The organism is Hyphomicrobium denitrificans ATCC 51888, from assembly GCF_000143145.1.
In the GTDB taxonomy this organism is placed as follows: Bacteria; Pseudomonadota; Alphaproteobacteria; order Rhizobiales; family Hyphomicrobiaceae; genus Hyphomicrobium_B; species Hyphomicrobium_B denitrificans.
In genome coordinates this window covers 2,332,224-2,389,746 of sequence record NC_014313.1, presented here as the reverse complement: position 1 = coordinate 2,389,746, position 57,523 = coordinate 2,332,224, and the positions used below count along the sequence as shown (strand labels likewise).

Below are 57,523 nucleotides of genomic sequence, written 5' to 3'. Positions count from 1 at the left end.
CGCAAGTTGAGGTCAGACACGATCTCGCGGCCGTCATAGCCTTTCGAGACGTTCGAGGTTTCGACGACGAGCTTGCCCGAGAGATTGCCCTCCGCCACGTCGAGACGGGCTGCGCCGACGACGAAGCGACGGTCGCGCACCTCCTGCCGCATCGCGCGAAGCTCGCGCACGCGCCGGACGTTGCGTTTGCGGCGGCCGGTGACGCCGCCATGCATCCACTGATCTTCGCGCACGATTTTGCGGTCGAGCTTGTGGCGTTCGATTTCTTCTTCTTCGAGAACCTTGTCGCGCCAGTCCTCGAACGCCGCAAAACCCTGCTCGAGACGGCGCGTCTTGCCGCGATCGAGCCAGACGGTCGCGCGCGATAGCGTTTCGAGAAAGCGGCGGTCATGGCTGATGAGAAGCAGCGCCGAGCGGCTCGCCTGCAGCGTCTTTTCAAGCCACTCGATCGCGGTGAGATCGAGATGATTCGTCGGCTCGTCGAGCAGCAGAACGTCGGGCTTTGAAACCAGAACACGCGCCAGCGCGGCGCGGCGCGCTTCGCCACCCGAGAGCTGGTCCGGATTATCGTCGCCCGAAAGCCCAAGCTCGCCGATCAGATACTCCGCCGAATAGGGATCGTCCGTCGGGCCGAGGCCGGCTTCGACATACGCGCGAACCGTATCGAAGCCGTTGAAGTCGGCTTCCTGCGGCAGGTAGCGGATGCTGGCGCCCGGATGCGCGAAACGCTCGCCGCGATCCGGCGTCACGAGCCCCGCCGCGATCTTCAGCAACGTCGACTTGCCGGAGCCGTTGCGCCCGACGAGACAGATGCGGTCGCCGGGCGCTGCGGTCAGCTCCGCGCCTTCGAGCAACGGCGTGCCGCCGAAGGTGAGATGAATATCTTTGAGCGTCAAAAGAGGAGGTGCCATGCCGGACCTCGTAGCGGTCACGGAAGGCGCAATCAACTGCGACCGAACGGAATCAGGAAAACGATGCAGGGATCAGCAGCAGCGGCTGACCTTGCCGCCGTTTTCGCCATACCGGCTCGCCTGGCGTTCGCGGAAGAACTCTTCGTAGGTCATCACCGGCTCGCCCGGATGCACCAGCCGCCGATGCGCGACATAAGCCTCGTAATCCGGCACGCCGACCATCAGGCGCGCGGTTCGGGCGAGCGTAGTGCGAAGCATGCAAAATAGGGATGTGCCGGATTTCAGCATCGTTCACTCCGCCGCCACGATGGCGGATTCGCGAGCAGATATGTTCGGGTTCGCCAGCGCCTTCGAAATCGCGGCCACGGCAAATCCGAACATCGCGATGACCAGCGCGATCAGCAACGCTGTCAACGTCGCGTTGACGTAATCGTTGAACACGATGCGGCTCATGTCGGCCATCGACTTCGCCGGAGCGAGGATCTGGCCTGCGTCCGATGCGGAACCGAATTTCTCCGCATGCGCCAGAAATCCGATGGCCGGGTTATCGCTGAAAATCTTCTGCCATCCGGCCGTCAGCGTGCAGATCGCAACCCAGACGGCGGGCAGAATTGTCACCCACGCGTAGCGCTCACGCTTCATCTTGAAGAGCACGACGGTGCACAGGATGAGCGCAATGCACGCCAGCATCTGATTGGCGATGCCGAACAGCGGCCACAGCGTATTGATGCCGCCAAGCGGATCGACGACGCCCTGGTAAAGAAAATATCCCCAGCCCGCGACCGCAATCGTCGTCGCGACGATGTTCGCGGTCCACGAGCGCGTGTCGCGAAACACGGGCGTAAACGTGCCAATCAAGTCCTGGATCATGAAGCGCGCGACGCGCGTGCCGGCATCGATCGTCGTCAGGATGAACAATGCCTCGAACAGGATGGCGAAGTGATACCAGAAGGCCATCATCGCCTTGCCGCCGATGGCGCTCGAAAGAATTTCCGCCATGCCGACGGCGAGCGTCGGCGCGCCACCCGTGCGCGACAGGATCGTGCTTTCGCCGACGTCCGCCGCCGCTTGCCGCAGCATGTCGGGCGTCACGGTGAAGCCCCAGCTGGAAATCGCGGCCGCGGCCGTTTCCGGCGTCGTGCCGATGATCGCTGATGGGCTGTTCAGCGCGAAATACAAGCCAGGCTCCAGCGTCGTCGCCGCGACAAGCGCCATGATCGCGACGAAGCTTTCCATCAGCATCGCGCCATAGCCGATGAAGCGCGCGTTGATCTCATTGTCGAGCATCTTCGGCGTCGTCCCGGACGAGACCAGCGCGTGGAAGCCGGAGATCGCACCGCACGCGATGGTGATGAACAGGAATGGGAAAAGATTGCCCGCGAACACCGGCCCCGTGCCGTCGACGAATTTCGTCACGGCGGGCATCTTGAGATCGGGCAGCACGAAAAAAATGCCGAGCGCCAGACCCGCGATCGTGCCGATTTTGAGAAAGGTCGAGAGATAGTCGCGCGGCGCAAGCAGCATCCAAACCGGCAGCACGGACGCGACGAACCCATACGCGATCAGCATCATCGAAAGCTGCTCGCCGGAATAGTCGAACATCGGAGCGAGCACTGGATCTTCCGCGACGTGACGGCCGTAGATGAGCGATAGCAACAGCAACGCAAAGCCGATGAGCGACATCTCGCCGATGCGGCCCGGACGAAGATAGCGGCCGTAGACGCCCATCAGCACGCCGATCGGGATCGTCATCACGACGGTGAAGGTCGCCCACGGGCTTTGCTTCAGTGCCTTGACGACGACGAGGGCGAGAACCGCGAGCAGAATGACCATGATCAGCAGCACGCCGATCATCGCGACGGTGCCAGCAAGCTCGCCGAGCTCTGAGCGGATCATGTCTCCTAATGAGCGGCCGTCGCGGCGCGTCGACGCCCAGAGCACGATGAAGTCCTGAACGGCGCCCGCGAACACGACACCGATGACGAGCCACAGCGTGCCGGGCAGGTAGCCCATCTGCGCCGCGAGGACGGGGCCGACGAGCGGCCCTGCGCCCGCAATCGCCGCGAAGTGATGGCCGAAAAGAACGGTGCGATCCGTTGGACAGTAGTCGAGCCCGTCGTTGAAGCGTTGCGCGGGCGTCAGACGGCTGGGATCGAGGCGCACGACGCGGTCGGCAATGAACAGCCCGTAAAATCGGTACGCGAGCAGATACGAGCAGATCGCGGCGAGGACGAGCCATATGGCGTTGATCGTCTCTCCGCGCGACAGAGCGACGATGCCCAGCGACAGGGCCCCGAGGATCGCGATCGCCGTCCAGGCAAGTTTCGCTCGAATGCCGGTCATCGCGTTTGTCCCCCGGTGCTCATGTTTTTGTTGGCGCACGTCTGCTGCGCAATTCAGTCCGGCGAAGACTACCGAAAAAGCTTCCGCTGGTCAGCCGTTTCAGAGGTGAGTTGGAAACTGCCTGAGTTTCAAAGGCGCTTCTTGGCGAACGCGCGGCTCGAACCGGACTTCAGGTATTTCTCGAAAGCATAGGCCTGTGTTTTGTCGGAAAAGGCGATGTAGGTCTTGAGCTGCCAAGGCCGATATTTCGACGTGTGCGATACTTCCCCTGCATTATGCTTTGCTACGCGTTGGGATATATCGGCCGTCACTCCGACATAATATCGATCGGGAAACGCAGTGCTTTGAAGAATGTAGACGTAGGTCACGAGGACAGCTCCGTCCGCCTGAGTCGCCTTTGGCGACTTCGGCGCGACATCCTTCGCCTTTCAGTCTCCGGCTCGCCGAGCCAAAGCCGCAGGGCATAACGCGCGCAGGGTTGGCGTGGCGGCTGCGCGCAAAGTGAAGTTTGGTGGAGCCAAGCGGGATCGAACCGCTGACCTCTTGCATGCCATGCAAGCGCTCTCCCAGCTGAGCTATGGCCCCAAACCTTTGGGAGCGTAGGAACGTGTCAGTCCGCTACGCAGAACCCGCCTGATAAGTCGTTCAGCGGGAAACTTCAAGAACGTTTGTTGGTGGCGATCAGGGCTCTTCGTCGCCCTCACCCGCCGGGCCGCCGATGATGTTGGAAACATCGCCGCCCTCTTCCTCTTCTTCCTCGAGGAAGGTCTCATCGTCGTCGGTGCCGCCGGCATCATCGGTCTCGACGTCGGCGAGTGCCTCTTCGCCCTCGACTGCCGGCAATTCGCCCTCGTCATCAGCCGGAACCGGCTTCTTTGCCTTCTTGGCTGCGAGTTCCCGCTGTTCGGCTTGCAACGCCGCGAGAGCGGCGGGTGACGAGGCGATCACGTATTTGCTGCCGCAGAATGGGCAGACAATCGGATCGTGACCGAGATCGTAGAACCGCTCGTCGCAGCTCTGACAGGTTCGCTTTGTCCCGCGCGCTTGCTTGGTCGCCATTAGTCGTGCCTCGAAACTCAGGAATTGAGGGAGCCCGTCTGCCATAGCCGGTGCGGGCTGTCAAAACGAAAAGGTGGAGATTGTCCGGCGTGCGTCAAGGACACCTTGACCCGAGCGCGACAGGAGCGTTGACAGGGCGGCGCGGCGCAGGCCCATATCCGCCCGCAAATCATGCGCCCGTTCAGCGCGCCGGTCATCTCTTAGCCTGGATTTTCGATCTTGAAAGCCACGACTGCGAAGCCCCTTGCCGTGATGCGTGCGTCTCCGTTGAAGGGGCGTGTCCGGCTCCCCGGCGACAAATCGATTTCGCACCGCGCCCTGATTTTCGGGGCGTTGGCGACCGGGACGACACGCATTCGCGGCCTTCTCGAGTCCGAAGACGTCGTGAACACGGCGCGGGCCGTCTCGGCGTTGGGTGCGCACGCTGAAAAGCGCGGCGACGTGTGGGAAGTGAAGGGGCGCGGTCCCGGCGGACTTCGCCAGCCCACAGAGCCGCTCGATTTCGGCAATTCCGGCACCGGTGCGCGGCTGATGATGGGCGTCATCGCCGGACATCCGATCACGGTCCAAATGACGGGCGACGCCTCGTTGTCGCGGCGTCCGATGCGCCGCGTGCTCGGGCCGCTGATGCAAATGGGCCTTGAGGTGATCGAGACCGGCAGGGAAACGCTGCCGTTGACGCTGCGCGGAACCAGCGAGCTGATTCCGATCGTCTATCCACTGCCGGTTCCGTCCGCGCAGGTGAAAAGCGCCGTCCTTCTTGCCGGTCTGCATTCGGCGGGCGAGACCACGGTCATCGAACACGAAGCGACGCGCGATCACACCGAGCGGATGCTTCGCCACTTCGGCGCCAACGTCCGGATCATGGACAAGGAAGGCGGCCGCGCCATCACGATCAGAGGCGATGCCGAGCTAACGGGACGCGACATTCTCGTGCCGGGAGACCCATCATCCGCCGCGTTCCTTGTGGCGGCCGCGTTGATCGTGCCCGGCTCCGACGTCACGATCGAAGGCGTGCTCATCAATCCGACGCGCACCGGGCTCTACACGACGTTGCAGGAAATGGGCGGCGACGTCACGCTGCTGAACCAGCGCGAGGAGGGCGGCGAACCCATCGCCGACATTCGCGTTCGCGCATCCGAGCTGAAGGGCGTCCGCGTGCCGGCCGAGCGTGCGCCGTCGATGATCGATGAATATCCGGTGCTCGCCGCGATTTCGGCGTTCGCGAAGGGCACGACACAGATGGATGGCCTCGCCGAGCTCAAGGTCAAGGAGAGCGACCGCCTGCAGGCGACGGCGACGGGCCTCGAAGTCAACGGCGTCACGGCACGCATCGATGGCGATAGCCTCATCGTCGAAGGCAAGCAGCGCCTCAAAGGCGGCGGCCTCGTCGCGACGCACCTCGATCATCGCATCGCCATGGCGTTTCTGACCGCGGGCCTTGCGAGCGAAAAGCCGATCACCGTCGACGATACGACCATGATCGCGACCAGCTTCCCTGAATTCCGCGGACTGATGGAAACGCTCGGCGCGACGTATCAAGAGGCGCCGGAGCAATGAGGCCTCGCCTGGTCATCGCGATCGATGGGCCGGCGGCGTCCGGCAAGGGAACGGTTGCCAAGAAGCTCGCCGAGCATTTGGGCGTGCCGTATCTCGATACGGGATTGCTGTATCGCGCCGTCGCCCGCGATGTCGAAGCACGGGGCGGTGAGCTTGAAGACGCGACAGCAGCGGTCTCGGCCGCGCAGTCGATCGATGCGCAGAGCCTGTGCGATCCGGGCTTGCGTGGGCCGCTCGCGGGCGACAAGGCCTCGATCATCGCGAAAATTCCTGCCGTCCGCGCAGCCTTGCTGGATTATCAGCGCAACTTCGCCAAAAGCTCCGCCGAGGGCGCCGTCCTCGACGGCCGCGATATCGGAACGGTGGTGTGCCCTGAAGCCGACATCAAAATTTTCGTAACGGCCTCGGACGAGGCGCGTGCTCAGCGGCGCTATCTGGAACACCAGGGTCGCGGCGAGAACGTCGCTTATGAAGTCGTGCTTGAGGATTTACGCCGCCGCGACGCGCGTGATCGCGATAGAAGTGTGGCGCCGCTCGAAGCAGCCGGAGATGCACTTCACCTCGATACCACCACTCTTGATGCGGATGCCGCTTTTGCGGCCGTGCTTGCGCTGATCGCGGCGCAAATAACACGCTAGTCAAACAAGAAGGCGCCCCGAAGGGCGCCTATCCGTTATTTTCCGTTTTCTCTCTTGTACTGGGCGATGTCATCAGCGGTGACTTCGCTGGAATTGCCGAGCGCTTTGATGCATTCCGAGGCGAGCTTATGGCGGTGCTCGCGCATGCACGACTTGAGAGCAGGTGTGCCAAGTTTGAAATTGCTGCAAAACGCAACATAGTCTGCGCTGCAAGCGTCTCTTACGACTTTGCTCACTGCGAACGCCGAGCCCGTAGAAAGCAAAAGCGTGACCGCCGCGAAAATCGCGACTTTCTGCATATCCGTCTCCTTGGAATAAATCATGGCCCTTAACGCCGGCGCGGCGACCGCGGTTCCCCTCGATACGAACGCACTTTGCAGTGATTCAGATGCATTGCCAAATTACTTTGTGAAATGGCGGCGATGAGTTTTATGCAAGCATGTCCGAGAGTTCGCGCGTGCGAATGATCGGCCGATGCCATCGCCTTTGCGCGTTGAGCCGACGCCCGCGCAACTGATAGCGCATCGCCCCTTTGCTCTACTTCTCCGCGCTCGCACATTCGGCGAGTTTTCGCTTCAGGTCGCGGTCGTGGCGCTTGCTCGTCTTCATCGCGGGACAGATCCATCGCAACGTCGAGCGGCTGAAACGAGCGGAGCGAAAGTCAGCGGCTCGACGTTGCGATGTGATGGATTTTTGCAACGGCCTTGGGATGAACCTTGTTTTGATGGTCCGTGGGCGGAATGTCGGGGACAGAGAAGTTTCATCTGCCGGGAATCGATAAGTAATCACCCTTTCGAGCTAAACGCGTCCGCTGAGTAAGCCGGCGGATAGCGTTCGACCGAAAAGGGGTGGGCTATGAAGCGCGTGCTCTTATCGATCATCCTAGCCTGCCTCGCTCCGGCAGCCGGTCTTTGCGATACGGCGGTCGACGATCTGAAGCGCTTCGATCGGTTCGCGACTTACGATTTCAAAACGCAGGAATGCGACGCCGACGATCAGGGGCGTTTCCAGTACTCCTGCAAGAACATCGAAACCGGTGATGTCAGCGGCTATCTCAACGCCGACACATTCAAGAAGAGCGCGACGGGCAGGTTTCTCGAAAAATATTGGGGAACGGGGGACCGCCTCAAGTTCATCGGCATCGCCTGCGGCCGCGGCGACACCGAGAGCGACGCCAAGAAGACGGCGACCTTCCGCGCGCACGAACTGGTGCGCCGCGCCATCGAAGGCATGGAATCGAACGTCCTCATCGGAGACTTTCAGCCGCTCGGATATCGCAAGGATGAAGAGCGCTATCGCTGCGTCGCAGTCGAGCGCGGGAAAGATACAGTAAGCAACGAGTCGCCGCCGCCAGCCGCTGATACGTCATCGGATGCCGGTGCCGACACCTCAGCTGCCGACGCGGAAGCCGAGCGGCTCGCAAACCAGCGCAGAGAGCGTGAGGAACGCCAGCGCATCGCGGCCGAGCGCGAACGGCAAAGCACGATGCTCGTGTTCGACGTCAAAAGCCTCGACAAATATGCGGTGGAATTGTCGTTTTTCTCCGAAACCTATCGCAATCGCGTCTGGCCCGGCGGCTCGCAGATCTACCTGCTGAAAGACAGCAACGTGCACACCTACCGGCTCAACTGCCGCAAAGGAGAAAAGATCTGTTATGGCGCGTGGCGGCGCGGCAATTCCAACTCGTGGTGGGGCGTAGGTTATGGTGGCCAGAAGGGCTGCACGAACTGCTGCCATATCTGCGGCGGCTCAGCCTCTCATACGCTGATGGCCGGGGCCGAAACGCCGTCCGGCGGCGGTTCCGGTGGCAACACGGCGAATGCCCTGGTCGACATTCTGGGCGGCGTCGCCGCTGGAATCGGCGCCGCAAACGCTGTTCGGCCGCGATCGGCTCCCGTTTATCGGCCAACACCTGCGCCGACGCCCCAGGGCTTGAACCGGCGGCAAAGCACGATTTCGGGCGGTCGCTGAGGCCCGGTGCGATAAGCCTCAACCCGCCGGATGCCCCTTGCGCGGGGCTACCACCTTCGCTATACCCTCGCGCATTCGACGTCGCCGTCGGATTGGTCATGAGGAAGATCAGCCGGTTGGGACCTGTATAGCAGGCCCGAATTTTGACCGGCAGGGCTGCGGCCCATCACGGCGGCATCATACATCCGACATCCGCGCCCATCGAACAGGCATCGCGCTCGCGCGGGTCTGCTTATTGGCGTTCCAACTGCAATTCGCAGCCTGCACACGCAGGCAGTTCAACAACCAGGAGAACGAATGTCCGCCGAAGTATCACGTGAGATGAACCCGTCGCGCGAAGATTTTGCCGCGCTGCTCGCCGAGAGCCTTGCCAAGGACGACCTCTTCGAAGGTTCCGTCGTTAAGGGCAAAATCGTCGGCATCGAAAAAGATATGGCGATCATCGACGTTGGCCTGAAGATGGAAGGCCGGGTCGCGATGAAGGAATTCGGGATCGGCGGCAAGCCGGGCGATCTCAAGGTCGGCGATACCGTCGAAGTCTACCTGGAGCGCGTCGAGAATGCGCTCGGTGAGGCTGTGCTGTCGCGCGACAAGGCCCGCCGCGAAGAAAGCTGGACGCGCCTCGAGCGTCTTTATGAAAAGGGCGAGAAGGTCACCGGCGTGATCTTCAACAAGGTCAAGGGCGGCTTCACGGTCGACCTCGACGGCGCCGTTGCGTTCCTTCCCGGTTCGCAGGTCGATATCCGTCCGGTTCGCGATATCGGACCGCTGATGCATCAGCAGCAGCCGTTCCAGATCCTGAAGATGGATCGCCGTCGCGGCAACATCGTCGTCTCGCGCCGTTCGGTTCTCGAAGAGAGCCGCGCCGAGCAGCGCACGGAGATCGTCGCACGTCTCGCCGAAGGCCAGATCATCGACGGCCTCGTCAAGAACATCACCGACTACGGTGCGTTCATCGACCTCGGCGGCATCGACGGCCTGCTGCACGTCACCGACATGGCATGGCGTCGCGTCAATCATCCGTCCGAGATCCTGAACGTCGGCGACACGGTGAAGGTGCAGATCATCCGCATCAACCCGGAAACGCAGCGTATCTCGCTCGGCATGAAGCAGCTGCAGTCGGATCCGTGGTCGTCGATCGAGGCGAAGTATCCGGTCGGCGCGCGCGTCAAGGGTACCGTCACGAACATCGCTGACTACGGCGCGTTCGTTGAGCTGGAGCCGGGCGTCGAAGGCCTGATCCACGTCTCGGAAATGAGCTGGACGAAGAAGAACACGCACCCTGGCAAGATCGTCTCGACGAGCCAGCAGGTCGAGGTTCAGGTTCTCGAGGTCGATCCGCAGAAGCGCCGCATCTCGCTTGGTCTCAAGCAGACGCAGGAAAATCCGTGGGATGGCTTCCTGACCGCGCATCCGAAGGGCTCGATCGTCGAAGGTCCGATCCGCAACATCACCGAATTCGGTCTGTTCATCGGCCTCGACAACGGCATCGACGGCATGGTCCACCTTTCCGACCTCGACTGGCAGAAAGCCGGCGACGAAGTCATCAAGGACTACAAGAAGGGTGACAACGTCAAAGCCATCGTGCTCGACGTCGACGGTGCCAAGGAGCGCATCTCGCTCGGCATCAAGCAGCTTGCTGGCGACCCGGCCGATGCAATGGCGAAGTACAAGAAGGGCGACGCAGTGACCTGCACGGTGACGTCGGTCAGCGAAGCCGGCATCGAAGTGAAGATCGCCGACAGCGAATTGACGTCGTTCGTCAAGCGCGGCGACCTCTCGCGCGATCGCTCCGAGCAGCGCCCCGAGCGCTTCAACGTCGGCGACAAGGTCGATGCGGCCGTTATCTCGGTCGACAAGGCGGCACGCCGGATCGCAGTTTCGGTCAAGGCGCTCGAGCTTGCCGAAGAGAAGCAGGCGGTGGCTCAGTACGGATCGTCGGATTCGGGTGCTTCGCTCGGCGACATCTTCAAGGCCGCCATCAAGAAGCGCGAAGGTGCTGAAGACGGCGAGTGATCGTTGCCTCTTCAACTGAATTACAAGGCGCGCGGCAATCTTTGTCGCGCGCTTAACTTTATCCGAGAGGCTTCGAGGCGTCTCGGTTGCCCGCGGCCTGAACCTTGCCTACCTTTCGCCCCTTAGAGCGCTTCTTTTATATTTTGCCACGAAATGACGCGTCATCCGTTGACGGAAAGGCACTCCCCCAATGCTTGAGACGGAAACAGTTTTGGATCGCCGCAGGCTGCGCCGTTCGGTGTCGCTGTGGCGCGCAGCCGGACTAGCCGCGGTTCTCATTGCCATCGGCGCGCTGACGCTTGGCGGCGACAAACTCGCGACGCTCGCCGGCGAAAAGCAGATCGCGCGCATCACGATCGAAGGCACGATCTCGGAAGACCGCGATCAGCTCAAGATGCTCAAGGACATCGCCGAGGACTCCAGCGTCGCCGGCGTGCTCATGTATGTGAACAGCCCCGGCGGCACGACGACGGGCGGCGAGGCGCTGTACGAAGGCCTGCGCGCGCTCGCGGCAAAGAAGCCGATCGTCGCCCAGTTCGGTACGGTCGCGGCATCGGCCGCCTACATCGCTGGCATCGCCACCGACCACATCGTGGCGCGGGGCAACTCGATCACCGGCTCTGTCGGCGTCATCGTCCAGTGGCCCGAATTCGTGCAGCTCCTCGACAAGGTCGGCGTCAAGGTCAACGAAGTGAAGAGCGGCGTGCTCAAGGCGTCGCCGTCGCCGTTCGAGCCGCTGACTGAAGGCGGCAAGCAGGTTGCGCAGGGCATGGTCAACGACGGCTTCAAATGGTTCGTCGGCCTCGTCGAAACCCGCCGTGGCGTCAAGGCTGCCGACATTCCGGGCCTTCTGGACGGCCGCGTTTTCTCGGGCCGCGAGGCGCTGCAGGCCAAGCTCGTCGACCAGATCGGCGGTGAGGAAGAAGCCGTCAAATGGCTGAAAGACGAGAAAAACGTGCCCCAGAGCGCCAAGCTCGTCGACTGGAAGCCCTCGACCCCCAATAGCTACGGCTTCGCCGGGATGTCGGGCCAAATCGCCGGATTTTTGCTCGGTTCCAGCGCCGGGGACCTGGTAAATTTCCTCAGCCGAGAGCGCTCGTTTTCGACGCTTGGTCTTGACGGTCTTCTTTCTCTTTGGCATCCTTCTGAAAAATAAGGAGAAATGATCGCTGTTGCTGGGGAGCGAGACGTGATCAAATCGGAACTCGTACAAAAAATTGCGACTGCAAATCCGCATCTTTATCATCGCGATGTGGAACGCATCATCAACGTGATCTTCGATGAGATCGTTGATGCGCTGTCGCGAGGAGATCGCGTCGAACTGCGTGGGTTCGGTGCTTTCACGGTGAAGCATCGCGCGTCTCGTCAGGGGCGCAATCCGCGCACGGGAACGACCGTGGCGGTGGCTGAAAAGTTCGTGCCGTTTTTCAAAACCGGCAAAGAGCTTCGCGATCGTCTGAATACGCTCAACGGTCAACACGCCGCGTAAGCTGACGTCGAAGGTAGCGAGGTAGAATTGTGGTCAGGCGTTTATTGGCGCTCTTCGTTGCGTTTCCTCTTGGAGCCATTCTCATCGCGATCGCCGTTTCGAACCGGCAACCGGTCGCGCTGATCCTCGATCCGTTTGTGCCGGAAAATCCCGCGCTTTCGATCGAGCTTCCATTCTATGCTTATCTGCTCGGCGCGCTTGTCGTCGGCGTCATTCTCGGTGGCGTCGCGACGTGGATGGGACAAAGCCGTTGGCGCCAGACGGCCCGCGCGCAAGGTCAGCGCGCACAGCGTTGGCAAGCCGAAGCCGATCGCCTGACGCGCGAGCGCGATACCAGCGCCACCGCAACGACATCCGATCTCGCGATCGCGAGCCGGTGAAGCAGTGAGACTTTCATGACGTTCGATGCATTGACGCTGTTCGGTCTCGTCGCCGTATCGCTGATGCTGCTGTTCTACACCTTCGAGGAGAGCAGCCCATGGTGCATCTTCGGTTTTGCAATCGCCTGTGCGATGGGATCGGTCTACGGCTTCCTGCAGGGCGCGTGGCCGTTCGGACTGGTGGAAGGCGTTTGGACATTCATCGCACTGAAGCGCTGGCAAAAACGTCGCCTGGTTGGCGCGCCCGCCGCGTAACGGCTGACTTATGACGACCGAAGCCAAGATTTGCGGAATCAAGACGCGCGACGCCTTGACGGCGGCCCTCGATGGGCACGCCGATTACGTCGGCTTTGTCTTTTTCGCGCCGAGCCCTCGCCATCTCGATATCGCGACGGCGCGACGCCTCGCGGACCAAGCACGCGGCAAAGCCAAAATCGTTGCACTGACGGTCGACGCGGATGACGCAACGCTCGACGAAATCTCGAACGCAATCGCGCCGGATTTCTTCCAGCTTCACGGCCACGAAACGCCGGAACGCGTCGCCGGCGTGAAAACGAAATTCGGGCGCAAGATCATCAAGGCGATTCCCGTTCGCACGTCGAAAGACGCAGCACGCGCCGAAGCTTATACGAAAGTCGCTGATCTGATCCTTTTCGACGCCAAGGCGCCGTCCGGTGCGACGCGGCCCGGAGGACACGGACAGGTGTTCGATTGGACGCTTCTCGACGCCGTTTCCCGTGATATGCCGTTCATGCTGTCGGGCGGCCTCACGCCCGGCAACATCCAGGAAGCGATGCAGGCGACACATGCGCAAGCTGTCGATGTTTCCTCCGGCGTTGAAACGGCGCCGGGCGTCAAAGACGCGGAGCTGATCCGCCGCTTTCTTCACGCCGTAAAGACGGCTAAGCAGGGCTGACAGGATCAACGCGATTTCGCGGCTTAGGTAGGTTGATGGCGACGACGCAAAAGAAGGCCGAGGAAGCGAAGCTCAACAGCTACGCGACCGGCCCGGACGACAAAGGCTTCTTCGGTATTTTCGGCGGCCGCTTCGTCGCTGAAACCTTGATGCCGCTGATCCTCGATCTCGAGCGCGCCTACGACGCCGCGAAGGCCGACCCCGAGTTTCAGCGCGAAATCGATTTTCTCAATCGCCATTACGGCGGCCGCCCGAGCCCGCTCTATCACGCCGAGCGTTTGAGCGCCGAGCTTGGCGGCGCAAAGATCTATTTCAAGCGCGAAGAGCTGAACCACACGGGCTCGCACAAGATCAACAACTGCCTCGGGCAAATCCTGCTCGCGCGGCGCATGGGCAAGACGCGTATCATTGCCGAGACGGGAGCCGGGCAGCACGGCGTCGCCGTCGCGACCGTCTGCGCCAAGTACGGCATGCCGTGCGAAATCTACATGGGCGCGACCGACGTCGAGCGTCAGGCGCCGAACGTCGCGCGCATGGCGTTGCTCGGCGCGAAGCTCAACCCGGTGACGTCCGGCGCGGGTACGCTCAAGGACGCGATGAACGAAGCCTTGCGCGACTGGGTGACGAACGTCCGCGACACTTATTATCTGATCGGCACCGCAGCCGGCCCGCATCCTTATCCGGCAATGGTTCGCGACTTTCAGGCGATCATCGGCAACGAGGTTCGCGCGCAGATGCTCGAAGCGGAAGGACGCTTGCCGGACACGATCGTTGCGTGCATCGGCGGCGGCTCGAACGCGATCGGAATTTTCCATCCTTTCCTCGACGACAAGGACGTCGCGATTTACGGCGTCGAAGCCGGCGGTCACGGCTTGAACGTCGTGAACGGTCACGCCGCGTCGATGAACGGCGGATCACCGGGCGTTCTGCACGGAAACCGCACCTACCTTTTGCAGGATGGCGACGGGCAGATTCTCGAAGGCCATTCGATTTCGGCCGGACTTGATTACCCGGGCGTCGGACCGGAGCACGCCTGGCTGAAGGATATCGGCCGCGTGACCTACGTTCCCGCAACCGACACGGAAGCACTCGACGCGCTTCGGATTTGCACGCAGCTCGAAGGCATCATTCCGGCGCTGGAGTCGAGCCACGCATTGGCCTACGTGATGAAGCTCGCGCCGACGTTGCCAAAAGACAATCTGCTGGTTGTCAACATTTCGGGCCGTGGCGACAAGGACCTGGCCACCGTCGCCAAACATCTCGGCATGAAGATCTGAATGATGACCCAACCCACTCGCATCGACGCGCGCTTCGCGGCGCTGAAGACAGAGAAGCGCCCGGCTCTGATCACCTTCGTCACGGCGGGCGATCCCGATCTCGAAACGAGCAAGTCCATCCTCGCGGGGCTCGCGAACGCGGGCGCCGATGTCATCGAGCTCGGCATGCCGTTCTCCGATCCGATGGCGGACGGACCGGCGATTCAGGCGTCCTCGCAACGCGCGTTGAAGGCCGGCCAGACGATGGTCAAGACGCTGCAGATGGTGCGCGATTTCCGCGCCAAAGATGATGCGACCCCCATCGTATTGATGGGCTACTACAACCCCATTTACGTTTACGGGAATGAACGCTTCATCGCCGACGCGAAGGCTGCGGGCGTCGATGGCTTGATCGTCGTCGACGTGCCGCCGGAAGCGGACGAGGAGCTTTGCCTGCCCGCGCTGCAGGCCGGTCTGAATTTTATCCGCCTCGCGACCCCGACGACCGACAAGCGCCGCTTGCCCACCGTCCTCCAGAATACGTCCGGTTTTGTGTATTATGTCTCGATTACGGGTATTACCGGCGCAGCGGCCCCTGTCGTAAACGACGTTCAGAAACAGGTCGCCGCGATCAAAAGCGCCACGCCGCTGCCTGTGGTTGTAGGATTTGGCGTCAGATCCGGCGATCAGGCACGCGCCCTGGGACAAACCGCCGATGGCGTCGTCGTTGGCTCGGCGATCGTATCAAGAATCGAAAAATCCCTGGGGGCAAAGGGCGAAGCCACCCCCCGGACGACCGAAGATGTGCTGGAACTGGTGAAAGAGTTAAGCTCAGCCATACGCGGCGGCTAGCACAGCGAGGCGTTTGGCTCTATTGGAAGGCCACCGCTGAGACCCCATTTTTGTGCAGTGCCCTGGCGCAAGCGGAACGTGTGGCGCTAAATTAAAGCTGCCGCCCGGCCGAGAGCTTGCCAACCGCGCTCCGACCAGAAAGGCGCTGAGCACACTGCATCGGACGACGAGGAGCCTACCCACGTGAATTGGATCAACAACGTTGTCCGCCCGAAGATCAGCGGGCTGTTGTCGACAGCAAAGCGTGAAGTGCCGGACAATCTTTGGGTGAAGTGCCCAGAGACGGGAGAGATGGTCTTTTACAAAGACCTCGAAGCCAACCAGTTCGTCGTTCCAGGCTCTAACTATCATATGCGGATGGATTCGCAGCAACGCCTGCGCCATCTGTTCGACGGCGGCGACTATCGCACAGTCGCGATCCCGGCCGTGCAGCAGGACCCGCTGAAATTTCGCGACGGGCGAAAATATACTGATCGTCTGAAAGACGCGAAGGCAACGACGAAGCTCGAAGATGCCGTGCTCGTCGGCGAAGGCCAGCTCGACGGACAGCCGGTCGTATCTGCCGTCCAAGATTTTCGCTTCATGGCTGGTTCGCTCGGCATGGCGGCGGGCGAAGCCCTTATCACGGGCATGCTCCGCGCCGTTGAATTGAAGACACCCTTTATTCTGTTCGCCGCGTCCGGCGGCGCGCGCATGCAGGAAGGCATCCTGTCTCTCATGCAGATGCCGCGCACGACGATCGCAGTTCAACGCCTCAAAGATGCGCGACTGCCCTACATCGTGGTGCTCACCGATCCGACGACCGGCGGCGTAACGGCCTCCTATGCGATGCTCGGCGACATCCACATCGCAGAGCCGGGCGCGCTCATCTGCTTTGCCGGGCCGCGCGTCATTCAGCAGACGATCCGCGAGCAATTGCCCGACGGCTTCCAGCGCGCCGAATACCTGCTTTCCCACGGCATGGTCGACATGGTCGTGCATCGCCACCAGTTGCGCGAAACGCTGTCGCGCGTCTGCAAGCTCTTGATGGGCGGCACGCAGTTAGCGAAAGCCAAGGACACGCACAAGATGAATGGCAAGCCGTACATGAATGGCTCGCCGGTCGACAGCAAAGTGGTCGAGACAGCTGCGCGCGAAAGCGGCGCGGTGGTCGAACCCGAAGCCGTCCCAAACAGCCAACGCTTCGAGCCCGGCAAATCCGACAAGAAGCGCGACGAGCCAGCCTCGTCGCAGCAAACCGCCAAAGACGCGCCGCACGGCGCCTGATCCGGACATCAATCAGCAGAACACGCACGGCAGCCATCCATGACCTCGTCGAAGACCCGTCCGTCGAGCGACGTTCTGCTCGGCGATTTGATGCTTCTCCATCCGAAGCTCATCGATTTGTCGCTTGGCCGTGTCGAGCGCTTGCTCGCCAAGCTTGGCCATCCCGAGAAAAAGCTGCCGCCGGTCGTCCACATCGCCGGCACGAACGGCAAAGGCTCGATCACCGCGTATCTCCGCTCGTTCATGGAAGCCGCTGGCAAACGCGTGCACGTCTATACGTCGCCGCATCTCGTTCGCTTCCATGAGCGCATCGTGCTCGCAGGACCCGACGGCACCGCGCGTGCGATCGACGAAGATTCCCTCGTTGATGTTCTGATGCGCGTGCAGGCCGTCAACGACGGCGAGGACATCACGCAGTTCGAGATTACGACGGCCGCGGCATTCCTCGCGTTCTCCGAAACGCCCGCCGACATCCTGCTGCTCGAAGTCGGTCTCGGCGGCCGCCTCGATGCGACCAACGTGATTTCCGATCCGGCGCTGACGATCATCACGCCCATCTCGATGGATCACGCCGAGAAGCTCGGCCCGACGATCACCAAGATCGCCTTAGAGAAGGCGGGCATTCTGAAGAGCGGCGTCGAGGGCGTCATCTCGCAGCAGTCGAACGAAGTCCTGTCGGTCATCGAAGCGCGCGCACGCGCCGTCGGCGCACAACTGACGATCTTCGGACGCGACTTCGACGCCTATGAGCAGACCGGCCGTCTGGTCGTTCAACGTCACGAGCGACTGCTCGATCTGCCGCTTCCCGCGCTGGTCGGCAGACATCAGATCGGCAATGCTGGAACAGCTGTCGCGGCGGCGCTGGTTCTCGGCGAACGCATTCCGGCGCTGAAGCTCGATGAGAAGGCGATCGAAATCGGGCTCAGAACGGTCGAATGGCCGGCGCGCATGCAGCGGTTGTCGTCTGGTCCGCTGCCTGCCATCCTCGGCGAGGAGGCTGAGTTGTGGCTCGATGGCGGCCACAACCCTGCAGCCGGCGATGTGATTGCCGACACGCTCGCCGCGCTAGACGAGAAATCGCCGAAGCCGGTTTACCTCGTCGTCGGCATGATGGGGCAGAAGGATGCGCTGGGCTTCCTGGCGCCGTTCCGCGGCTTGGTCCGCGCCATCTATACCGTGCCGATCCCCGGCGCCAATGAAGCCCCGCATACGCAAGAAGACCTTGCCGAAACGGCACGCGTCGCGGGAATGCAGGCTACGGATCGCGAAAACGTGATCGACGCCCTCAGTACAATTGCTGCACTGCCGAAAGGACCGAAGCGCGTCCTGATCTGCGGCTCGCTTTATCTTGCGGGCCACGTCCTGTCGCTTCAGCAGCAGTCACAATAGAGTCGCATCGCGAACCGCTTATACGCGCGGGCGCAGCATCTTCTTATCAAATGATGCAGCGCAGTCTTTTTGCGGCACTAATCTGCGTCTGGCGCAAGCGTAGAGCTTCGCCCTACTAATGAACAAGACGGCCGCTATGGCTTGACGAGGCGCGCCTGGGTTATCACTTCGCTCAAGAAGCTGCCCCAAGCACAATCAATCGGAGGAGACCAGCGATGCAGCACGTTGCTATGGATAAGCTCAAAGGCCGCCAGGTCATCAAGGCGCGCTACGACAACTTCATCGGCGGCAAGTGGGTCGCCCCCGTGCGCGGGCAATATTTTACCAACGTCACGCCGATCACCGGTCAGCCCGTTTGCGAAATCGCACGCTCGACGGCGGAAGACATCGAGCTGGCTCTCGATGCGGCTCACAAGGTTCGTGAGTCCTGGGGCAACACCTCGCCCGCAGAGCGCGCTCGTGTCCTCGCGAAGATCGCGACGCGCATGGAAGAGAACCTCGACGTTCTCGCGCTCGTCGAAACGATCGACAACGGCAAGCCGATCCGCGAGACGACGCACGCCGACGTGCCGCTCGCGATCGACCACTTCCGTTATTTCGCAGGCTGCCTCCGCGCGCAGGAAGGTTCGATCTCGGAAATCGATCACGACACCGTCGCGTATCACTTCCATGAACCGCTCGGCGTCGTCGGCCAGATCATCCCCTGGAACTTCCCGCTGCTGATGGCCTGCTGGAAGCTCGCCCCGGCACTCGCCGCCGGCAACTGCGTCGTGCTGAAGCCCGCCGAGCAGACGCCGATGTCGATCATGGTTCTGATGGACATCATCGGCGATCTTCTTCCCGAAGGCGTCCTCAACGTCGTCAACGGCTTCGGCGTCGAAGCCGGCAAGCCGCTCGCACAGAACAAGCGCATCGCCAAGATCGCCTTCACCGGCGAAACGACGACCGGCCGCTTGATCATGCAGTACGCGTCCGAAAACATCATTCCGTGCACGCTCGAACTTGGCGGCAAGTCGCCGAACATCTTCTTCGCGGACGTGATGGACGCGGACGACGAATACTTCGACAAGTGCCTCGAAGGCTTCACGATGTTCGCCCTCAACCAAGGCGAAGTCTGCACCTGCCCCAGCCGCGCGCTCGTCCAGCGTTCGATCTATGAGAAATTCATGGAGCGGGCTCTGCAGCGCGTCGTGAAGATCAAGCAGGGTCATCCGATGGATGCCACCACGATGATCGGCGCCCAGGCTTCGAACGACCAGCTCGAAAAGATCTTGAGCTACGTCGAAATCGGCAAGGGCGAAGGTGCTCGCGTTCTGACGGGTGGCAAGCGTGCCGACCTCGGCGGCGAACTATCGTCCGGCTACTACGTCCAGCCGACGGTTCTCGAAGGCCACAACAAGATGCGCGTCTTCCAGGAGGAAATCTTCGGACCGGTTCTCGCGGTCACGACCTTCGAAGACGATGCGGAAGCGCTCGCGATCGCCAACGACACGCTCTACGGCCTGGGTTCGGGCGTGTGGACGCGTAACGGCACGCGCGCCTATCGCATGGGTCGCGCCATCCAGGCCGGCCGCGTGTGGACGAACTGCTATCACGCCTATCCGGCGCACGCCGCGTTCGGTGGCTACAAGATGTCGGGCATCGGCCGTGAAACGCACAAGATGATGCTCGATCATTATCAGCAGACGAAGAACCTGCTCGTCAGCTACAGCCCGAAGGCGCTCGGCTTCTTCTAAGGCTTTAGCACGCGGGAGTTTTGGCGGGGCGCGTTCGGTCAACGGATGCGCCCCGCTTTCGTTTCGGTTTCAGGAATTGAGCCGTTAGTATCCGTCAGCTCTGCGAGCCCTTCGGAACACGAGGCGCGAATGTCGCCAGTTCAGATCTCCGCAACTCCCGAGGCATGCGCCGCCTTGCGTCGCGTCGCGACCGAGCATGGTCCGCTGATGTTTCACACTAGCGGCGGCCGCGTTGGCGGGCGGCAATATCCGATCTGCCTGCCAGCTGAAGCCTTGCGTCTCGGCGCGCGCGATCATCTGCTCGGAGAAGTCGAAGGCGTTCCGGTCTACGAAATGGAAGACCGGGACGGCAGCGTCGCATGCCGCGCCGATTCCTACGTTCTGGACGTCGCCGCTGGGCCGGCGATCGGATTTTCGATCGGAGCGGCGCCGGGCCGGCGCTTTACCCTGACGCCGGTTGCAGAAAGTGCCTGCACCGATCATATCAAGAGAGAAAAATCGTGAAGTTGCTCGATATCGCGGATCGAAATCTATCGTTTGCCCGGACATTCGCGATGCAAGGCATCCTTGGAGGAAACGCATGTCCGTTGTAACCCCGGAAAAGTCCGCGACGACGGCGACGCGAGTCTCGTGCACTCAGCCGTCGCAAGATCTGATCAAGAAGCTCGAAGGGCTTCACGGACCGTTGCTGTTCCATCAGTCGGGCGGCTGCTGCGACGGCAGCTCGCCGATGTGCTATCCGCGCAAGGAATTCAAGGTCGGCGCGCAGGACGTTTACATGGGAGAGATCGGCGGTCAGCCGTTCTACATGGGCCGGTCGCAGTTCGAATACTGGCAGCACACGCATCTGATCATCGACGTCGTTCCGGGACGCGGTTCCGGATTTTCCGTCGAGTCTCCCGAAGGCGTTCGTTTTCTGACGCGGTCGCGCGTATTTACCGACGCAGAAAACGACGAACTTGATGCACAGGGCCCGCCGCCGACAGGCGCAGAGCATCCGCCGGTCTGATTGGCGGCCAGAAATTTATTGAGAAAACACATAACTAGGGAAGTAACGCATGACTGCTTCAAAGACCCTTCGCGACATCACGGGCATGGGCAATACGCCGACGACCGTTGGAAAATCCGCCCTCGTGCTGATCGATTGCCAGAACACGTATCGCGAAGGAATTATGCAGCTTGAGGGCGTCGAACCCGCACTGGTCCAATGCGAGAAGCTCCTTGCGCGCTATCGCGATGCGGGCCGGCCCGTCATTCACATTCAGCACGACGCCGGCGCTGGCACGCCCTACGACGTCAAAGATCGCATCGGCGCCATTGCCGACCCTGTGAAGCCGCGCGACGGCGAGCCGGTCATCGTCAAGAATTATCCGAGCTCATTCGAGAAAACGAACCTCGACGAGCTTCTCAAGGGATATGGAGTTGAGGACGTTGCGCTCGTCGGCTTCATGACGCACGTCTGCGTCAACTCGACGGCGCGCGCCGCCTTCAACCACGGCTATCGCCCGACGGTCGTCGGCAACGCCACGGCGACGCGCTCTCTGCCGAGCCCGACCGGTGGCGTCACATCAGCCAAGGACTTGCACGAAGCAAGCCTGACGGCGCTGCACGACATCTTCGCCGTCGTCGTGCCGAGCGCGGACGACATCTCGAACTAGCTCCGACACGTTCGGAAGCTTCCCCAAAAATGGAAAGGCCCCGCATCTGCGGGGCCTTTGTCGTTCTGCGGAACGTCGCGTGGACTTATACGGACGCTGCGACGCTGGAATTGATCCAGTCTTCGAGCTTCTTCTTCTGGACGATCGCGCCGGTGTGCTGCGCGGCGACCTTGCCGGCCTTGAAGATCAGCAGCGTCGGCATGGCGCGAATGCCATAGGTGCCGGTCACGCGCGGATTCTCGTCGACGTCGACTTTGACGACCTTGATCTTGCCGGTCATCTCCTTGGCAACCTGATCCAGTGCTGGAGCCATGGCCTTGCAGGGTCCACACCACGTGGCGTGGAAGTCAACGAGCACCGGCTCGTTGGACTTTAAGACTTCGTCGTCGAAGCTTGCGTCTGTTACTGCGTTAGCCATTGTTTATTCTCCATTTCGGGCCGGGGGTTGGGGGAAGCCGGACCCGCTTAGTAGCGCTCGCGCGTACCCTTAAAACTGATCCCAGAGGTAGGTATTTCGTCAGGAAGCGTCAAGACTCTGGACATCGAGGTCCCAAAGCCGTGATTGGTAACCGTCGAGCACATCGGCGGGAACTTCCATGAGGCGCGGCCCATCCGTCCAGAGTAGCGCCGCCTTGACGCGGCGGCCCGGATAAATCTCCCCTAGCGCCAGCCTGTAGGCCGCTAGCTGGTAGAGATAGGCGGGCGCGACAAATCGGACTTCCGAGGGTGGCGGCCGGTTGGTTTTGTAGTCGACGATCAAGACCTCATCGTCGGTCACGGCCAGCCTGTCGATCTGGCCCGAGAGGTCCAGCGCCGGTCCCGAGCCGCTAGGGCGCGGAATGACGGCCGCGATCGGAACCTCGGCCATGCTGTTGGGGCCGAACAGGGGCGCGAAATCCGCCGACGACAGGATAGCCAGCGTCTCGCGGACGATGCCGTCGCGCGCCTTTCGCGACAGTACGGCGCCGCGTTTGGCGACGAACGCGGTTGCGATTGCCTCGCGGCCGCTCGCTGCCACGGACGGAAGATGCTGCAACAGTGCATGCGTCAGCGTCCCGCGCAGGAAGCGATGCTCGCTGTTTCCAGCCAGCGGCGACGGCGCATCGTACGTGGCGGCGGCATCGGCTTTGGCAGACATGATCGGCTCGCCTTCCGCATCAGGAGCGTAGGGCTCAAGACGCGACGGTGCGAGTGGCACCGACAGCTTTGGTTCCGGCCGCGCACGTTCCGACGCGAAGGCAGGCCTCTCCTCGCTTTCGAGCTGACGCGTTTTCTCGCCGCGCGATTGGTCGAGTTCGGCGGTCTGCGCCGTTTCGATGCGCCACACCTTTTTACCGTTGTCGTCGATCTCTTCCGCGACAGGGAGGAGCGCTTCCGAAATCGCATCGTACCAGCAGGACTCGGCGCGGCCTTTCTTGCCTTCGAAACCCGCGATGTAGAGCCGGTCGCGCGCACGCGTCATGGCCACGTACAGCAGACGATTTCGCTCCTCGTGCTCGCGTGCTTCCCGTCCGCGCCGCGCGATGGTGACGGCCTCAAGCCGCGACGTGCCTTTGACCGTCCATACGATCGGCTCAGGAATGTGGTCGGGCCGCGGAAGGCCGGACAGCCGGACGAGGCTCGCAGCCGAGAGGTCTCCGGACGCCGTCGTACATGTGTCGGGAAGGAACACGATCGGAGCTTCGAGACCTTTCGCTCCGTGCACCGTCATGACGCGAACTTCGTCGCGGCCATGATCCATGTCGCGCTTCACTTCCGGCGCGATGGCGCGCAACTCGGCGAGAAACTGCGTGAGGGACGGCGGCGTGCCGTCATCGTAGCTCAACGCAAGATCGAGAAACTCGTCGATCACATCGGCGGCTTCCGGCCCGAGGCGGCGCAGCATTTTCTCGCGCGCCCCGTCGCGATCGAGCACGCTCGAGAAGAATTCGAACGGCGGCGTGAAGTCGGCCTTGGCGCGCCATCGCTTCAAGGTCTCCGCTGCGTCCCTGTACTCGGGTTTGACCCCGGTGCTGTCGAGCAGGGCCGACCAAAGCGTCTTGCTTTTGCGTCCCGGCGCAATCGCCAGCAGATCATCGTCATCGAAACCAAAGATCGGACCTTTCAGGACGGCCGCGAGCGCCAGATCGTCTTCGGGCAGGATGAGGAAATCTCCGAGCGCCATGAGATCCTGCACGGCGATCTGATCGGTCAGCGCGATGCGATCCGATCCCGCCACTGCGATGCCGCGCCGCTTCAAGGCTGCAACCATCGGCACGGCGAACGGATTGCGCTTGCGCACCAGGATCAGAATATCGCCTGCACGGATTTCGCGTCCCTGCGACTCCAGCCGCTCGCCGCGATCGAGCCAGCCTTTGATCGTGTCCGCGATGCGTTCGGCAAGCCGGTTTGCGGGCGAGTGCTCGCTCGTGTCCGACAGCGGCGCCCACGGATCGGCGGCATTGAGGTCGTCGGGCTTTTCAGTCGGCCACATTTCGACGAGACCCGCATGGCCAAGCCGAATGGCGTTGTGCTTCGGCGGTGGTCCACCGGCCGTCAATCCTGGAGTCTTCGCGGCGTCGGCGAACACCGCATCGACGGCCGCCAGAACCGGCGTCACCGTGCGGAACGACATCGTGAGTTCGATCGACTTCCAGATGAGCCCGGCATCGCGCGCAAGAGCCGCGAACCGGATGCCCGCGTCGGCGAACATTTTCGGGTCGGCGCCCTGGAAGGAATAGATCGACTGCTTTTCGTCACCGACGGCGAAGACAGTACGAGGCGAACCGTCGCGCGTGGCCGCTCCCATAAAGAATTCGTGCGCCAGCGCTTTGACGATGTCCCATTGCTCCGGGCTGGTGTCCTGCGCTTCGTCGACGAGGATGTGGTCGAGACCGCCGTCGAGCTTGAAGAGCACCCATTGCGCTTGCCCGCCGTCGCCTTCGAGCAGCGATTTTGTCTTCAGGATGAGATCGGCGAAGTCGAGCGCCCCTGCGCTGCGGCGCGCTTCCGTGTAGCGGTGCAGGATGATACCGGCAACGACGTAGAGCGCCATCGAGGATTCGACGAGCGACAGAGCTTTCAGTTCTTTAGAAAGCGCGAAGAGACGCTGCTGCGCGGCAAGACAGCGATCGTTGAGGCCGGGTTTCGACGACGCAAGCGCCTTCGTCATCAGCGTTTTGCGCGGCTCGCCGGTCGCGGTGAGAAAGTATCCGGAAAGCGCTTCGAAGCGGCGCGGCGCATCCGTCAGCCCGGCAGCCGATTGCAGAGTCGGCACATGACCGGTATCACTCGCCTTGCCGGTCGCAAGGTGCTCGGTCAGCTCCCGCAGATCGCTTTCGGAAAGAACGTACGCGCATTCCTCGTGCAGCTCTCGAACTGCAATTGCTGCGCGAACGCCGAGACTCTGACGCAGATGCCTTTCGATCTCCGCGACGTCGGCGAGCGTCGCCCCAGCTTTGGCCTCGCGCCGGTTCGCGACGTCCAGCCAACGCCGTTCCTCGACGGCATTGCTGATCAGCTTGTCGAACTGCGTATCCGTCGCATAACGCACGATCACGTCGAGCGCACGTCCGAGCGGCGTCTCAGGCTCGGACGTGGCGTCGAGCAGTGTCTGCTCGATGGCGCGCGCCTTTAGATCGCCGGCGGCGGCGTCATCGAGAATTTTGAAGTCGGGCGGCACGCCCGCTTCGAGCGGAAACCTTTGCAGCAAACGTTCGGCGAATGCGTGGATCGTCTGAACCTTGAGGCCGCCCGGCGTTTCGATCGCGTTGGCGAAAAGCCGCCGCGCCAGTTGCAGCGTTTCGACAGACACGTCGCCGCCGGTCACTTTGCGAATGTCTTTTTCCAACTCTTTTTCGTCGGCCGTGACCCATCCGGCCAGACGATCGAAAACGCGGCGCGACATCTCCGCTGCGGCGGCTTTCGTATAGGTGAGGCAGAGAATTTTTTCGGGCGACGTTCCGGCGAGGAGCAAGCGCAGAACGCGCAACGTCAGCACGTGCGTCTTGCCCGTCCCCGCGTTGGCCCTGACCCACGCTGAGGCGAGCGGATCGGCGGCGTTGCCCTGGTGGAGGTCGGTCTCTGCGCGCAGCGCATCGAGAGAAAGACGTTTGGTTTCGAGGTTCATTGTGCCGCCTCCTCGTCGACATGGGCGGACCATTCGGCGACGCGTGCCAATTGCGCGTAGGCATCATAGTCGTAGCTGTAACTCGGGCGGCGAAGCGCGCGATAAGGCGTCGCCGGATCATCGAATTCGGCAATCAAACGTTCGAGACCTTGGCGCGCTTGCGCCGCGAGCGTTCCGATATCGTTCGACTTGATTGCGCGTTCTTCGCCCGCCGGTTCACCACCCGACGCGCGAATGTAGCGAAGCGCCTCGACCGTGCGTCCCGCGAGATTGGGAAATCCTGTTTCCCCAAGCGCGATCGCGGCTTCGAGCGGCAACTGCGGCGAGCGTCCGTTCTCGACCCACTCCTGCTTCGGGATGGCGCCGGTCTTGTAATCGGTGATGATGACGGCCGAGCCCGTGTCGTCGATCCGGTCGGCGCGCGCCGTGAGCGTGAAGGGATCCGGCGTCGGCGCAAGCACGAGGGCTCCGGAGATTTCGGCTATGACGCTGCGAACGCCCTCGCGGCGTTTCTCTTCGCCCTCTGCGAACCACGAGAGAAAGCGTTTGAGCCGCGGCATCCAGAATGCCGCGATGCGCGCGTTGCCCGTGTAGGTTTGAAGTACGTCCGCCGCGATCTTTTCAAGTTCTGCGAGCGGATCGTCCGGCAGGCGATCCGGAAACGCGTTGGCAAAGCGCGAAAGAACGTCGTGAACGAGCGCGCCGCGCAGGCTCGCGTCCGGAGACGCGCCGAGCGGCGGCAACGGCTCGAGCTTCAGGATATGGCGCGCATACGTCGCGTAAGGATTTGCGATCCAGCGTTCGATGTCGGTAACGCTCATGCGGCGCGGCCTGAGCGCCAGCGCAGGACGCGGTTCCGGCGGCTTGATGGCGATGCGCTTGCCCACGATCCGGTCGCGCGCGCGCGCCCAAGCAAGCCAGGGCTTGTCTGCGACGAGCACGCTCTCGAGCTTCATGCCCTTGAGCAGCGCGCGCATGCGCATCAGCCAGCGCGACGGCACGGTCGGCACGCCATCGACCTTTTCGGCGCGCGTCAGGTAGATCGTTTTCGCTCCGAGCAGCGAGGTGAAGTCGTGCGCGGCGCGGCCGATCTCTTCTTCCGGAGACGGCAATCCGAGATCGCGCCGCATCGGACGATTGAGCCACGCACCCGGCTCCGCGGCTTCCGGCCAGGTTCCCTCGTTGAGCGAACCGAGCACGAGAACATCCGGCTGCTGCAGACGCGCTTCGAACGGTCCCCAGATGGAGATGCGCGGATGAACCGCTGTGCGTTCGCGCACGTTCTCGCGGGCCAGCAACGTCGCGTAGAGATCGGCGTAGTCGGCCGCGGAAATGGCGACCGCTGGCGTTGCGTCGTCCAACAGCTTCGCAAAAAAGCGCGACGCCGTATCTCCGGACTCGCCTTGCCAGAGCGGATTGGCGGATGCCTCGGCCGCCGCATCGTCGTCCGGCAGCTGTGCAAGCGCTTCTGCGGCTTCGGCATGAGCGCGAGCGAATTCCGCCAACGTCTGATCGCCGTTCGCCGCATATAGGTCCGCCAACGGCTGAAACGCAGCAGCCAAACGGGCGACAAGCTCACGCGCGCCGTCGCAGTCCTCGGACCAGAGCCTGCGCGCGGCCGGGTGCATGCGTTTCTTTTCCGCGCGATCGCGTTCGGCGGTTTCGAGCGCCGCCCGGATGCCGTCGAGCCCGTGCCCGAGGTACGACGTCCGGAACGCGCTGATCTCCAGCGCCCGCGCATATTTGCGGATGTCGAATGCGTTGAATTTCAGCCGGCACAACGGATGCCGGAGCAGGGCCATCGTTTCCGCCGGAGCAAACTCGCTGACCATCGCGCCGATGACGAGCGCCAGGAAAGCTCCGGGCACCGTTTTCGCGAATGGCCGTCCGGCGCTGTCGTCAACGCGGATGCCCCACGCTTCGAGCCGGATCGCGACACGCCGGGCGAGAAGACGATCGGGAGAAACGAGGGCGGCAGTCTGGCCCGGTGTCTCGATGGCTTCCCGCAAAATCAGCGCAACGGTTTCAGCTTCATCCTGAGCCGACGGCGCTTCGATCAGCGATATCCCGGCAAGGGCCTTCTCAAGTTCGCCTTTGTCAGCCGTCGTCGCATAGCGATGCCATTGATCGGTCGAAGACGACGGACGCATGGATTCGCTGACGAAGGCCGAGCGCGTGCGGTCAACATCGCCGGCCTCAAATCCCGGCAGCGTGAGCACCGCGCCACGTTCGACGTTGAGCCCGTCCAATAATTTCTTCAAGCCGAATTGCGGATGCTCGGGATGGCCAGAAACGATCGCGCTCCAGCTGGCATCGTCCAGCGATTGATCGAGCGCCGGAAGCACGATGGCTCCGGACGGACGAGCGGCCACCGCGCGCATCAATTCAACGGTCGCGGGTATGGACCCCGTAATGCCGGCGACGATCACGATTTCGTCCGGCGCGAGCTTCGCGATGCGCTCGGCCTCGGCGAGGATCAGCGCATTGCGGCGTGCTTCGGGCGAGGTCATGCCGCTGGCTTCGAGATGCGCGGGCCAGAACTCGGTCACGATCTTGAGAAAGTCGACGGTCTTCTGCCAGTGCTCGGCATAGGTTTCCGGAACCAGATTTTGAATGTCTGAGAGCGAGACGTTCTCACGCTCGATGTCGTCCATGAGCTTGCCGAGTTCGGCCGCGAGACGCGCGGACTGGGCTGGCGTCGAGCCAGAACTTCTGTCGGCGTCCGATTGCGCCATCGTTGCGCGCCAATGGCTGATCAGCTGCATCAGGACCAGCGTTCGGTCGAGCGGATCGATTGCGGGAGGTTGATCGAGCGCCGAAGCACTCGACAGACCATCGCCTGCGAGAGACGAGATCAGCGAACGATCGTCATCGCCTTCCGAGATCGGCCGGATGCGCGGCATGATGATCGCAGGCGTGTTCGCGACGGACAGAAACGCGTCGCGTGCAGTGCGGGCGGCGCGCCGCGTCGGCAGAAGCAGCGTGATGTTCGGCAGCTTGAGCAGATCGGGTGCGGCGCCGCCCGGAGCAGGAAGGTCGCCGTTCAGGATCGCGCGTGCGACGGCCTTGAGGAACGGCACGCCGGGAGGCAGCGTGAAAATGTTCGCAGCCATCAGTCTTCTCCCGGAAGCGTCGAGCCGGCCGTCATCGAATTCGCGATCGCGTTTTCTGCTTCGGCGATTGCGGACGGCGTTCCGACGTGCATCCAAATCCCTTCGAGCCGCACGCCGAACAGGCGGCCTTTCTCGATGGCGGCATTCCAGGGCCGGTTGAGCGAGAATGCGCCCTTCGGCGCGCCGTCGAAAAGCCTCGGATGCGCAATCGAGACGCCCGCGAAGACGAACGGCGCGAGACGCGCGCCGGTCTGCCGCGTCAGTCGTCCGGAAGCGTCCATCTGGAAATCGCCAGCGCCGTCGTAACCGACGCTCGTTGCGATGGGCGCGACCAGCATCAGGCTGTCCATCGTCGCGTCGTCCCAGGCGTCGATCAGACGGTCGAGATTGGACCCCATGCCCTCGACCCAGATCGAGTCAGAGTTGTGAATGAGGAACGGTGCGTTGCCCAACTTCGGAAGCGCCTTTGCGACGCCGCCTCCGGTATCGAGCAATTCGCCGCGTTCGTCGGAGATGGTGATCTTGGGAGACTTGCGATCGCGGAGATGGTCCTCGATCTGATCGGCGAGGTAATGGACGTTGACGATCGCGTCCGTGATGTGCGCGTCGGCCAAACGGTCGAGCACCTGATCGATCAGCGGCGTTCCGGCAACCGGGACGAGCGGCTTCGGCCGTGTCTCCGTCAAGGGCCGCATCCTCTCGCCTTTTCCGGCGGCGAGCACAAAGGCGCTGGTCGGGCGCTTCGTGGAGGTCATCGGCGAGTTCTCCGGAATTCGGTTAAATCGTCAGCGGTTGCGCCCTGAGCTTCGGAGGCAGGTTCCGGTCATACCACGCCGAAAGTGTCAGCAACCCCTCATGCCGGAGATCGCGCTCGAGATACCCCCAGATCCTTGGCAGATGCGCGAGGTATTGCCGCTTGCCGTCACGCATCGCAAGGCGTGCGAAAATGCCAAGGATTTTCGTGTTCCGCTGCGCGCCGAGGGCCGCATAGGCGAAACGGAATTCCTGCGAATCGAAAGCGGCGTCGCGTTTCGTCATCGCCTTGAGGTAATGCTCGAGCAGGTCCCGCTCGATGGCCTCGGAAACATCGATTCGCGCGTCCTGCAGCAGCGAGACGAGGTCGTAAGCCGCCGGCCCGCGCATCGCGTCCTGGAAGTCGATGATTCCAACATCGCGCGGGGGTGCGCGGTCATCGAGCGCGATCAGGTTCGGCGAATGATAATCGCGCAGTAGCCATGAACGCGGCTGTTGCAAGACGCGTTTGAAAATGCGCCGCCACTCGGCGGTGAATTCATCTCGTGCGGCTTGAGGTGCCGGGCTTCCGTGCAACGCGGGCCAATACCAATCGAGCAACAACTGCGTTTCGATATCGAGCACGGCTTCATCGGCGTCGGGCAGCGTGAAGCTGGAGCCATCTGACAGGCGAATGTGTTGCGGAGGCGGAACGGCCTGCAAAGCCAGCAGCGCATCCGTTGCGCGCAGGCACAGAGCTTTCTGGTCCGCGCCACGCTGCACTTCCGTACCGAAAACCTTGTCGCCGAAATCCTCGACGATCAGCAGACCTTGCGCGAAATCTTCCGCGAGGATCTCAGGCGTCGAAACACCGACTTCGCGCAACGCATTGGCGATGGCGACGAACGCCGTCACATCTTCCGCGAGGTGCGCGATGGCGCTGTAGGGCTTACCATCGCGGATCGGCGGACCGTCGGGACGGCGAGGGGAATCGACGAGAAGCGCGCGCGCGCCATCGGCCTTGGTGAGGCGCGCATAGCGCCGGGGCGAAGCATCGCCCTGCAAGTAGACGAGGCGCGTTTCCGGTCCGCCCCATCCCGAGGCTTCGACGAACGCGCGGATCGCGGCGAGCCGCTGCAGCCGTTCGATGAGTGAAGCTGCCGACGTGATGGTAATCGTTCGCAGAGTTTCGCTGTCGCCTTCTTCGAGCAGCATCGCGACGTGATCTTCAGGGATGCGATCGCCGCCGCGCGACGGCCATTCGATAACCGCAACGCCTCGGGTCAACGCGGACTCGAGTCCAAGCTCGTCGATTTCTTCCGGATCGGTGAGGCGGTAGAGATCGAAATGCGCGACCTCGAAACGTGGTGTCTCGTAGCTTTGCGTCAACGTGAAGGTCGGGCTCGGAACGTCGAGCGAGGGATCGCCGGACAACGCCCGGATCAAAGCGCGTGCGAACGTGGATTTGCCCGCGCCGAGGTCGCCTTCGAGACACAGCGTATCGCCGGGCTGCAGAAAAAAAGCGATCTCGTCGGCGAGGCGGACGACATCGTTCTCGGACAGATCGCGAAACTGAAATGAACTCATCGGACCTTGAACTTAAGCTGCGCGCCCGCCGCCTGCCAGCCACTCCGGAACGTCGCCGGCCGGAGTGACCGGATGTTCCGGAAGCCGCACCGTCACGCGCGTGCCGCGGTTTTCCTCGGAGAAGACTTCTATCGTGCCGCCGTGCAATTCCACCAGGCTTTTGACGATAGAAAGGCCGAGACCTGCGCCGCGATGATCGGAGCCGTGGCTTTGACTTTCGAAGCGGTCGAAAATGCGGCCGATCCGGTCCTTCGGGATGCCGACGCCGTCATCTTCGACCCGGAAGATGATGGTGCCGTTCTCGCTCCAGCAGGCGAGCCGAACCGTGCCGTTAACCTTCGAGAAGCCGACCGCATTCGAGAGCAGATTGTACAGCACCTGCCGCATGCGGGCTTCATCGGCGACGAATTCGTTCACTTCATCTGCGACGGCGATCTCGATGGTGAGGCGGTTGCGAACGGCGCGTTCGCGGATGCCGAGGATGGCGGCGTCGATCAGCGCGCGCACGCCGACGGGCGTCGGCTTCAGCTGCATCGCCCCGGCGTCGATGGTCGCGAGATCGAGGATGTCGTTGATGATGGCGAGCAGCGTCTTCGACGACGACATGATGTCGGCGAGATATTCGCGCTGCTTGGCGTTGAGATCGCCGAAGAGCGGGCTCGCCAGCATTTCGGAGAATCCAATGATGCTGTTGAGCGGCGTCCGAAGTTCGTAAGAGATGTGGCCGATGAAATTCGTCTTGAGGCGGTCGGCGGCGACGAGAGCTTCGTTGCGTTCGACGAGGGCGCGTTCGGCCCGCTTGGCGTCGGTCACGTCGGCGAACGTCATGAGCGTCGCGCCATCGGGGAGCGGCATCAAGGCGTAATCGACCACGACACCGTCATCGCGCGTCATCTGCCCCGAGAACGTCTCACGCTCGTCGAGAAACGCAGTGACCGCGTGACCGATGCGCCGCCAGGTATCGTTATTGGGATGAAGCGTCTGCGCGGCGGCGATGACTTCGCCGACGTGCGGCAGCTCGGCGAGACGCTTCTGCTGCATGTGCCAGATGTTGCAGAAGGCTTTGTTGAACAGCTTCAAGCGGCCGTTGGTGCCGAACACCGCAACGCCTTCCTTGAGGCTGTTGAGTGTTTCGCGCTGCACATCGATCAGAGCGTTATAACGGCTTTCGAGCGACAGGCGTTCGGTTTCGTCCGCGAACAGGAACGTAACGCCGCCGTCCGGGCGCTGCTCGGCCATGACGTGAAGAATGCGGCCGTCCGTCAAATTCCAGGTGTCGTCGAACGGCGTTCCCGTCTGATAGCAGGCGAGGACCTGCGCCTTCCAGTCGCGATGATTGACGACCGGTTCGAGCACGCCGATCTCGCGCAGCCGGTCGAGAATGACGTTGTCGCTCGGATTGGACGCGAGCCAGTCCGTATCGAGCGACCAGAGCTTTGCGAAAGCGGCGTTATAGAACGCCAGCTTGTGGTCTGGACTGAAAATCGCGACGGCAGTCTCGACGCGATCGAGCGTGCGATCATAAGCCGAGCTTTGCCGCTCCAATTCGCCTTGCGCGCTTTCGATGTCCGTCACGTCGACGGCGGCGCCCGCAGTCATGCCATCGACGGGAAGCACGACGACCTCGTGCGCCTTGCGTTCGCCGCCCGACACGAGATGAATGCGCGATCGGTACGTCTGTCCAGCCGCAAGCGCGCGTGACACCGATTTCCGCTGCCGGCCTTCCAATAATTCGATCTGATGTTCGAGGACTTCGATTTCGCTTTTGGCATCGACGGCCTGAACGTAGGCGGCATTCACCCAGATCAGGCGGTTATCGACCCCGCGCAGCCAGACAGGCATCGGCAAGGTGTTGAGAAGCGCGCGGCTCGATCGGATATCGCGCGCAAGCGTTGCGTGCTGATCTTCGATGCGGGCGATCTCGAGCTTGTAGCCGGAGACCTCCTTGAGCCGTAGCACCGCGCGGCCGCCCGCCGCCCGTCCTTCGGCCTCGATGATGCCGCCTGCGATCGTCTTCAGAATGATGCTGAATGAGCGGCCGTTGACGAAGAGCTTGTCGAGCGCGGCTTTGAGCGAATGCGCCGACGTGCTTTCGAGCCACTGCCCGAACCGCAGGATCTCCGCATGATGCTCCGGCAACCCGGGAACGCTCGCGAGCGTATGCGAAACGATGCGGACCGCCTGTCCTTGCTCCCAGAACACCAGCACTTGCGGTTCGGCGCGGATGATCGCATCGGCGGCGGCAAGATTTCGCCGCAGGTGCACGCTTTCGGACTTCGCCGCCCGTGCTTCCCGCCGCGCCATGCTGCCCATGCGCCAGATGACGGCGATGGCCGCAAGCGCGCCGACCGCGACAGTCAGAAACAGCCACGTGTGACGGAAATCGAAGTCGACCGAGCCGATGCCATGGCCGTTCACGAAACCCGCCAGCATCGTCGCGACGCAGGCCATCGCAGCGATGAGCAACAGCGCCAGCTGCAGTCGCGTGGTCAGCTTCGGGTCTTGAGGATATGAAAGGCGCATCCGTCCCACTGCAGCCGCATAGGCGCCCGCGCGCCTGATATGGGCGGCACGAACGCTTTATCGCTTCGAACGACGCAGTACGAATCAGCGGCAGTATGGGGTGCGCCGGGCGGTATCGCCAGCGCGGTCAAGCCGTTAGGACGAAACGGTTCTTAAGTGTTTCCCCCGCGCCGCGATGGCCGTGTGCGGCTGGCGGCTGCAAAAGAAAAGGGGCTTCAGAAGAAGCCCCTTTTCGACGTCCGATGTGGGTCCACTCGGAACCCGCTTAAGCCTCAATAGCGGTAGTGATCGGGCTTGAACGGGCCTTCCGTCTTGACGCCGATATAGGCGGCCTGATCAGGACGCAGCTTGGTGAGGTTCACACCGATCTTCGACAGGTGCAGCATCGCGACCTTCTCGTCGAGGTGCTTCGGCAACGTATAGACTTCCTTGTGGTACTTGCCGTGGTTCGTGAACAGCTCGATCTGCGCCAGCGTCTGGTTCGTGAACGACGCCGACATGACGAACGAGGGATGCCCCATCGCATTGCCGAGGTTCACCAGCCGTCCCTCGGACAGGAGGATGATGCGGCGGCCCGTCGGGAACTCGATTTCGTCGACCTGCGGCTTGATGTTGTTCCACTTGAAGTTTTTGAGACCGGCGATCTGGATCTCGTTGTCGAAGTGGCCGATGTTGCAGACGATCGCGCGGTCTTTCATCGCCCGCATGTGGTCGACCGTGATGATGTCCTTGTTGCCCGTCGCGGTGACGAAGATGTCGGCGCGCGGCGCGGCGTCTTCCATCGTCACGACTTCATAGCCTTCCATCGCCGCCTGCAGGGCGCAGATCGGGTCGATCTCGGAGACCATGACGCGGCAGCCGGCGTTGCGCAGTGACGCGGCCGAGCCTTTGCCGACGTCGCCGAAACCCGCAACCATGGCGATCTTGCCGGCCATCATGACGTCGGTGCCGCGACGGATGCCGTCGACGAGGCTTTCACGGCAGCCATAGAGGTTGTCGAATTTCGACTTGGTGACGCTGTCGTTGACGTTGATCGCCGGGAACAGCAGCGTGCCGTTCTTCTGCATTTCGTAGAGACGGTGCACGCCCGTCGTCGTTTCTTCCGAAACGCCCTTGATGTTGGTTGCAACGGTCGCGAACCAGCCCTTGGGCTTCTCTTTCAGCGTCTTCTTGATGAGCGCGAAAAGAACCTCTTCTTCTTCCGAGCCCGCCTTGTCGAGGAAGCCGGTATCGCCGGTCTCGGCGCGGAGTCCGAGGTGGATGAACAGCGTCGCGTCGCCGCCGTCGTCGAGGATCATGTTTGGTACGCCGCCGTCGCCCCACTCAAAGAGCTTGCGCGTGTAATCCCAGTATTCGACGAGGCTTTCGCCTTTCCAGGCGAAGACCGGGATGCCGGCGGCCGCGATCGCGGCGGCCGCATGATCCTGGGTCGAATAGATGTTGCACGACACCCAGCGGACGTCGGCGCCGAGGGCCGCGAGCGTCTCGATCAGCACCGCGGTCTGAATCGTCATGTGGAGCGAGCCCGCGATGCGAGCGCCCTTGAGCGGCTTCGAGGTGCCGTATTCCTCGCGCGTCGCCATGAGGCCGGGCATTTCCGTCTCGGCGATCGCGATTTCCTTGCGGCCCCACTCCGCCAGGCTCAAATCCTTGACGATGTAGTCCGTGAACTTCGAACTCATGTGTGCTCCTCAGCGCGGTGGCCGGACCGGACGCCTGAAGCGCGCGGCCGTGATGATCCTCTCGCCGCAAAAATGTCGCATCCGCATTTTTTTGGGCTGGTCGGGAGCACCGTATACCGAACTCGGCCGGATGGCGCAACAACATATAAACAAGTCTTTATGTCTCTACGGACCCGGATCCACGCGGACTTCCGCCCCACATCGAATTTGCCAGTTGGACCAAATGATTGTTTTTAATTTACTATGCAGTAATGATATATTTTAAGTTATATAAAAGTATAAAATTTGAAATGAAATGTATTTAACAGGATATCCGCCTGTTAATCTCACTCTAATGGTGTATTTTCGTATTAATTCGCTTTAAATGACTTCGTCGTTAGCCTCCACGGCAGTAAAACGCTTAGGAGACGGCGATGATAAGCGGTCGTGGTTCCAGGTGGCCGGCGCGAAAGCCGTATGCCGCCATTGTTGGTTTGAAAGCGGCTGGCAGCCGCGCGATTGAGAAGTTCTCGCGCGATACGCGCGGCGACGTCGCAATTCTTTTCGGACTGATGGCGCTCGTCCTGTTCGCGATGATCGGCCTCGCGGTCGATTACGGACGCTTCGTCAACGCACGGAGCCAGACGATCGCCGCGACCGACGCGGCTGTTCTCGCCGGCGCCCGCGCATTGCAGACGAATGGCGGCGATCAGGCGGCGGCTCTCAGGGTCGCCCAAAGCTATTATGCGCAAGCGACGAAAAATCGTCTCTCCCTGAGCAACGACACGATCAACTTCGCCATCGCGGACAATGCGACAGCAATGGTGACGACCGGCAACGCGGTCATCACCACGCCATTCATGGGGCTAGCCGGTACAGGATCGCTACCGATCCTGCGCAAGGATGGGTCGGATTATTCGAAGGCTGTTCTCGCGGTTGGCGGCAATGCCGAACTCAACCTCGAGATCGCGATGATGCTCGACATCACGGGCTCGATGAGAGGGCAGAAGCTCACGGACATGAAGGCCGCCGCCAGCGACTTGCTCAACATCGTTGTCTGGACGGACCAAAGCAAATTCACGTCCAAAGTCGCAATCGTGCCGTTTGCCTACGACGTGCGGCTTCCCGCTGCCGCCTTCAAGAAGGCGACCGGAACCACATCGACAAACTATCCGTGCGTGGTCGAGCGCACTGGAACTGAAAAATATACCGACGCCGCTCCGGCTACCGGAAAATACGTGATGGTGCACAACACCAGCTCGACAAAAAAAAATAAGACGACCTATAGCCCGACCTGCGACGTGGCATCGAGCGCCGAGGTGCTGCCCCTGACGAGTGATAAGTCGACTTTGCTTGCGAAGGTGAACGGCTTGTCGACCGCTGGCAGCACGGCGGGCCACATCGGAACGGCCTGGGCCTGGTATATGCTGGCGCCGAATTGGTCATCGCTGTGGACCTCGGCATCCAGCACGCCGGCGGCGTACAACGCCGATAACCTGCGCAAAATCGCAGTGCTCATGACGGACGGCGAGTATAACACTCAGTATACGACCAACGGCGTACCGGACGACTCCAGTTCTCTGACGAGATGTCCGAATGCCGCGAACGGTGTTTGCTCCAGCGCGCAGGCCGTCTCTCAGTGCACCGCTATGAAAGCCAAAGGCATCGAGGTCTATACGGTCGGATTCCAGCTCGATAACCAGACCGCTATCGACACGCTATCGCAGTGCGCCACGGACTCATCGCACTTCTACAACTCGACGACGGGCGATGCTCTGAAAGCCGCATTCCGCGACATCGCGTTGAAAATTTCGACGCTCTACCTGTCGCAGTAATCCGGAAGAGCACGAAACAAAAACAAAAGGGACGCTCATCGGCGTCCCTTTTTGTTTCTGCGAACTTTCGCGTGACCATCAGGCGTCGCCGACACACTCTTCGTCAAAGCCCGCTTCGACAAGGCAAACGAGGGCCTGCAGAGCTTCCGGCCCTTGTGGGCCGATGGCGACGATGTGCAATTCGGAGCCCGGACTTGCGGCCAGCATCATCAATCCCATGATGGAGGTTCCGCCGACCGATTGGCCGTGATGCGTGACGGTTACGGTCGCATCGTAGCGCTCGGCGCATTTCACGAACTTGGCCGAGGCGCGCGCGTGCAATCCCTTGATGTTGCGGATGGTGACGACGGCTTCGGGTCTAAGAGTATTGGACAGTTCGGGCATTGTTTTCTCGCGCATCAACCGCCGGAAAGCTCTTGGCTCGCGACCTTGATGTATTTCTTTCCGGCGTCGCGCGCCATGATCACGGCCTCGGGCAGCGGGACCTCGCCGCGGACGCTGGCCAGTTTGACCAAAATCGGAAGGCTGATGCCTGCGATGACCTCGGCCTTCGCTTCATCCATCACCGAGATCGCGAGATTCGATGGCGTGCCGCCGAACATGTCCGTCAGAATGATGACCCCGTCGCCGCCGTCGACCGAGCGCACGGCATTGAGAATATCGATCCGGCGCGCCTCCATGTCGTCCTCGGGGCCGATCGCGATCGTTTCCATCGCGGTTTGCGCGCCCACCACATGTTCCAGCGCGTTGCGGAATTCCTGGGCAAGGCCGCCATGCGTGACGATGACAAGTCCGATCATGAGCGCCGGCCGTTAAACCTCATTCGGCGACAGCTTCGTATGCTTCGCCATATGGCGCGGAAGGTGGCAACTGTTCGCCCCCCGCGCAAGGGGTTTGTAGGCGAACTTATTCCTTAACCTCGATACGTGGCAGGCGGGCCATGTCAAGAGCGGCGAATATTTTCAGCGGCGCTGAGCTTTCAAAAGGTAAAAGACGGATGGCGGGGACTCTGACGCCGCACAGCACGACCGTAGGCCACGGGTCCGGATACCGCTCGATCGAGCCTTCGCGCGCGATATCGGCGATCAACACGATGTCGACTGCGTCGCGGACGGCAACCTCCAGGATGCCAACGCCACGAACTTCGATCTTGCCGCGAAGTGTCTGAGGGGCCGTCGCGCAAAGGCGTGGCGCACCGTGCGACCAATCGCTCTTTAGAATAACCTGGTCGTCAGCGACGAGCTTTACGGGATCGCGCAGCAGCGCCGACGGACCGCACGCGAGACATCGAAGAGCGAGGTCGGATTTGCCGGAACCGGACAGGCCGCGGATCAGCACACCGCGATCGCCGATTGCGATAGCCGTGGCATGCACGCGATCAGCTTCGCCGCGCAAGGCCGTCTCCAACATTCGCAATGAGCGGCAAGCGCACCGTGAAGCGTGCGCCGCTCATGATCGCCGATCCGTTCTGTGGCCGGTTCTCCGCGAAAATCTCGCCGTGATGACTGACGACGATCTCGCGCGAAATCGAAAGCCCGAGGCCTGAATTCTTGCCGCGCTTGGCATCGGTTTGCGGCCGGTCGCTGTAGAAGCGGTCGAAGATCTGACCGAGCTTGTCGGGAGGAATGCCGGGGCCTTCGTCTTCGATGGTGATCTCGATCTTGCTCCCGTTCGGGCGTGCGCGCACAGTGATCTTACCGCCCTCCGGCGAGAACGACAGCGCGTTGTCGATCAGGTTCGTGAAGACTTGGCCGAGCCGCCCGTCGTTGCCGCGCACCTTGTAGGACGACGGCGGCGCCGGATCGATGATGAGAGCGATCGTCCGGTTGTCGTCGGCAAGCATGTCGGTGAACAGGCTGTTGATGCTCTCAAGAACGCCGCGAACGTCGACGGTTTCCATATGCTGGCGCGCCAGCTCTGCATCGAGCCGCGATGTGCTTGAGATGTCGTTGATCAGCCGGTTGAGGCGCTTCAGCTCGCTTTGGATTTCGGTGACCAGTTCCATCCGGTCGGCATCGGTCTTGGCGTAGGCCATCGCTTCGGCGGTCGATCGGGCGGCAGCGAGCGGATTTTTCAGCTCGTGCGCCACGTCGGCGGCAAATCTTTCGCTGCCCTCGATGCGCCGGTAGAGCGCGTTCGTCATCGCGACGAAGGCACGGCTTGTCTGGCCGACCTCGTCGCGCCGTTCGGTCAGATCCGGAATTTCCTGACGCGCGGAGATGTTCTGCGTCACGTCATACGCGGCTTCCGACAACCTCCGCATCGGCACCGCGACCGTTCGTTCGAGCACCAGCGAACTGCCGATGGCGACGAGCAGCGCCATCGCGGCGATCTGAAGGATCAGCCAGCGCTCGTCCCAGAGGATGTCGTCGATGTCGCCGGGTTTTGTCGAAACGAGCAGCACGCCGAGGATCTTGTTGCCGCGCTTGATCGGCTCTGCCATCGACACGATCTGCTGCCCGCGTTTGTTCAGCAGCAGAATCGGCGTTTCGACACCGCGCTGCGCGGCGTTCTTGACTTCCGGATAAAGGAAGCCGTTCGTCGTGCCGAGCTCGCGGTAGACTTTCAGTTCCTTGTTGATCACCCAGTAGTTGAGGCGCGTCCAGAAGTTCTTGAGACGCGGCGTCTGGCTGTTATCCGCGCCCGTGTTGGATTTCGGATCGTCGGAGAACAGCGTCTCGCTGTTAAGGATCAGCGTGCCCTTCGTGGAATAGATGCGCGCCTTGAGGCTCGCCGGTCCCACGAGCTTTCTCAACACGACGGCGGCCTGATGCGGATCGATCGGCAACTCGAACGCTGCAAACGCGTCGTCGCGTTGCGCCCACGTCGTCGTCTTCTCCGGCAGACGGTTCGGATCGAAAATCGCGCGCTCGTTGACCGCGCGATACGCAATCGCCTCCGACGTGATGCGCGACACCGTTTTGACGACGTCGACCTTCGCATCCAGAAGCCAGCCGTGATGCAGACTGAGATAGAGCATCGCGAACAGCAGGCCGGCGAGGCCGAGCAGGTTGGCGAGCAGGATGCGCCGCCGCAAGCTCTTGCCGATGGCGCGCGAAATCCACCCGCGCGAAATCAGCCTGCCCGCGCCGCTCAGCGCCGACTTGATGACTTGGCGTGCGTCGAGGCGAGGCTCAGCATCGGTCGCGGACGACGGCGGCGCGCTCGCGCCGGCAATCGTCGCGCCTACAGCTATGTCATTGCTGTCGAGCGCCATCCAATCCCCATTGACGGCGGCGTGCCCACTATTCTTTGAAGCGGTAGCCGACGCCGTAAAGCGTCTCGATCACGTCGAAATCGTCATCGACCTGTTTGAACTTCTTGCGCAGCCGCTTGATGTGGCTGTCGATCGTGCGGTCGTCGACATAAACCTGATCGTCGTAAGCGGCGTCCATCAGAGCGTCGCGCGTCTTGACGACTCCCGGCCGTGTCGCGAGCGCCTGCAGAATGAGGAATTCGGTCACCGTCAGCGTGACAGGCTTGCTGTCCCAGTGGCAGGTGTGACGTTCCGGATCGAGCTTGAGCTTGCCGCGCTCGAGAACGCGCTTGGCTTCGTCTTCGACCGTCGCACCATCCTTGGGAGAAACGCGGCGCAGAACGGCTTTCACGCGCTCGACGATCAGGCGCTGGGAAAACGGTTTGGCGATATAATCATCGGCGCCCATCTTGAGGCCGAACAGTTCGTCGATTTCCTCATCCTTCGAGGTCAGAAAAATCACCGGCATCGTCGACTGCTGACGAACTCGGCGGAGCAATTCCATCCCGTCCATGCGTGGCATCTTGATGTCGAAGATGCCGAGATCCGCCGGTTCTTCCGTCAGTGCTTCGAGCGCCGAGACGCCGTCGCCGTAGGTGCGAACCTTATAGCCTTCCGCTTCCAGGGCCATTCTCAACGACGTCAAAATATTCCGCTCGTCGTCGACGAGTGCGATGGTGCTCTTTTCCTTCATATTTTCCTCTCAAGCCCCGGAGCGGTGGTCCTCGCCGCGCCGCATCTGGCGCTTATGGCGGGATGGTGGACCAATTGTGGCGCTACGTCCAATGGACGCCAAAGGCTGAATGCGACCTGAATATGCGACCTAAGTCGTAACCGCAAGCAAAGCCGAACGAATTCTTGCGCAAAATTTTGCAGTGACCAAATCATTACTCGCTGCATTGCGCCTGTTGCTCGACATACAGTCTTCGAATATTTTAAGCGGTAACATAGTGTTACATTTTCTGTCGTGCGGCAGGACGGCTAAGACCATCGCACAGCTTGAGATTGCCGTTTTGGTTTCCTAAGCAGCTGAACTGTCTTGTTAGGCTCGCAGCACACGCACCAGCGTTCGAACCGAATGCATCCGTGTCATTTGCGAAATGATCGTCCGGCCGGCGCTCCGCCGCGTTCGGACCGGCAGGGGTAAACTCCGTAATGACCATACAGTTGTTTCCGATCGCGCCCAGTCAGAAGATTCGTCGGAATTTGCGCGAGGCGGAACTGATCGAAGCAATCATCCGGCGAGATGAAGGACGTTTAGCTGCCAGCGGGGCCGTCGTCGTCGAGACTGGCCAGCACACCGGACGCTCTGCCGAAGACAAATATATCGTCCGCGATCGCGAGACCGATCAGGCGATCTGGTGGGACAACGCCAAGGCGATGACGCCCGAGCAATTCGACCGTCTGCTCGCGGATTTCATCGCATTCGCCGCCCATAAGGAAATTTACGTCGAAGATCTGTTCGCAGGCGCCGATGCCGGGCATCGTCTGAATACGCGCATCGTGACGGAATACGCGTGGCACTCGCTTTTCATTCGGCATCTGCTGCGCCGTCCGGAAGCCTCCGAGCTTGAAAGTTTCGTTCCCGAATTCACCGTCGTCGATTTGCCGAGCTTCCGCGCCGCGCCGCTCTATCACGGCACGCGAACGGAAACCGTGATCGCCTGCGATTTCTCGCGGCGCATCGTTCTGATTGGCGGCACCAGCTACGCCGGCGAAATCAAGAAGAGTGTGTTCTCGTTCCTGAACTACATTCTCCCGTCCAAAGGCGTCATGCCGATGCATTGCTCGGCGAACGTCGGCAAGGACGGCGATTCCGCCGTGTTCTTCGGCCTTTCCGGCACTGGCAAGACGACGCTCTCCGCCGACCCGCGCCGCGAGCTTTTAGGCGACGACGAGCACGGCTGGTCGGAAAAAGGCATCTTCAATTTTGAGGGCGGCTGCTACGCCAAGACCATTCGCCTGTCGAAAACCGCCGAGCCCGAGATATGGCAGGCATCGAACCGTTTCGCGACCGTGCTCGAAAACGTCGTCATCGATCCGGTCACGCGGCTTCCCGATTTCGACGACAATCGCCTCGCCGAGAACGCGCGCTCGGCCTACCCGCTCGAAGCCATCGCCAACGCCAGCCCCACGGGCACCGCAGGCCATCCGAAAAACATCGTGATGCTGACTGCAGACGCGTTCGGCGTGCTGCCGCCGATCGCAAAGCTGACCCCCAGCCAGGCGATGTATCATTTCCTTTCGGGCTTCACGGCGAAGGTCGCGGGAACCGAAAAAGGCATGGGCAACGAGCCGAAGCCGACGTTCTCGACGTGTTTCGGCGCACCCTTCATGCCGCGCCATCCGAGCGTCTACGGCAACCTGCTGCGCCAGCTGATCGCCGACCACAAGGTCGACTGCTGGCTGGTCAACACCGGTTGGACCGGCGGCAAGTACGGCGAAGGAACGCGCATGCCGATCAAGGTCACGCGTGGGCTTCTCGATGCGGCGCTCTCGGGCGCGCTCAAGGATCAGCCGATGCGCGTCGATCCGGTCTTCGGCTTCCAGGTGCCGCTCGCGCCTCAAGGCATCGACCCGAAGGTCATGACGCCGCGTGAAACGTGGGCCAATCCGAAAGCCTATGACGAGGCCGCAGCGAAACTCGCGGCGATGTTCCATGAGAACTTCGCGAAGTTCGCCCGTCACGTCGGTGCCGACGTTCTCAACGCCGGACCGTCCGTCGGCCGCGCCGTCGCCGCGGAGTAAGTTCCAAGATCGATCCTGTGGCCGGGCTTGACCCGGCCATCTTGCGTCCAAGTCCATACGGCCGAGCAACTTGCTCGCTGCACGTTGATCATTGCCGCTGCCGCGAATAGAAATTCCGCAGACGACGCAGCGGCTTGGAGACAGCGGCAATGGGTACTCGGATTTCGTTCACGCGCCCCGACGGCAAGACGGGCGACGGCTATCTCGCGAAGTCGGCGGCAGCGAATGCGCCCGGCGTCGTCGTCATCCAGGAATGGTGGGGACTGCAGGACCAGATCAAGGGCATCTGCGATCGCTTTGCGCTGGCGGGCTACGATGCGTTGGCCCCCGATCTCTACGCCGGCACGGTCATTCCCTATCACGATGCGGACGCCGCGGGCCGCGAGATGAACTCGCTGAACTTTCTCGAGGCAACCGACCAGCTCGTGCGTGGCGCCGCGCAGTATCTCCTGGTTTCAAGCCCCAAAGTCGCCGTGTGCGGCTTCTGCATGGGCGGCGCGGTGGCCGTGCTCGCCGCTGCGCGCGTACCGGAATTGTCCGCCGGCATCGCGTTTTATGGATTGCCGCCCGACACCGTCGCAAAGCCGGCCGACGTCAAAATTCCCTTGCAGGCGCATTTCGCGAGCGAGGATGATTTCGTCACGCCGGAAAAGGCCGATGACTTCGAAGCAGGCATGAGGGCCGCCGGTAAGCCGTTCGAGGCCTTCCGCTACGATGCAGGCCACGCCTTCATGAACGAGCAACGCTCAGTGCACGATCGCCAGTCCGCCGAACTCGCCTGGGGCCGCGTCCGCAACTTCCTGACAAAGCATCTCGGTTAGCGCCGCGCCGCTTGCTTCAATTGGAACCTGACTAGCTTAGCCAGCCCAGCGAGCGGCTCACTGCCCCTCCCCAGCGGGGAGGGAGCAGGGTGGGGAGAAGATGTAGGCGTGATCTCCGAGTTTGGCTCCGCACGCCGCAGGCGCATGTCGATGAGCCCGTCCGGCCTGACTAGCTGCGGAAATCTTCCAGCGTCAGAAGTGGCGTGAACGAAAAGCCCGCGTCGGAGAATGTCTGCATCGCGCCGTCGAGCCGGTCGACGATGGTGATGACGCGAACGACCGTCGCGCCCTCCGCCTTCAACGCTTCCGCCGCCTTGAGCGCCGAGCCGCCGGTCGTCGTGACATCCTCGACGACGATGACCTTCTTGCCCGCCAGATGCTCGGTCTTCGCGAGACCTTCGACCAGCGCCCGCGTGCCGTGCTCTTTCGCTTGCTTCCGGACGAAGAACGCCGGCAGCTTGCGTCCGCGCGTATAGGCAATGGCCGCGACGCTCGACGCGATCGGCACCGCGCCCATCTCGAGCCCGCCGATCAGGTCCGCGTCGACGCCTTCGATCTCGTCCAGAATTAGCGACGCAATCAGAAACGCGCCCTCGCTGTCGAGCATGGTCGGCTTCATGTTGAAGTAAAACGGCGAGGTCTTGCCGGAGGCGAGCTTGAACGCCGGTCCTTCCTGGAACGACCGCGATTTTATGAGCTCGATCAGGCGAGCGCGCTTGCCCGCGGCGTCCGACGGTTTTTCTGCCATGCGATAGAAGCGCCTCTTGCGTTTTTCGGTTCAGGATGCGCAAACAGCCCGGATCGAAAAGCCTGTCAAGATTTGGGAGAATATTGTGGTGGAGCGTCGCCGCTCGTTAACCGACGGATGGGCCGCGCTGGCCTCGCGCCCGCAGGCGGCGTCGATGGCGCTTCTGCTGCTGTGTCTCGCCGTCTATCTCCCTGGATTTGTCCGCCTTCCGGCCGTCGACCGCACCGAAGCCATTTATGCCGAGACCACGCGCGATATGGTTGCGCGCGGTGACTGGTCCGATCCGCGCTACGGCAGCACAGTTCACCAATATCGCCCGATCGGCACGTTCTGGGCTCAGGCGCTGAGCCGGTCGGTTGCGGGCGAAGCAAACGCCCGCGACATCCGCGTGTATCGGCTGCCGTCGCTAATTTTCGTGACGCTCGCGGTGCTGTCGGTCTTCTGGCTTGGAACCCTCATCATCGGAGCGGAAGCGGCGCTCATCGCTGCGGCGCTGTTCGCGGTGGCGCCGCTGACCGTGCTCGTCTCGCAGCTTGCAATCGCCGAAGGGCTGTCTCTGCTTCCGGCAACGATCGCCATGCTGACGCTTGCATGGTTTTACGTGACGGCAGGGCCGCCGGTTGCTTCTGAGGCTCTAGCGAGCCATCCTCGCCGTTTCTCCGCGCGCGGAGAAACATGGCTCGCGCTGCTGTTCTGGACAGCGGTCGGCGCCGGCATGCTGATCAACGCGCTGCTGGTGCCGATTCTCATCGTCTCAACGCTTGCGGCGCTCTTTGCATTCGATCGTAATTTCTCGTGGCTGAAGCGGCTGCGCCCGCTGTTCGGCGTGCCGATCGCACTCGCCATCGCCGCGCCCTGGCTGCTGGTGCGCGCGCATCAGGACGGAACGCCGTTTGCGGGATTGAGCTGGCCCGAATTCCTGGCGGCGCTCGGCGGCGCGCAGGACATGAAGCTGCGCGCGTTTCCGGGCACGTTCGCCCTTGCGTTGCTGCTCGGCTTTCTGCCGGGCACGGCGCTGCTTGGAGTGGTGTTCAAGCGCTTTTGGCCCGCACGCGACCAGCGGCTGCCGAGCTTCCTGCTCGCTTGGGTGATCGGATATCTGATTTATCTCGAAGCCCTGTCGTCGAAGCCCGGCACTTACATGGTTCAGACGATGTTTCCGGCGTTGGCGCTCGCCGTTGCGTCGGTCGTCGTCAGCGAGGCGGGGCACGGCAAGCGGCCGGAAGGCGGCCTGATCGTTTGGCCGACGGCTCTCGCGGCAATACCGCTCGCCGCGTTCGCGGCCGTCTACGGCTTCGCGAATGAAACGCCGGACATCGTGACGGCTGTGCTCATCGCGATCATCGCAGCGCTGTTCATCTGGAGCGGCCGGCTGATCCATGAAGGGCTGCTGCGCGGCTGGGCCACCATCGGCGTCGCGGCGCTGGGATTGTTCGCGATCACGCTTCTCGGATTTGTGCTGCCGTCGATCGACAAGATCTGGCCGTCGGCCGAACTCAAGCGCGCCGTCGCGGCCTGTCCCGCGCATAACATCGATCTCGTTGGTTTCCGAGAGCCGTCGAGCCGCTTGCTGCTCGGAGTTTCGCCCGACCGCCAGGCCCCGGAAGCCATCGCCAGCGAGATATCGGGCTACGGTGCGAAACTTTTGATCGTCGAGGATCGTTGGAGCAACCGTATGAACATGGCCCTGACGACCAGCTCGAAGCCCCCGCTGCCAAGCCCGAGCGGCTGCGTTTCGGCATACAACGTGATGCGCGGATGCCCGGTGCATTTCCGGATCTATGATTTGAATGCAGCTCAGCCCTGTGAGATTCCGGCGGACTTCGCGTGTGTGCCAGACGCTGCTCCCACGGGCCCGCAGAAATCCGGAAATTGTGATTGATTGCGTGCGGGCCGACACGCCTGCACGTCAGCCGTCGTGACTGCTAATATACCGTCAAAGTCCATCTAAGGATCATTCGATGTTCAACCCCGAACACCCGCCCGAGATCATCGCGCAACGCTGGCTGAATTCCGACAAGAAGCGCACGCTGAAGGCGGAGAAGGGCAAAGTCATCGTCATCGCGATCTGGCAGTTGGAATGCCCGGGCTCGCAGAAATTCGGCCTGCCGCAGGCGATGCGTCTCCGGCGTGCGTTCGAGGAAGACGAAGTCGCCGTCTTCGGCCTGCACATGCCGTTCGAAAAATTCGCCGAGCAGACGCCGGACAAAGTCGAAGCCTATCTCAACGAGAACGAGATCACGATCCCTGTCGCGCTCGACAAGCCGAACGGCGAAGAATTGCCCGAGACGATGAAAGCCTATGAGCTTCAGGGCACGCCGGCGCTGCTGATCTTCGATCGCCAGGGACGCCTTCGCCGCCACTATCTCGGCGCGGTGGATGATCTGCGCCTCGGTGCGGAGGTCATGGGGCTGCTCATCGAGGACAAGGACAGCCCGCGCGAGATGGCGATCGCGATCGAGCATAAGCTCGGCGCGGCGCTCGTCGATCCGGAAGCGCACCATCATCACGAGCACGGCGAGGCGTGCGGCTGCGGCCACGATCACGGTCATGATCACGATCATCAGCACGAACACGACCAGGGCGCCGCCCACGGCGAGCCGGGTCACGTGCATGGTCCGGGCTGCAAGCACTGATGGCCGACAAAGCGCCGAAGGACGGCGCGTCGGCGAAGAAGGACGAGCCCGGAACTTCGGCGCAAGACCCGCCGCCGGGATCGGGCCTCAGCCGCAAGGAGCGGCAGCAAGTCCGCGAGGGCGTCCGTCATCGCCCCGCGGTCGTTTACGAGATCATTCGCGTCCAGGGCGAGATCGAACTCCGGCGACCGTCGTCGGCGCTCTGGTGGTCGGGCGTCGCGGCTGGCATTTCCATCGGCTTTTCGTTTTTGACGGACGCGGTTCTGGCCGCGCATCTCCCGGCGTCCGAATGGTCGCCGCTGATCGCCAAGCTCGGCTATGCCGTCGGCTTCCTCATCGTCATTCTCGGACATCAGCAGCTATTTACTGAAAACGTGCTGACGGCCGTGCTGCCGGTGATGGCGCGCAAGCAGGTGCACTGGCTGCTGAAGATGCTGCGGCTCTGGGGCATCGTGCTCGCCGCGAACATTGCCGGATGCCTCATCTTCGCGTCGGCACTTGCCTACCTGCCGGTCGTTCCTTCGAACGTCACCCCCGCGCTCGCCGACATCGTGACCAAGGTGATGAGCAACACGCCGTGGGAGATGTTTGCGAAGGGTATCGGCGCGGGCTGGCTGATCGCGGCGCTGGTCTGGATTCTGTCTTCGACCGAGCATGTGGAGTTCATCGTCATCACGCTGCTGACGTATCTGATCGCGCTGTTCGGCTTCACGCATATCGTGGCGGGCAGCGTCGAAGCGATCTACGGCGTTGCGACCGGCATCATCAGCCTGGAAACGGCGGTGTTCCGCTTCTTCCTGCCGACGCTCGCGGGCAACGTGTTCGGCGGAACCATCCTGTTTTCGGTGCTGAGCTACGCGCAGGTGCGCGAGGAAATTTACGCCGACACCTCGGAAAGCTGAACCGCCCGGACTTACGAACGCCACCCGAATCACGCTTTTCTCCGCCCTACAAGTCGAGGCGGAAGCGAGGCGGCCGATGGTCGAGCGGGTCAACAACAAACAACGTCGTCGTACAGGCCGCGACAGCGCTGGCAGTCAGCTCGCTGAACGCGAGTCGCCAGCGCCAAATGATGCTGGCGCTCATTCGCTCGGTGCCCGCAGTAAGCCCGGCGCAACCGGCCCGCGCCGCGAAGCGGCGCCCGGCGCTGGCGGCCGGCTCCGCGAAGCGGAGTCGCCAGCGCCCAACAAAAAAGTCATCGCGCTCGTCTACGACTTCGACGGTACGCTCTCGCCGAAGCCGATGCAGGAATATGCCTTCCTGCCGAAACTCGGCATCGATCCGAAATCGTTTTGGGCAGAGTGCACGCGCGTCTCGCAGGCCGAGCGCGCCGACGCGCTGATCACTTACATGCATCTGCTCTACAAGAAGGCGAAGGAGAAAAACGTGCGCATCGATCGCGCCGATCTCGTCGCGCAGGGCAAGCTCGTGGAGCTCTATCCGGGTGTCGCGACGTGGTTCAACGCGATGCACGCCTATGTGAAGAAGCGCGCGGGCGACAGCAGCATCACGGTGAAGCACTATCTGATCTCGTCGGGCCTGACCGAGATCATCGAAGGCACGAAGATCTACCCGCACTTCGCCAATGTATTCGCGAGCGAATACTGGTTCGACGCCTATGACCTCCCGTTTCCGAAACGGGTCATCTCGGATACCGGCAAGACGCAGTTTCTGTTCCGCATCAACAAAGGGCTCGAGGACCTGAGCCAGAGCATCAACGCGCACATGCCCGAGGCGCAGCGGCCGATCCCGTTTTCGAATTTCATCTACTTCGGCGATGGCGACACGGACGTGCCTTCGATGGCGCTTCTGAAAAAGAACGGCGGGCAGGCGATTGCCGTGCACGGTCCCGACGAGAGCGAAGCGAAATGCGTCGAGCTTTTCAAAGCCGGCCGCTGCGATTTCTACGCCGTCGCCGACTACCGCAAAGGCTCGGATTTATGGAAACGCACGTGCCTCCTGCTCGACCGCATCATCGCGGATGTACGTGTGCGGGAAGAGGTGAGGGGGTTGGGGTGAGGAAGGCCCAAACGGCGTTGTTCAACGATGGCAATTCGCGATTGCGACCTTCGTTAAGGCCACTACAGTCCCACGACGTCATCCCCGCGTAGGCGGGGATCCGTCCAGCCAAGCGACTGTTCATTGGCAGACCTGGACAAATCCCGGACTTCGCCGGGATGACGTCGTCTACAGGCTATGTTGCTCACGCCGTCGAACTAGGACGTCTCGGCCCATGAAGCGCCCGTGTGTCTACATTCTCGCAAGTAAACCATATGGGACACTCTACGTTGGTGTGACCAGCGATCTGCCGCATCGAATGGCGCAGCACGACCAAGGTCTCATCGACGGGTTCACTAAGAAGTATCGCGTTAAGACGCTCGTCTACTACGAGATGCACGAAACTATGGATGCCGCGATCGTCCGTGAAAAAAGATTAAAGCGCTGGCAGCGAACTTGGAAGTATCGGCTTATCGAGCAAATGAACCCGGAATGGAGCAATTTGGTTGATGCAGCGACAGGTGAGATTGAGTTCGGTTCGATAGATGCACCAAACTTAGTTCCAGACTCGCCAAGTAACCTGGATGGATCCCCGCCTACGCGGGGATGACGTTTCGAGAGATGGCGTTCGTATCGATGGATGCGACGATCTTCGGAATTTTTTCGTCATCCTCAGCCGAGTGAGCAGCGCGAACGAAGGCTGGGGATCCAGCGCAAAGCGCGTCGCAGACGCAATATTGAGCCTTCGGCAATTGTAATGCGGGATCCCCGAACAGCCTCACAGGCTCGCCCGTTCGAGGATGACGGTCGTGTGCAAGCAGCGCGCATCATTCAATGCAATAACGCACCTCGGCAGCGCCGCTCACCGCCCCTCGATCTTCACTCCGGGAAGATCAATCTTCACTTTCGTCTGGTTGGCGTCGTAGAGCAGATAGCTCAGCACGCCGACGGCGACCAGAAGCACGCCGATGATGAGCGATTTCGTATCCATCGTTGAGGTCTCCGCGCCGTTCCAAATCCAAATTCGATAATCCAATCGCCACGCGGCCGGACGCAAGTCAAGACGCCGCCGGCTTGATCGTCGGTAGCGATCCGGATCATAAGCCGAGCATGCGCCGGAATATTCCGCGTTCGGCGTGCTCGGCGGCTTGGCCCGTCCGGTCGACGCCGATCAAAAGCGCCGCGACGACCGTTTCGCCATCCTGATTGACCGCCAGCACGGTGCCGCCGCCGTCGCGCTCGCCGCCGCGAAAAATGCGGTCCTCGTCATTGGTCGTGTCGGCGATGGACCGCAATTTGTAGGGCTCGTACGTCGTATAGATGCGGGCGCTGAACTCGTCCGGAAAATACACTTGCGCCGTCGCGACCCGTTTCTCGCCGACGAAAAGCTTGACGTGGATGTGCGGCGTGCGCCCCGGATACCAGCCCGGATAGACCGATTGAAATCTGACAACGCCGTCTGCGTCGGTCATCTGCGTGCCGCGCAGGAAGCGCTCGCCTTTCGTGGAGACGCTGCGGCCGGCGCCTTGGCCCGCGTAGCCGGAATAGAGGCCTTCCGCATCGGCGTGCCAGACGTCGACGCGAGCGTTCGGAATGGCCGCGCATGTGGCCGTCTCGATGATGCGCAATTCAAGACGCAACGGCATGCCCGGCCGCCCGTCGGAAATATCGGATCGCACGAGCTTCGGATCGAAATAGAACGGCCCTTCGACGGCCTGTGGATACAAGCGGCATTGGCCGGGCGGTTGATCTGCCGCCGCCAGCGTCGTCTGATCCGCGTGCGCGGCGCCGGTGAGAACGGCCGTCGCCGGAGCGGCGAGAACCGTCCCCAATGCTTGCCGCCGCGATAGAAATCTTGTCATCAGAAACGTCATGTCCCCAATCTGGAGCTGGGCTGGACGCGTTTCCAGACCGGCTGCCAATGAAGACCGTTGTCCTGTCGGATTTTTGGCGGACATCGAGGCCGAAGCCGGATCACCTCAGCGTCTGCACTTGGCGGTGAGAAGCGGAACCGCGCCGAGCGCCACGAGCGCGCCGCCGCCGCCCGCCAGCGCCACGTTGAGCTGCCCGTCTCCCAAGGTCGCGACGATCGCTGAAAACACCAGCGCGAAGATAGCCGCATCGGCCATCGCGTAGGCCAGCGGCCAGGTGCGCATGTCGGCGGCATCGAACGGTTCGTCGAGGCGCATCAGCCGCAACTTGCGCAGAATGACCCACGCGCCAATGCTGAGCAGCATCAGCACGGGGACGATGACGGCGCTCTGCAGCAGAAATACATGGATGACATCGAGCATGGCGGCTCTCCTTTGCGAGCGCATGTCGGAGCCCGCGCGGAGCAAGTCTTGCACCATCGCCGTTCCGCCGCTGTTCCCCACGAAACAGGCGAGGGAAAGATAGAGGTCAATTCGCCGGAGGCGTGTGAGGCGGTTCCTGCTGCGCATGCTGCGGAGGCGCGGCATGCGGCGGGGAATCGTCCACGAAAACATATTTCGAAAGCCGTTCGCGCGCCTGGATCTGCCGCGCCTGATCGATTTCATTGTTGCTGTCGGCTTCGATCAACGCCGACATGACGGTATCGTAGTAGAGCGCGGCGTCGGAAAGCAGCAGCAAGTCGACGCCCGCGTTGACGGATTTGACCGCCGCGCCGCCGAGCCCGTCCTTCGAGCGCGTCACGGCGCCCATGCCGAGGTCGTCGGTGATCAGAAGGACATCGCCCTCCGTGCGTGCCCGGATGAACGAGTTGATGACTTCGCCCGAATAGGACGCGGGCGTTTCCTTGTCGGCCGCCGTGACGCGCACATGCCCAATCATTGTTGCGATGCCGGGCTTGCCCATGAGACGGCGGAAGGGAAGCCAGTCGCTGAGTTCGAGCTGCGCGGTGGTCGCCGAGATTTCCCCCGTCACGACATGCGTATCGCGCGCCACACGCCCCAAACCCGGGAAATGCTTCAGCGTGCAAATGATGTCGAATTTCGTCAGCGTGTCGCAATACCAGCCCGCGACTTTGGCGACGAGATACGGGTTGCTGTCGATGGCGCGCCAGAACAGCTGCGTTTCGCCGTCGTTGCGGCGTGACGTTCCAAGTCGGAGGTCGACGACGGGGCCGAAGTTCATCGTGACGCCGAGCCGCTCGAGCCCCTGCGCTTGCACCTCGGCATAGGCGCGGACGGCCTTCTCGCGGTCTTCGTCGTTTTTCAGCCTGGCGACGAGCGTGCCGAGCGATGGCTGCTGCTTCAACGGCGGCGACAGGCGCGACACGTATCCGCCTTCCTGGTCGGCGGCGACGATCAGACGGGGCAGTCCTTGCGCTTTGCGAATGTCCTGAAGGCTCTGAATGTCCTTCGCGACGTCGTCGGCCTTGCGGCCGCGAACGTTATGATCGGTGATGAAAATGCCGGCGATGCCGCCCTTCTCGACCAGCGGCCGCACTTCGTCGAAGCGTTGAAACCCGACGATGATGCGCCGTCCGAGACGTTCGAGCCGGGCCGGATCTGATCCGAGAATATCGGCGCGCGTCAGAAGTTTCAGAGGCCGCTTCGGGGGCAGTGGTTGACCGGGGGGCGTGGCGGCTTGTTTTGCAACGGCTGGAACCGCGTTGCGGCGGGCTCGTATGGCGGCGCGATGCCGGGCCTTGTTGCGTGCCCAATACGTTTTCTTCTTCGCCGAGACGTGGCTGCGATACGATCGCGCGTCGGCGGCATCCGGAGGCAGCGCCAGCAGCGTTGCGAGGAAGCCAAGACCTATGACTGCGGCGGCAAAGCTACGGAGCATCACCGCCTATACTAGCCTGCAGACGGATAAGATTGAGGCAGAGCATCGAATTTGGTTGCTTTTCCGATACCAGCGTCACGCAACGCTTAAGATCAATAAATTCTGACTGGAAAATATCGTTGCACAAGCTCCTCGAACCGGCCGGAAGCCCGCACCCGGTCCAGACCTTTGTTGAGCAGGAGCCTGATCTGGGGATCGTTTTTGGGAACGGCAATAGCCAGCCCGTCGCCGAAAAACTTCGGCTCGAGATAGGGCCCGCCGCGCATTTCGCAGCACTGGCGCGAAAGCGTGCCGTTTAACCAGAAGGCGAGCGATATCCCGTCGTCGAAGATAAAGTCGGCCTTGCCCCCCGCCAGCGCTTCGCGCGCAAGGTCGGCATTCTCGAAAACGACGAGCGGGCTGTCGCGGAAAAACGCCTTGAGGTACGCCTCGTGCGCCGTGCCGCGCGCCACCGCGATACGCTGGCCGTCGAGGCCGCTCGGCGTCATCTCGACCTTGGGCGAATCTTTCCGGCCCGCGAACCGGCCCGGCGTATGGAAATAACGGTCGGTGAATTCCACGTCTTTGAGCGCGGCCGGCGTTACTCTGTGAGCGGCGATGACAGCATCCGCTTCGCCGTTCTTTAGCCCACCGAACAACTCGTCCCACGGCCGGGCCTTGATATCGCACGACGTGTTGAGCTCGAGACAGATCGCCCGCGCGAGATCGACATTGAAACCGATCAGAACACCGTCTTCGTCGTAGAAATCGAACGGCGGGAAATCGCTGTCGGTCAGGAAGCGGATAACGACGCGTCTGGATGCGGCCTCGGTCTGCTGCGGCGCAACCCGGGTATCGCTGAGCGATGGGAGTGTCTTTGCATTTTGAGCGACGGCCCAGCCTGCCGAGCTGGCAAGCGCCACGACGAGCGCAGCGCCGAACAGTCGAGGAATGCGCGATCCGGTTTTCATATGCACCGCAGTATACGGAAGGTTTTTCGACGAAAATGAGATTCGCAGTCTTAGTCCCGTTGCTGGTTCTAAACTAGAGCATATACTCCCGCGCGGCCGAACGTCGGAACCCGCCGTCGGCTCGGGGGCATGCATGTCAACGGTGGGGAACGATAAGCCGCGGTCGGCGCTACGGCGACGGCAAAAGCCGCCATCTGCGTCTCCTCCGACGCCGGTGCCTTGGGAATCTTTTTTGCGCGTGATCCGGCGGCTCGACCGCGCGGTCAACGATCTGCGCCGACGCACCCCGGATTTCTCCGCCGCGACTCCGTTTCCGGTTTGGCAGCAAACAGTAATGCTCGCCATTCCGGCGATCTTTACGGCCGCGCTGATACTGGTCGACGAACAGGCTCTGATCCTGTGGTGGGTCGTACTCGCGCTTCCGTTTCTCATGATAGCGACGGTCCGGCTGGTCGCCGTCTGGTACGTTGTCAGGCGGCAGCCGAAACACTGGCGCGGGCCGCTCGATGATCGCCGCTTCGACGCCCGTCTTCCGACGTTTTCCGTGCTGGTGCCGGTGTACAAGGAAGAAGCGGTCGTACCGGGTCTCGTCGCCGCGATGCGCCGTATCGATTACCCGCCCGATCGCGTCGAAATTCTTTTTATAACGGAAGAGCACGATCAGCCGACCCGGCAGGCGCTGCTCCAGAGCAATCTCGCCCAAAACATGCGCGTCCTGACGGTGCCCGCCGGGCATCCGCAGACCAAGCCGCGTGCGCTGAATTTCGCGCTGCAGGAAGCCGGCGGAATTCTCGTAGCCGTGTATGACGCCGAGGACATTCCCGACCGCGATCAGCTTCGGCGCGCCGCTGCCGCCTTCGTCGCTGGAGGACCGCGCCTCGCCTGCGTGCAAGCGCAGCTTACGATTTATAATGCCAAGCAATCATTCTTCAGCCGGCAGTTCGCACTCGAATACAAGGCGTTGTTCAGCGGCCTGTTACCAGCGCTCGCCTTCCTGAAGCTGCCGATCCCGCTGGGCGGCACGTCCAATCACTTTCGCCGCGACCTTCTCCGGAAATGCGGCGGCTGGGACCCGTTCAATGTCACCGAAGATGCCGACCTCGGCATTCGCATTGCGCGGCTGGGCTACGATGTTGCCGTCATCAGATCGGAAACTTCGGAAGAGGCGCCCACGGAATGGCGGACGTGGTGCGGTCAGCGCACGCGCTGGATCAAAGGCTGGATACAGACGTATCTGGTGCACATGCGCCATCCTTTGAGGCTCTGGCGCGATCTCGGAACTTGGCAGTTCATCGGCTTCCAGATCATGATCGGCGGAATGATCCTGTCGATCCTCGTGCATCCCTGGTTTTACGTTCTGATTGTGAACAAAGCGATGAGCGGCGCAGCCCTGATGCCTGCCGGTGCGGCTTTGCAATGGATATTCAGCGCGCACTTGATGATCGGATATGGCGCCGCATGGCTTCTGACGATCGTTACGGCGCGCGGTTCGATTTCCGGGCTTTGGGCCGCCATATGGTTGCCGATTTATTGGCTCGCGATATCGTGGGCCGCCTATCGCGCCGTCATCGACCTGATTTTCAGGCCGTTTCATTGGGAAAAAACCGCGCACGGCGCTGGCGCGAGCCACCGGATCGCACTGCCGAAATCGTGACGGTCGTCTCTGCGTTCGACATATTGGCTTAGAGTTCTAAGCCGGACGGCGGAAAACTTTTCGCAACTCGTCCTTCGCGCGATCCAAGGTATGGCGGCGGCTCTGAGGCAGGTTCTTGCCGGCACGATTGATGTAGAACGTCAGCATCGACATCGCCGACTGGAAAGGCGTGCCCTTGCGACGCCGGCTTCGCAAAGCAGAGCGCTTCAGCGACCTCGCGATGTCCTCGGGCCTGCGCTTATTGAATACGCTGTCTTCCAAATCCAGCGCGTCGCTGTTGCGCGTCACGTCCGCCGACCAGAGCTTGGTTGGCTGCGCGCCGACCGGTGCCAGGCTTCTGGCGAACGTTTCTGGGCAGCTTTTTTCATCATTATCGCCGCTTTACCATTGAGCCGAGGCTCGCGAATACCGAACTATTAGACTTGGACAACAGCATGAGAGGCGCTAGGTTCCTCGACCCGAGACGCCGTGGAACCTGCTGACGCCGCGCAAGGTTCAAATCGCGACGCAGCATTGAATGCTGAGGCGATCGACATGAGGCTCGCACTTCAATCTCTAATCAACAGCTGTGTTCAGCACGGGTCATTGACCCTTGTCTTGCCGAACGGCGAACGGCTGCAAGCCGGTGACGGCTCCGGTACTCCGTTGACGCTGACATTGACGGATCAACGCGCCGGGCGAGAGCTGTTCCTCAATCCGGAGCTGGCTTTCGGCGAGCTTTATACGGATGGTCGACTGCTCGTTTCCGGCGGCTCCATTTATGACGTTCTCGAGCTTCTGGGACATAACCTCGATACGTTGTCGCCGCCGCAGATGGGACGAATTCGCCATGCGCTCCGCACGGCGTTCGATGGCTGGCGCCACCGCAACTCCGAGAAGCTTGCGCGCCACAACGTCCATCATCATTACGACATCGACGATCGCATTTATTCGCTGTTCCTCGATTCCGACCGGCAGTATTCGTGCGCCTACTTCGCCTCCGAAAAGGAAAGCCTCGAAGAAGCACAGCTCGCAAAGAAGCGTCACATTGCTGCGAAGCTCCTCGTTTCGGAAGGCGCGTCGGTCCTCGATATCGGCAGCGGCTGGGGCGGCTTGGCGATCTACCTGTCCGACGTATGCGGAGCGGACGTCACGGGGCTGACGCTTTCCCCCGAGCAACTCAAGGTCGCCGAGCGGCGCGCGAACGAACGAAAACTCACCGACCACGTCCATTTCCGTTTGCAGGATTACCGCGCGCTCGAGCAGACGTTCGATCGCGTCGTTTCCGTCGGTATGTTCGAGCATGTCGGCGCACGCGATTACGACACGTTTTTCAATGTCGTGCGGCGCAGTTTGAAGGACGACGGCGTCGCGCTTCTGCATTCGATCGGCCGCCTGGATGGCAAGAGCCCGACGAACCCGTGGTTCGAGAGATACATTTTTCCGGGAAGTCACGTGCCGTCGCTGGCCGAAGTCCTACCCTCGATCGAAATGTCGGGACTGATCGTGACGGACATAGAGATCCTGCGCCTGCACTATGCCGACACGCTGGCCGCGTGGCGTAGCCGCTTCCTCGGCCATCGTAAGGAGGCGGAAGCCGTACTCGGCGACCGGTTCTGTCGCATGTGGGAGTTCTATCTCGCATCCGCAGAGGCAGGGTTCCGCTATGGCGGACTGATGGTGTTTCAAATCCAGCTGGCGCGAAAACTCGACACGGTTCCGCGCACGCGCGACTACATCGGAGCCGAGGAAATCCGTCTGCGCCAGTCTGAGCAGGCGAGAGCCACTTACGCGATTGCGGCAGAGTAGCGATAAGCGCACACGCGGAACGCGTTCACAGAGCCAAAGGCACATCGCTCGCCTGCTGATCTGACTGCTTCGCCAGTGCGTAGGCGCGCGCCGTAACCGCATTCAGCGAATTTTCGACAGCCAGACGCGCGTTCTCCATCGCCGCGTCATCCGC

At 61.9% G+C, this 57,523-nt stretch carries 52 protein-coding genes, 1 tRNA gene and 2 pseudogenes (2 of these 55 only partly in view); 27 read left to right on the top strand and 28 right to left on the bottom strand.

Annotation, left to right across the window (positions count from 1 at the left end):
* The 6 genes from HDEN_RS11510 to HDEN_RS11485 form a co-directional block, all read right to left on the bottom strand.
* A protein-coding gene (locus HDEN_RS11510) for an ABC-F family ATP-binding cassette domain-containing protein (RefSeq protein ID WP_013216290.1) crosses the window boundary here: on the bottom strand, positions 1-911 show its 5' end (the start). 913 nt of this gene lie to the left of the window's left edge; only the first 911 of its 1,824 coding nucleotides appear in the window; its start codon is at positions 909-911; its stop codon lies off the left edge, out of view.
* 72 nt (positions 912-983) lie between these two features.
* Entirely contained in the window at positions 984-1,199 is a 216-nt protein-coding gene (locus tag HDEN_RS11505) for a YbdD/YjiX family protein (protein ID WP_013216289.1), read from the bottom strand.
* 3 nt (positions 1,200-1,202) lie between these two features.
* A complete protein-coding gene (locus HDEN_RS11500; protein ID WP_013216288.1) occupies positions 1,203-3,254 on the bottom strand; it encodes a carbon starvation CstA family protein in 2,052 nt (683 codons plus the stop codon).
* Positions 3,255-3,382: 128 nt separating this feature from the next.
* A complete protein-coding gene (locus tag HDEN_RS11495; protein WP_013216287.1) occupies positions 3,383-3,622 on the bottom strand; it encodes a GIY-YIG nuclease family protein in 240 nt (79 codons plus the stop codon).
* Between the two features lie 141 nt (positions 3,623-3,763).
* Positions 3,764-3,839 (bottom strand) — tRNA-Ala (locus HDEN_RS11490).
* Between the two features lie 96 nt (positions 3,840-3,935).
* Positions 3,936-4,313 carry a TIGR02300 family protein gene (locus HDEN_RS11485; protein WP_013216286.1) on the bottom strand — a complete coding sequence of 126 codons (378 nt, stop codon included), beginning with the start codon at positions 4,311-4,313 and terminating at the stop codon, positions 3,936-3,938.
* Between the two features lie 219 nt (positions 4,314-4,532).
* Between HDEN_RS11485 and aroA the strand changes: the two genes are divergently transcribed.
* Together aroA and cmk are read left to right on the top strand one after the other, a co-directional pair.
* Positions 4,533-5,873 (top strand): 3-phosphoshikimate 1-carboxyvinyltransferase, encoded by a 1,341-nt coding sequence (gene aroA, locus HDEN_RS11480; RefSeq protein ID WP_013216285.1) that lies wholly within the window; start codon positions 4,533-4,535, stop codon positions 5,871-5,873.
* Positions 5,874-5,881: 8 nt separating this feature from the next.
* On the top strand, positions 5,882-6,511 hold the full coding sequence (cmk, locus tag HDEN_RS11475) for a (d)CMP kinase (RefSeq protein ID WP_041922015.1): 630 nt from the start codon (positions 5,882-5,884) through the stop codon (positions 6,509-6,511).
* A 35-nt stretch (positions 6,512-6,546) separates the two neighbouring features.
* Here the strand turns inward: cmk and HDEN_RS11470 are convergent, their stop codons facing one another.
* The gene (locus HDEN_RS11470) at positions 6,547-6,810 is read right to left on the bottom strand and encodes a hypothetical protein (RefSeq protein ID WP_013216283.1); all 264 of its coding nucleotides are present in this window, start codon (positions 6,808-6,810) and stop codon (positions 6,547-6,549) included.
* Positions 6,811-7,366: 556 nt separating this feature from the next.
* Here HDEN_RS11470 and HDEN_RS17785 point away from each other — a divergent pair.
* From HDEN_RS17785 to HDEN_RS11395, 15 genes are all read left to right on the top strand, one after another.
* Positions 7,367-8,482 (top strand): hypothetical protein, encoded by a 1,116-nt coding sequence (locus HDEN_RS17785; RefSeq protein ID WP_013216282.1) that lies wholly within the window; start codon positions 7,367-7,369, stop codon positions 8,480-8,482.
* A 297-nt stretch (positions 8,483-8,779) separates the two neighbouring features.
* Positions 8,780-10,498: a 30S ribosomal protein S1 gene (rpsA, locus tag HDEN_RS11460; protein WP_013216281.1), complete on the top strand. Its 1,719-nt coding sequence runs from the start codon at positions 8,780-8,782 to the stop codon at positions 10,496-10,498.
* 190 nt (positions 10,499-10,688) lie between these two features.
* Entirely contained in the window at positions 10,689-11,654 is a 966-nt protein-coding gene (gene sppA / locus HDEN_RS11455) for a signal peptide peptidase SppA (RefSeq protein WP_013216280.1), read from the top strand.
* A gap of 33 nt (positions 11,655-11,687) precedes the next feature.
* Entirely contained in the window at positions 11,688-11,987 is a 300-nt protein-coding gene (gene ihfB, locus HDEN_RS11450) for an integration host factor subunit beta (protein ID WP_013216279.1), read from the top strand.
* A gap of 29 nt (positions 11,988-12,016) precedes the next feature.
* Positions 12,017-12,367: a lipopolysaccharide assembly protein LapA domain-containing protein gene (locus tag HDEN_RS11445; protein WP_013216278.1), complete on the top strand. Its 351-nt coding sequence runs from the start codon at positions 12,017-12,019 to the stop codon at positions 12,365-12,367.
* Positions 12,368-12,382: 15 nt separating this feature from the next.
* On the top strand, positions 12,383-12,622 hold the full coding sequence (locus tag HDEN_RS11440) for a hypothetical protein (RefSeq protein ID WP_013216277.1): 240 nt from the start codon (positions 12,383-12,385) through the stop codon (positions 12,620-12,622).
* Between the two features lie 10 nt (positions 12,623-12,632).
* Positions 12,633-13,283, top strand: coding sequence for a phosphoribosylanthranilate isomerase (locus HDEN_RS11435; protein WP_013216276.1), 651 nt, complete (start codon positions 12,633-12,635; stop codon positions 13,281-13,283).
* A 35-nt stretch (positions 13,284-13,318) separates the two neighbouring features.
* Positions 13,319-14,560, top strand: a complete 1,242-nt coding sequence (gene trpB, locus HDEN_RS11430) for a tryptophan synthase subunit beta (protein WP_013216275.1) — start codon at positions 13,319-13,321, stop codon at positions 14,558-14,560.
* Positions 14,561-15,391, top strand: a complete 831-nt coding sequence (gene trpA / locus HDEN_RS11425; RefSeq protein ID WP_013216274.1) for a tryptophan synthase subunit alpha — start codon at positions 14,561-14,563, stop codon at positions 15,389-15,391.
* A 183-nt stretch (positions 15,392-15,574) separates the two neighbouring features.
* Positions 15,575-16,657: an acetyl-CoA carboxylase, carboxyltransferase subunit beta gene (gene accD / locus HDEN_RS11420; protein WP_013216273.1), complete on the top strand. Its 1,083-nt coding sequence runs from the start codon at positions 15,575-15,577 to the stop codon at positions 16,655-16,657.
* Between the two features lie 39 nt (positions 16,658-16,696).
* On the top strand, positions 16,697-18,046 hold the full coding sequence (locus HDEN_RS11415; RefSeq protein WP_013216272.1) for a bifunctional folylpolyglutamate synthase/dihydrofolate synthase: 1,350 nt from the start codon (positions 16,697-16,699) through the stop codon (positions 18,044-18,046).
* Positions 18,047-18,261: 215 nt separating this feature from the next.
* Positions 18,262-19,782, top strand: a complete 1,521-nt coding sequence (gene adh / locus HDEN_RS11410) for an aldehyde dehydrogenase (RefSeq protein ID WP_013216271.1) — start codon at positions 18,262-18,264, stop codon at positions 19,780-19,782.
* Between the two features lie 129 nt (positions 19,783-19,911).
* Complete coding sequence (locus HDEN_RS11405; RefSeq protein ID WP_013216270.1) at positions 19,912-20,286, top strand: DUF779 domain-containing protein; 375 nt, start codon at positions 19,912-19,914, stop codon at positions 20,284-20,286.
* Between the two features lie 76 nt (positions 20,287-20,362).
* Positions 20,363-20,791, top strand: coding sequence for a DUF779 domain-containing protein (locus HDEN_RS11400; protein WP_013216269.1), 429 nt, complete (start codon positions 20,363-20,365; stop codon positions 20,789-20,791).
* Positions 20,792-20,840: 49 nt separating this feature from the next.
* Positions 20,841-21,440, top strand: coding sequence for a cysteine hydrolase family protein (locus HDEN_RS11395; RefSeq protein WP_013216268.1), 600 nt, complete (start codon positions 20,841-20,843; stop codon positions 21,438-21,440).
* Positions 21,441-21,525: 85 nt separating this feature from the next.
* On the opposite strand, the gene trxA is transcribed toward HDEN_RS11395, so the two are convergent.
* From trxA to ahcY, 8 genes and pseudogenes are all read right to left on the bottom strand, one after another.
* Positions 21,526-21,858, bottom strand: a complete 333-nt coding sequence (gene trxA / locus HDEN_RS11390) for a thioredoxin (RefSeq protein ID WP_013216267.1) — start codon at positions 21,856-21,858, stop codon at positions 21,526-21,528.
* Positions 21,859-21,957: 99 nt separating this feature from the next.
* On the bottom strand, positions 21,958-25,548 hold the full coding sequence (gene addA, locus HDEN_RS11385; RefSeq protein WP_013216266.1) for a double-strand break repair helicase AddA: 3,591 nt from the start codon (positions 25,546-25,548) through the stop codon (positions 21,958-21,960).
* Entirely contained in the window at positions 25,545-28,661 is a 3,117-nt protein-coding gene (gene addB / locus HDEN_RS11380) for a double-strand break repair protein AddB (protein WP_013216265.1), read from the bottom strand. Before addB ends, addA begins: the two co-directional genes overlap by 4 nt.
* Positions 28,661-29,416 carry a nucleotidyltransferase family protein gene (locus HDEN_RS11375; protein WP_013216264.1) on the bottom strand — a complete coding sequence of 252 codons (756 nt, stop codon included), beginning with the start codon at positions 29,414-29,416 and terminating at the stop codon, positions 28,661-28,663. The genes addB and HDEN_RS11375 overlap by 1 nt, the downstream gene beginning before the upstream one ends.
* A gap of 22 nt (positions 29,417-29,438) precedes the next feature.
* Positions 29,439-30,446 (bottom strand): annotated as a pseudogene (locus HDEN_RS11370) (aminoglycoside phosphotransferase family protein); the annotation flags it as partial.
* 192 nt (positions 30,447-30,638) lie between these two features.
* Positions 30,639-30,980: pseudogene (gene tsaE / locus HDEN_RS18640) on the bottom strand (tRNA (adenosine(37)-N6)-threonylcarbamoyltransferase complex ATPase subunit type 1 TsaE); the annotation flags it as partial.
* A 12-nt stretch (positions 30,981-30,992) separates the two neighbouring features.
* Positions 30,993-33,503 carry a sensor histidine kinase gene (locus tag HDEN_RS11365; protein WP_013216262.1) on the bottom strand — a complete coding sequence of 837 codons (2,511 nt, stop codon included), beginning with the start codon at positions 33,501-33,503 and terminating at the stop codon, positions 30,993-30,995.
* 272 nt (positions 33,504-33,775) lie between these two features.
* Positions 33,776-35,185 carry an adenosylhomocysteinase gene (gene ahcY, locus HDEN_RS11360; protein ID WP_013216261.1) on the bottom strand — a complete coding sequence of 470 codons (1,410 nt, stop codon included), beginning with the start codon at positions 35,183-35,185 and terminating at the stop codon, positions 33,776-33,778.
* Positions 35,186-35,598: 413 nt separating this feature from the next.
* Between ahcY and HDEN_RS11355 the strand changes: the two genes are divergently transcribed.
* Positions 35,599-36,999 carry a TadE/TadG family type IV pilus assembly protein gene (locus HDEN_RS11355; protein WP_013216260.1) on the top strand — a complete coding sequence of 467 codons (1,401 nt, stop codon included), beginning with the start codon at positions 35,599-35,601 and terminating at the stop codon, positions 36,997-36,999.
* Between the two features lie 78 nt (positions 37,000-37,077).
* Here HDEN_RS11355 and HDEN_RS11350 read toward each other — a convergent pair whose 3' ends face one another.
* From HDEN_RS11350 to HDEN_RS11330, 5 genes are all read right to left on the bottom strand, one after another.
* Positions 37,078-37,383 (bottom strand): HPr family phosphocarrier protein, encoded by a 306-nt coding sequence (locus HDEN_RS11350; protein ID WP_013216259.1) that lies wholly within the window; start codon positions 37,381-37,383, stop codon positions 37,078-37,080.
* A gap of 14 nt (positions 37,384-37,397) precedes the next feature.
* Positions 37,398-37,799, bottom strand: a complete 402-nt coding sequence (locus HDEN_RS11345; RefSeq protein WP_013216258.1) for a PTS sugar transporter subunit IIA — start codon at positions 37,797-37,799, stop codon at positions 37,398-37,400.
* A 106-nt stretch (positions 37,800-37,905) separates the two neighbouring features.
* On the bottom strand, positions 37,906-38,394 hold the full coding sequence (locus HDEN_RS11340) for an HPr kinase/phosphorylase (RefSeq protein ID WP_013216257.1): 489 nt from the start codon (positions 38,392-38,394) through the stop codon (positions 37,906-37,908).
* Entirely contained in the window at positions 38,378-40,216 is a 1,839-nt protein-coding gene (locus tag HDEN_RS11335) for a stimulus-sensing domain-containing protein (protein ID WP_013216256.1), read from the bottom strand. The genes HDEN_RS11340 and HDEN_RS11335 overlap by 17 nt, the downstream gene beginning before the upstream one ends.
* Positions 40,217-40,244: 28 nt before the next feature.
* On the bottom strand, positions 40,245-40,949 hold the full coding sequence (locus HDEN_RS11330; protein ID WP_013216255.1) for a response regulator transcription factor: 705 nt from the start codon (positions 40,947-40,949) through the stop codon (positions 40,245-40,247).
* A 461-nt stretch (positions 40,950-41,410) separates the two neighbouring features.
* Here HDEN_RS11330 and HDEN_RS11325 point away from each other — a divergent pair, with 461 nt between their 5' ends.
* Together HDEN_RS11325 and HDEN_RS11320 are read left to right on the top strand one after the other, a co-directional pair.
* Positions 41,411-43,003, top strand: a complete 1,593-nt coding sequence (locus HDEN_RS11325; RefSeq protein WP_013216254.1) for a phosphoenolpyruvate carboxykinase — start codon at positions 41,411-41,413, stop codon at positions 43,001-43,003.
* A gap of 149 nt (positions 43,004-43,152) precedes the next feature.
* Complete coding sequence (locus tag HDEN_RS11320) at positions 43,153-43,824, top strand: dienelactone hydrolase family protein (protein ID WP_013216253.1); 672 nt, start codon at positions 43,153-43,155, stop codon at positions 43,822-43,824.
* A 169-nt stretch (positions 43,825-43,993) separates the two neighbouring features.
* On the opposite strand, the gene pyrE is transcribed toward HDEN_RS11320, so the two are convergent.
* Complete coding sequence (gene pyrE / locus HDEN_RS11315; RefSeq protein WP_013216252.1) at positions 43,994-44,572, bottom strand: orotate phosphoribosyltransferase; 579 nt, start codon at positions 44,570-44,572, stop codon at positions 43,994-43,996.
* A gap of 85 nt (positions 44,573-44,657) precedes the next feature.
* On the opposite strand from pyrE, the gene HDEN_RS11310 reads away from it, so the two are divergent.
* The 5 genes from HDEN_RS11310 to HDEN_RS11290 all read left to right on the top strand — a co-directional run bounded on the left by HDEN_RS11310 (position 44,658) and on the right by HDEN_RS11290 (position 49,816).
* Complete coding sequence (locus tag HDEN_RS11310) at positions 44,658-46,454, top strand: ArnT family glycosyltransferase (RefSeq protein WP_013216251.1); 1,797 nt, start codon at positions 44,658-44,660, stop codon at positions 46,452-46,454.
* A 79-nt stretch (positions 46,455-46,533) separates the two neighbouring features.
* Positions 46,534-47,208 (top strand): TlpA disulfide reductase family protein, encoded by a 675-nt coding sequence (locus tag HDEN_RS11305; protein ID WP_013216250.1) that lies wholly within the window; start codon positions 46,534-46,536, stop codon positions 47,206-47,208.
* The gene (locus HDEN_RS11300; protein WP_013216249.1) at positions 47,208-48,110 is read left to right on the top strand and encodes a formate/nitrite transporter family protein; all 903 of its coding nucleotides are present in this window, start codon (positions 47,208-47,210) and stop codon (positions 48,108-48,110) included. Before HDEN_RS11305 ends, HDEN_RS11300 begins: the two co-directional genes overlap by 1 nt.
* Positions 48,111-48,186: 76 nt before the next feature.
* Positions 48,187-49,227, top strand: coding sequence for an HAD family hydrolase (locus tag HDEN_RS11295; protein ID WP_013216248.1), 1,041 nt, complete (start codon positions 48,187-48,189; stop codon positions 49,225-49,227).
* Between the two features lie 214 nt (positions 49,228-49,441).
* Complete coding sequence (locus HDEN_RS11290) at positions 49,442-49,816, top strand: GIY-YIG nuclease family protein (RefSeq protein ID WP_013216247.1); 375 nt, start codon at positions 49,442-49,444, stop codon at positions 49,814-49,816.
* A 252-nt stretch (positions 49,817-50,068) separates the two neighbouring features.
* Here the strand turns inward: HDEN_RS11290 and HDEN_RS18575 are convergent, their stop codons facing one another.
* From HDEN_RS18575 to HDEN_RS11265, 5 genes are all read right to left on the bottom strand, one after another.
* On the bottom strand, positions 50,069-50,197 hold the full coding sequence (locus tag HDEN_RS18575) for a hypothetical protein (protein WP_013216246.1): 129 nt from the start codon (positions 50,195-50,197) through the stop codon (positions 50,069-50,071).
* Between the two features lie 106 nt (positions 50,198-50,303).
* Positions 50,304-51,080 carry an intradiol ring-cleavage dioxygenase gene (locus tag HDEN_RS11280; RefSeq protein ID WP_245256626.1) on the bottom strand — a complete coding sequence of 259 codons (777 nt, stop codon included), beginning with the start codon at positions 51,078-51,080 and terminating at the stop codon, positions 50,304-50,306.
* Positions 51,081-51,185: 105 nt separating this feature from the next.
* Positions 51,186-51,500, bottom strand: a complete 315-nt coding sequence (locus HDEN_RS11275) for a hypothetical protein (protein ID WP_013216244.1) — start codon at positions 51,498-51,500, stop codon at positions 51,186-51,188.
* 106 nt (positions 51,501-51,606) lie between these two features.
* The gene (locus HDEN_RS11270; RefSeq protein WP_013216243.1) at positions 51,607-52,977 is read right to left on the bottom strand and encodes a glycoside hydrolase family 3 N-terminal domain-containing protein; all 1,371 of its coding nucleotides are present in this window, start codon (positions 52,975-52,977) and stop codon (positions 51,607-51,609) included.
* Positions 52,978-53,069: 92 nt separating this feature from the next.
* Complete coding sequence (locus HDEN_RS11265; protein ID WP_245256625.1) at positions 53,070-54,272, bottom strand: ABC transporter substrate-binding protein; 1,203 nt, start codon at positions 54,270-54,272, stop codon at positions 53,070-53,072.
* On the opposite strand from HDEN_RS11265, the gene HDEN_RS11260 reads away from it, so the two are divergent.
* Positions 54,262-55,581 (top strand): glycosyltransferase, encoded by a 1,320-nt coding sequence (locus HDEN_RS11260; RefSeq protein WP_245256624.1) that lies wholly within the window; start codon positions 54,262-54,264, stop codon positions 55,579-55,581. The genes HDEN_RS11265 and HDEN_RS11260 overlap by 11 nt on opposite strands.
* Before the next feature lie 36 nt (positions 55,582-55,617).
* On the opposite strand, the gene HDEN_RS11255 is transcribed toward HDEN_RS11260, so the two are convergent.
* On the bottom strand, positions 55,618-55,914 hold the full coding sequence (locus tag HDEN_RS11255; protein WP_150103247.1) for a DUF3175 domain-containing protein: 297 nt from the start codon (positions 55,912-55,914) through the stop codon (positions 55,618-55,620).
* A gap of 201 nt (positions 55,915-56,115) precedes the next feature.
* On the opposite strand from HDEN_RS11255, the gene HDEN_RS11250 reads away from it, so the two are divergent.
* Positions 56,116-57,369: an SAM-dependent methyltransferase gene (locus tag HDEN_RS11250; RefSeq protein ID WP_013216240.1), complete on the top strand. Its 1,254-nt coding sequence runs from the start codon at positions 56,116-56,118 to the stop codon at positions 57,367-57,369.
* A 25-nt stretch (positions 57,370-57,394) separates the two neighbouring features.
* Here HDEN_RS11250 and HDEN_RS11245 read toward each other — a convergent pair whose 3' ends face one another.
* Positions 57,395-57,523: the 3' portion of a lysophospholipid acyltransferase family protein gene (locus HDEN_RS11245; RefSeq protein WP_013216239.1), read on the bottom strand. The gene runs 588 nt beyond the window's last position; 129 of the gene's 717 nt are visible here — the last part of the coding sequence; its start codon lies beyond the right edge, outside the window — the gene reads right to left on this strand; its stop codon occupies positions 57,395-57,397.

Bases quoted from the DNA above. Each gene is read 5' to 3' on its own strand.
- HDEN_RS11505 (WP_013216289.1), bottom strand. From the start codon at position 1,199: ATGCTGAAATCCGGCACATCCCTATTTTGCATGCTTCGCACTACGCTC.
- HDEN_RS11500 (WP_013216288.1), bottom strand. From the start codon at position 3,254: ATGACCGGCATTCGAGCGAAACTTGCCTGGACGGCGATCGCGATCCTC.
- HDEN_RS11485 (WP_013216286.1), bottom strand. From the start codon at position 4,313: ATGGCGACCAAGCAAGCGCGCGGGACAAAGCGAACCTGTCAGAGCTGC.
- HDEN_RS11470 (WP_013216283.1), bottom strand. From the start codon at position 6,810: ATGCAGAAAGTCGCGATTTTCGCGGCGGTCACGCTTTTGCTTTCTACG.
- HDEN_RS17785 (WP_013216282.1), top strand. From the start codon at position 7,367: ATGAAGCGCGTGCTCTTATCGATCATCCTAGCCTGCCTCGCTCCGGCA.
- rpsA (WP_013216281.1), top strand. From the start codon at position 8,780: ATGTCCGCCGAAGTATCACGTGAGATGAACCCGTCGCGCGAAGATTTT.
- sppA (WP_013216280.1), top strand. From the start codon at position 10,689: ATGCTTGAGACGGAAACAGTTTTGGATCGCCGCAGGCTGCGCCGTTCG.
- HDEN_RS11440 (WP_013216277.1), top strand. From the start codon at position 12,383: ATGACGTTCGATGCATTGACGCTGTTCGGTCTCGTCGCCGTATCGCTG.
- HDEN_RS11435 (WP_013216276.1), top strand. From the start codon at position 12,633: ATGACGACCGAAGCCAAGATTTGCGGAATCAAGACGCGCGACGCCTTG.
- trpB (WP_013216275.1), top strand. From the start codon at position 13,319: ATGGCGACGACGCAAAAGAAGGCCGAGGAAGCGAAGCTCAACAGCTAC.
- trpA (WP_013216274.1), top strand. From the start codon at position 14,561: ATGATGACCCAACCCACTCGCATCGACGCGCGCTTCGCGGCGCTGAAG.
- HDEN_RS11415 (WP_013216272.1), top strand. From the start codon at position 16,697: ATGACCTCGTCGAAGACCCGTCCGTCGAGCGACGTTCTGCTCGGCGAT.
- adh (WP_013216271.1), top strand. From the start codon at position 18,262: ATGCAGCACGTTGCTATGGATAAGCTCAAAGGCCGCCAGGTCATCAAG.
- HDEN_RS11405 (WP_013216270.1), top strand. From the start codon at position 19,912: ATGTCGCCAGTTCAGATCTCCGCAACTCCCGAGGCATGCGCCGCCTTG.
- HDEN_RS11400 (WP_013216269.1), top strand. From the start codon at position 20,363: ATGTCCGTTGTAACCCCGGAAAAGTCCGCGACGACGGCGACGCGAGTC.
- HDEN_RS11395 (WP_013216268.1), top strand. From the start codon at position 20,841: ATGACTGCTTCAAAGACCCTTCGCGACATCACGGGCATGGGCAATACG.
- trxA (WP_013216267.1), bottom strand. From the start codon at position 21,858: ATGGCTAACGCAGTAACAGACGCAAGCTTCGACGACGAAGTCTTAAAG.
- addA (WP_013216266.1), bottom strand. From the start codon at position 25,548: ATGAACCTCGAAACCAAACGTCTTTCTCTCGATGCGCTGCGCGCAGAG.
- addB (WP_013216265.1), bottom strand. From the start codon at position 28,661: ATGGCTGCGAACATTTTCACGCTGCCTCCCGGCGTGCCGTTCCTCAAG.
- HDEN_RS11375 (WP_013216264.1), bottom strand. From the start codon at position 29,416: ATGACCTCCACGAAGCGCCCGACCAGCGCCTTTGTGCTCGCCGCCGGA.
- HDEN_RS11365 (WP_013216262.1), bottom strand. From the start codon at position 33,503: ATGCGCCTTTCATATCCTCAAGACCCGAAGCTGACCACGCGACTGCAG.
- ahcY (WP_013216261.1), bottom strand. From the start codon at position 35,185: ATGAGTTCGAAGTTCACGGACTACATCGTCAAGGATTTGAGCCTGGCG.
- HDEN_RS11355 (WP_013216260.1), top strand. From the start codon at position 35,599: ATGATAAGCGGTCGTGGTTCCAGGTGGCCGGCGCGAAAGCCGTATGCC.
- HDEN_RS11350 (WP_013216259.1), bottom strand. From the start codon at position 37,383: ATGCCCGAACTGTCCAATACTCTTAGACCCGAAGCCGTCGTCACCATC.
- HDEN_RS11345 (WP_013216258.1), bottom strand. From the start codon at position 37,799: ATGATCGGACTTGTCATCGTCACGCATGGCGGCCTTGCCCAGGAATTC.
- HDEN_RS11335 (WP_013216256.1), bottom strand. From the start codon at position 40,216: ATGGCGCTCGACAGCAATGACATAGCTGTAGGCGCGACGATTGCCGGC.
- HDEN_RS11330 (WP_013216255.1), bottom strand. From the start codon at position 40,949: ATGAAGGAAAAGAGCACCATCGCACTCGTCGACGACGAGCGGAATATT.
- HDEN_RS11325 (WP_013216254.1), top strand. From the start codon at position 41,411: ATGACCATACAGTTGTTTCCGATCGCGCCCAGTCAGAAGATTCGTCGG.
- HDEN_RS11320 (WP_013216253.1), top strand. From the start codon at position 43,153: ATGGGTACTCGGATTTCGTTCACGCGCCCCGACGGCAAGACGGGCGAC.
- pyrE (WP_013216252.1), bottom strand. From the start codon at position 44,572: ATGGCAGAAAAACCGTCGGACGCCGCGGGCAAGCGCGCTCGCCTGATC.
- HDEN_RS11305 (WP_013216250.1), top strand. From the start codon at position 46,534: ATGTTCAACCCCGAACACCCGCCCGAGATCATCGCGCAACGCTGGCTG.
- HDEN_RS11300 (WP_013216249.1), top strand. From the start codon at position 47,208: ATGGCCGACAAAGCGCCGAAGGACGGCGCGTCGGCGAAGAAGGACGAG.
- HDEN_RS11295 (WP_013216248.1), top strand. From the start codon at position 48,187: ATGGTCGAGCGGGTCAACAACAAACAACGTCGTCGTACAGGCCGCGAC.
- HDEN_RS11290 (WP_013216247.1), top strand. From the start codon at position 49,442: ATGAAGCGCCCGTGTGTCTACATTCTCGCAAGTAAACCATATGGGACA.
- HDEN_RS18575 (WP_013216246.1), bottom strand. From the start codon at position 50,197: ATGGATACGAAATCGCTCATCATCGGCGTGCTTCTGGTCGCCGTCGGC.
- HDEN_RS11280 (WP_245256626.1), bottom strand. From the start codon at position 51,080: ATGACGTTTCTGATGACAAGATTTCTATCGCGGCGGCAAGCATTGGGG.
- HDEN_RS11275 (WP_013216244.1), bottom strand. From the start codon at position 51,500: ATGCTCGATGTCATCCATGTATTTCTGCTGCAGAGCGCCGTCATCGTC.
- HDEN_RS11270 (WP_013216243.1), bottom strand. From the start codon at position 52,977: ATGCTCCGTAGCTTTGCCGCCGCAGTCATAGGTCTTGGCTTCCTCGCA.
- HDEN_RS11260 (WP_245256624.1), top strand. From the start codon at position 54,262: ATGCTCGCCATTCCGGCGATCTTTACGGCCGCGCTGATACTGGTCGAC.
- HDEN_RS11265 (WP_245256625.1), bottom strand. From the start codon at position 54,272: ATGGCGAGCATTACTGTTTGCTGCCAAACCGGAAACGGAGTCGCGGCG.
- HDEN_RS11250 (WP_013216240.1), top strand. From the start codon at position 56,116: ATGAGGCTCGCACTTCAATCTCTAATCAACAGCTGTGTTCAGCACGGG.